The following is a 56,907-nucleotide window of genomic DNA, read 5'->3' on the forward strand; positions in this document are numbered from 1 at the left end:
CGCCTGCCGCCATCGCGGCACACTCCGACTACTCGGCGATGAAGTCTTCCAGGTCCCGCACCAGGGCGGCCTTCGGCTTGGCGCCGACGATGGTCTTGGCGACCTCGCCACCCTGGTAGACGTTCAGGGTCGGGATCGACATGACGCCGTACTTGGCGGCCGTCGCGGGGTTCTGGTCGATGTTGAGCTTGACGATCTCGATCTTGTCGCCGTACTCGGCGGCGATGGCCTCGAGGGACGGCGCGATCTGGCGGCACGGGCCGCACCATTCGGCCCAGAAGTCGACCAGTACGGGCTTGTCGTTCTTGAGCACGTCCTCATCGAAGGAGGCGTCAGTCACGTGCTTCAGGGTTCCGGCCACGAGGGGCTCCTAACTTGGTGCTGCGGTGGGGCTGGCGGGGGCAGTTGGTCAGACCGTCGCGGCGGCAGCGTTTTCGCTGTCCACAGCGGCGGCGAGGAAACGCTCGGCGTCGAGAGCGGCGGAGCAGCCGGTGCCCGCCGCCGTGATCGCCTGGCGGTACGTGTGGTCGACGACGTCACCGGCACCGAAGACACCGGAGAGGTTCGTCCGGGTCGACGGCGCGTCGACCTTCAGGTAGCCCTCGTCGTCCAGGTCCAGCTGGCCCTTGAAGAGCTCGGTGCGCGGGTCGTGGCCGATCGCGATGAACAGACCGGTCACCGGCAGCTCGGAGCTCTCGCCCGTCTTGAGGTTGCGCAGGGTGAGGCCGGAGAGCTTCTGGTCGCCGTGGATCTCGGCGATCTCGCTGTCCCAGATGAACTTGATCTTCGGGTCGGCGAAGGCGCGCTCCTGCATGGCCTTGGAGGCACGGAGGCTGTCGCGGCGGTGCACCACGGTCACGGACTTGGCGAACCGGGAGAGGAAGGTGGCCTCCTCCATCGCCGTGTCACCGCCACCGATCACCGCGATGTCCTGGTCCTTGAAGAAGAACCCGTCGCAGGTCGCGCACCAGGAGACGCCGCGTCCGGAGAGGGCGTCCTCCCGGGGCAGGCCCAGCTTGCGGTGCTGCGAGCCCGTCGTGACGATGACGCTCTTCGCGCGGTGGACCGTGCCCGCCGTGTCCGTGACCGTCTTGATCTCACCCGACAGGTCGACGGAGACCACGTCGTCGGGGACGAGCTCGGCACCGAAGCGCTCGGCCTGGGCCCGCATGTTGTCCATGAGGTCGGGGCCCATGATGCCGTCCCGGAAGCCCGGGAAGTTCTCCACATCGGTGGTGTTCATCAGCGCACCGCCCGCGGTGACGGCACCTTCGAACACCAGGGGCTTCAGCGAGGCGCGCGCGGTGTAGAGCGCCGCCGTGTAGCCGGCGGGCCCGGAGCCGATGATGATCACGTTACGGACGTCGGTCACGGCTTGATTCCTCGTCTCTGGGGACTACTGCGTACTGCCGGGGGCCTGTCTCAGGACTCTCACCCCACCCAACGGATCCTACGGGGCGAGCATTCCCCACGTGTCCGAGCACACGGAAGGAGCGCGTGCCGAAGCGCGAGAAGGGGTCCGGCGCCGAGACCGGGAAGTGGGTCAGGAGGGGAGCCTCAGCGCCTCAGGGGCGGGCGTAGGACTCCGTGAGCAGGACCTTGCCCTTGGCGTCGGCCGACGCGGACGCGCTTACGCACGCGGCGTCCACGACATACGCGGAGACCTTCGCTCCGTCGGTGTCGTGCGGCACGACGACGAGGTAGGCATTCGTTCCCTCGTACGTGCCCTTGTCGACCGCCAGGGGCGTACGGCCGCCGAGGCCCTTCTCGATGCAGGCGGGCACCTCGACGTAGTCCTCGCGCATCGTAGAGCCCTTCTGCGGGGTTCCCTCGGGGCTGGACCGGGTGTCGAAGGAGGGTTTCTTTCCCCCCGTCTCCGTGCCCGAGATCTTCTGCTCCTCGGAGAGGAGGTTGGAGACCTGAGCTTCGAGCTTGCCCTTGGAGAAGGTGTCCTTGCCCGTCGAGGAGGCGGTGGGCGACTCCGTCGAGTCATCGCTCCACGGCTGGATCAGCAGGGCACCCAGGCCGAGGGCAGCGGCGGTGAAGACGGCGCCGAGCATCGTCGTGCGGCGTCGGCGGCTTCGCGGACGTCCACCGCGACCCGGGCCGGTGGCCGCACGCGGGTGTCCGGCGGGGCCGTGTGCTGAGGGGCTGTTCGCGGTGGAAGTCGGCGTGGCGCCGGATCCGGCGGTCGGCGTGGGCGTGTCCGTGGGCGATGTTTCACGTGAAACATGCGCGACGGGTTCGGCGGTGGTTTCACGGCCGGAGTCGGAGGTGGCATCGCTTTCGCGGTCGGAGCCGTCGAGGCCCGTCCCTTCGACTTCGGTGACGGTTGCCGTGGCCGTCGCGTCGAGCAGTGCCTCCGCCGCCAGGGCCGCGTCGATGCGCTCCGCGACATCGGTGGGCATGCGGGGCGGCCCGGGCAGCGAACCGAGCATGCCGCGGATCTCTTCGAGGGATGCGTAGACATCGGCGCAGAGCGGGCAGTCGTCCAGGTGCCGACGCACGTCCAAGGTGCGCGACGGGGAGAGCAGGCCTTCAGTGAGGTCGGAGATCTCGGCGACGTCCGGGTGCCCAGCTGAGTCTGTCGTCGTGGTCACGCTCGTCCACCTCCGCCCTTCACTGCCGCTGAGTCGCTGGGTCCCGTATCCGAAGGAGGCCCCGCGTCCTGAGGTTCCGCTGCCGGTGGGACGGTTGTCCCCTCGGTCCGGTTCCGTCCCGGGGCGTTCTTTCTGGGGGCGTCCTTGCCGCCGCTGCCCGTGTCGTCCTCGCGCTGGGACGGTGCTTCCGTCCGCAGATGCGTGAGGAGCGGCAGGAGCCGGGCTCTGCCGCGCGCGCAGCGGCTCTTCACCGTGCCGGTCGGGACGTCGAGCACCCGGGCCGCCTCGGCCACGGGATAGCCCTGCATGTCCACCAGCACGAGGCAGGCGCGCTGATCGGGCGGCAGGGTACCGAGCGCCTCCAGGAGCTCCCGGTGTAGATCGCCGCGTTCGACGGGCGCCGCGGCCGACTCGTGCGGTTCCAGGAGCTGGTCCAGGCGTTCGGCGTCGTCGACGGGAGAGGTCTTCCGGGATGCCGCCTTGCGTGCCCGGTCGAGGCAGGCGTTCACGGTGATGCGGTGCAACCAGGTCGTCACGGCGGACTGGCCGCGGAAGGTGTGCGCGGCGCGATAGGCGGAGACGAGGGCGTCCTGGACGGCGTCCGCCGCCTCCTCGCGGTCCCCCAGGGTGCGCAGGGCCACGGCCCACAGCCGGTCGCGGTGGCGGCGGACGATCTCACCGAAGGCGTCCTTGTCGCCGTCGACATGGCGCGCAAGGAGCTCTTGGTCGGTGAGCTCACCGAGCCCGGTGCTGTCCAACGTGGAACCCCTCCCCTCGCCCCTCAGCGTCCGCCGGACCGGTCAGCCCTTGAACTTCACTTCCGTGATGCCCTGCTTGTGGCCCGCGCTGTAGTAGCCGTCCGCGCCGGACTCCGGCACATGCGTCATCCAGAGCAGCACGTACTGCGTCTTGACCGGCTTGTCGGCCTTGATCTTGAGGCTCGTGCTCGTGGTCGTGCCGTCACCGATCTTCTTCATCGAGTCGACAGGACCGGACGGCGACATGGAGTCGGCCGCGTACAGCGTCGCTTTCGTTTGGAAGCCCGGGTACTTGAGGCCGAGCGACGCAGCCGTGACGTTCTTGGCGGAGCCGAGGTCGTAGACGATGCCGACGCCCGGGCGGTACGGGGCCAGCCGAGGACCGTCGACGTACGACTTGGTGCGCCAGAGCGTGGACGTGTCGCCGTCGTGCGTCTTCGAGACGTTCTCGGGGTCCTGCAGCTTGCCGCCGAGCGGTGACTCCTGTGCGTTCTGGATCGCGATCGGCTTGGGCGGCTTCGGCTGCTTCTTGTCGTCGCCGTCCGTCGTCTTCGTCGTACTGGAGTCGCCGTTCTTGTTCTGGTCCATCAGCGCGTCCGCGAGCTGCCAACTGCCCAGGCCAAGGGCGGCGATGAGCAGCGCGGAGACGGCCCACTTGAGGGCCTTGCCGGTGCGGCTCTGCAGCGGGGGCGGCGGGGCGGGGACGGGCTGGGTGGTGCCGGGTGGCTGGGCGCCGCGGCCGTAGTTGCCCTGCTGGTACGTCGTGCGCTGGTACTCCGGAGGAGCCGCGAAGACGGGCTCCGGGGGCCGGATGCGGGGCAGCTCGGCGATGGCCTTCACCAGGTCGTCCGGCGTGGGGCACGCGGGCTCCTGGCGGGAGGCGGTCGCGCCGTCGTTGGCGAGCGCGCGCATGGCGAGCTCCGACAAGCCGCGGTGCACCCCGGCACGGACCTGGTCCGGCGGGAGCAGGCCGACGCCCTTGGGCAGGCCGGACAGGCCGTAGGCGTCGCTGTCGTAGGGCCAGCGCTGCGTCAGCGCGGCGTACAGCAGGGCGCCGATCGCCTCGGTGTCCGCGCGCTGCGGGGTCTCGGAGCTGATGCCGCGCAGCACGGCGTTCACGGCGAGGCCACGGATGCGGTACTGGCCCGAGGAGGTGCGCAGCACGGCGCTCGGGGTCAGCCGCAGATGCGCGAGGCCCTCGCGGTGGGCGGCGGCCATCGCCTGGGTGACCTGGCTGACGAGTTGGTAGGCGTCGTGGGCCTCGAGGGGGCCTGCCGCGAGCAGCGCGGTGAGTTCCGTGGCGTCGGGCAGCCACTCGTGCACGACGTAGACGAGGTCGTTCTCCTCGACCGCGTCCAGGACCTGCACGAAGCGGGGGTCACCGAGCAGCGCCGCGGAACGGGCCGCGGCGAGCACCGAGCGGGCCCGGGGGTGGTCGGCGGGCAGCAGGTGCACACCCACGGCGCGGCGCAATTTCTCGTCGACCGCACGCCAACTGCTGAAACCGTCCAGACGGGTGACGCACTCTTCGAGGCGATAGCGTCTGGCGAGTTTGTGACCGCTGTGCAGTTCCGGGGGAGTCGTCACCCCGGGCGGGCTGGTGGGCTCGTTCTTGTTGGCTGTTCCGTCGTCCGCCGTGTCCCGCTCCCGGGTCTGGGCCACCCCGTCGGCCGTGGACTGCTCCGCCTGCGCGGTCAGCGGCTTGTCGCCGCTGGTGTCTGCCACGTCGACGGCAGCCGTGCTCCGTTCCGCCACCGTCGCTCCTGCCTCCCCATCCGTTGCGCTTCGTCAGACGCCAAAGCCAATTGTGCCCACAGTCCGGCGCTATGCACGACACGCGGTGGCCGACGATGGTTGTGCGGACTCCTTCACATCAGCGTCCCAGTCGCCCGCGCACCGTACCGACCAGCGAGTTCAGCTCCTGGATCCGCATGCGCCGCGCGGCCAGGAAGAAGACCCCGAAGAGCACCGTCAGACCGACGATCAGCGCGGCCAGCGAGCCGATGATCCCCTGTCCGAGCGCCTTGGTGATCACGTACCCGGCCCCGGCGCCGAGAATCGCCCCCGGCACGGAGGCCAGCGCGAGCCGGGCGTACGTACGGATCACGTTCGCCCCGTCCAGATCGCCGCCCAGGCGCTTGCGCAGCCGCTGCCAGGCGACGCCCACACCGATCGCGTACGCGGCGCCGTAGGAGAGCGCCATGCCCGCCACGGCCCAGCGGGCGGGCAGCACCAGGTAGCAGATCCCGGAGGCGGCGGCGTTGAAGGCGGCCACGATGACCGTGTTGTAGAAGGGGGTGCGGGTGTCCTCGTACGCGTAGAAGGCGCGCAGGACGACGTACTGCACGGAGTACGGGATCAGGCCGAGGCCGAAGGCCATGAGCATGTAGCCCATGCGAGTGGCGCCGTTGACGCCGGACGAGCCGAAGATGAGCGTGCACATCGGGATGCCGAGTGCGAGGAAGCTGAAGGCGATCGGCACGATCGCGACGGCCGAGGTGCGAAGGCCCTGTGAGATGTCGTCGCGCACGGCCCCGGTGTCGCCCTCGTGCGCCGAGCGCGACAGCCTCGGCAGCAGGGCGGCCATCAGGGAGACCGTGATGATGGCCTGCGGGAGTCCCCAGATGAGCTGGGCGTTGGCGTAGGCGGAGAAGCCGGTGCCGTCCATGCCGGAGTGCTTGACCGCCGCGGTGCCCAGCTGGGTGACGACGATCGCGCCCGCCTGGTTGGCGAGGACGAAGAGCATCGTCCACTTGGCGAGCATGGCGGCCTTGCCGAGCCCCTGGCCCTTCCAGTCGAAGCGCAGCCGCAGCTTGAAGCCGGTCTCGCGCAGGTAGGGGAACATCGCGAGCGACTGCACGACGAGCCCGAGCAGGACGCCGACCCCGAGCAGTTGCACGCCGTCGTCGGGGATCGATGTGACGCGCATGCCCGACTTCTCGGACGTGCCGTACACCCAGAGGAACATGCCGAGCGTCGCGATGATGACGATGTTGTTGAGGACCGGGGTCCACATCATCGCGCCGAACTTCCCGCGGGCGTTGAGGATCTGCCCCATCACGACGTGGATGCCCATGAAGAAGATCGACGGCAGGAAGTAGCGGACGAAGGTGATGGCGACCTCGTTGGCCGCCGGGTCGCTGGCCACCGGTGTGGAGAGCAGGTGGACCAGCAGCGGTGCGGCGATCCAGCCGAGCACCGTGAGGATGCCGAGCGCCACCATGACGAGCGTCAGGAGCCGGTTGGCGTACGCCTGGCCGCCGTCCGCGTCGTTCTTCTGGGCGCGCACGAGCTGCGGTACGAAGACCGAGTTGAGGCCGCCGCCGACGGTGAGGATGTAGATCATCGTCGGCAGCTGGTAGGCGACCTGGAAGGTGTCGCCGAGCAGGCCGATGCCGAGCGCCGAGACGATCATCGCCGAGCGGACGAAGCCGGTGAGGCGGGACACCATCGTGCCCGCGGCCATCACGGCGCTGGACTTCAGCAGGCTGGACGCGCGGCCACCGGACTTCCCCGCGGGCGCAGAGGGGGCCGACGAGGGGGCCTTGGTGGGCGCCGGGACGGCCGGGGACGCCGGTGCCTCCTGTCCCGGGGCCGGGCGCGTGCCGCCGTGCTGCGGCTCCTGGTAGTAGCCGCCCTGGTTCTGGTCCGGGTACTGGTTCTGGTTCGGGTCCTGGTAGTAGCCACCGGCCTGCTGGTTGGCGTACGGAGCGCCCTGCTGCGCGTACTGGGCACCCTGCTGCTGCTCGCCGTACGCGGGGTCGCTCTGCGGGTACGCGTACGGCGTGCCGTGCTGCTGGTCCGCGTAGGCGGCGCCCTGCTGGTGGGCGTACCCGGCACCGGGCTGCTGCTGGTCCGGGTAGCCGGCCTGGCCGGGCTGCTGCTGGTAGGGGTAGGCGGTGCCCTGCTGGTCCTGGTATCCGGCGGGCTGCCCTTGGTATCCGGGCTGTCCCTGGTAACCGCCCGCCTGCTGGTCCTGGTACCCGGCGCCCTGGGCGGGGTGGCCCTGGTATCCCCCGCCCTGCTGTCCCTGGTACGGGGCGTTCTGCTGGCCCTCGTAGCCCTGCTGGGCGCGCGGGTCGGCGGCCTGGGGGTCGCCGTAGCCCGCCCGCGGGTCGCGGTGGCCGCTGCCCTGCTGGTCCCGGAAGAGGTGAGCGAAGGCGTCCGGCTGGTGCCGCTCCTCGCCCGCCTGGGTGACGAGGTCGTCCACGCCCACGTACTGCGTGGTGCGCGGGTCGTCGCCGTAGGGGAGGTGACGGGTGGTGCCGTCCGGCTCCGGCGGCGGGGTCTGGGCCCAGACGCGAGGGTCTGGCTGGTACTGCGCCGACGGCGGCTGGGCGTAGAGCTGCTGCGGGTCGGGGTAGCTGCCGGGCGGCGGCGGGGGGTGGGCCGCGCGGTCGTAGAGCGCCTCGGCCACCGGATCCTGGGCCGAGAGGTCCTGGGCCCGGTAGGGGTCCTGGGCGTACGCGTCCTGGAGGTAGGCGTCCGGCGCGTGCTGCGGCGGCACCTGACCGTCCTCGTGAGGGCCGGGAGGCGGGTTCCCGGCCGCACCGGAGCTGCCCGCGCCCTGGCCGCGCTCACCGTCGTACGGCGCGTTCATGGTTTACCCCACCTCATGGTCCGCGGGCCCACCGGCCACGACATCGCTCAACGGTCCACTCTCTCACCCGTGTGCGACGGCTCGGTGCTTTCCACAGCGGTGTCCGGTGTCGGGTCACTCGGCTGCTCGGGATCGGCCGAACCGGGGTCGGTGCCGGGAGAGGTGTCGGGGGTGGCGTCGGAATCACCGTCGGGGCCGCCGTCCGGGCCTGCCTCCGCCTGCCGCAGCGCCGCGCGCTTGCGCTGGGTGTACATGCGGAATCCGGCGAGGACGAGGAGCAGGACGCCGCCGCCGATGACCAGCATCACCGTCGCGGTGAACTCGGTGACGTTGACGTCGAAGCGGACCTCGTTGCCGTACGGCTCGCCGTCCTCGGTGTAGAGCTGGGCGTAGACCGTGACCGGGCCGTTGGCGTTGGCGGTGGTGGTGAACTTCACGGACTGGGTGTGGCCGCCGCCCGTGATCCTGACGGGCTGCTCCTCGTAGAGTCCGTCGCCGACCTTCAGACGGGTGGGGTTGGTCGACGTCAGGCGCAGGACGAGGTGGTCGACGCCCTGCACCAGGTTGTTCTGCACCGTGACCGGGATGGTCGCGCTGCGGCCCGACAGCTTCACGTCGGACTTGTTGATCAGCTTCACCTGTTGGATGAGGCTCGTCAGATACCCCTGCACGCCTTTGCGGAAGTTCTGGGCGTCGGTCGGACGGCCGCGCCACGACGTGGACATCTCACGGTCCATCGCCCGGCCGAAGGGCGTGATGACGCGGTCCGGCTCGGAGAGGATCTGCTTGAAGCGGTCGAGCTTGCCCTGAGCGTTCTGGACCTCCTCGAACGCCGAGCGGGGCAGCTCCTGCTTGCGCAGCGACGACGGGTAGGACCCCGCCGGGGGGACCTGAGTGGTGGCGTCCGGGTCCGGCTCGGCCTTCGCCGCCGCCGTCAGGGACTGCGGCTGCGACCAGCGCTTGTCGTCGAGAGCGGCCAGCGCCCGCGCCATGGTCTGGGCCTGGCTGGCCGAGGGCATGCGCTGGGGGGCGACCACGACGCTGCGCTGCTTGTCCGGATCCTGCAGCGTGATCATGAGACTTTGGGCCAAGAACTCCTGGGTGGCCAGGGTGGAGTCCTCGGCCCCCGTCATATCGCCGCGGAAAGCGGTCGAGAGGCGCGCGTCGGCGACCACGGCGGTCGTCCCGCCGCCGATGGGCCGCGCGGCGCTGGGCGTGTACGGCAGCCCGTTCGTCTCGCGCAGGCTGTCGCTGCGGGCGATCACCGAGTGGGCGCCCGCCGACGTGGCGACGTCCACGACCGACGGGTCGATCGCTCCCTCGGCGGGCCAGGCGAAGTCCGAGCTGGGCTTGACGTTGAGGATGTCCTCCACGGCCTGGGCGCCGACCTCGGTGGCTTCCTTGAGGTGGCCGAGCGAGCCCTTGACGGCCCTGCCGTTGTGGGCGAGCGAGGCGAGGTCGGGGTCGGCGAAGGGCAGCGCGACGACCTTCTTGCCCTTCACGGCCTTGTGGAGCTGGTTGAGCCACTGCTTCGCGACGGCCTGGTTCTTGCCCGCGACGGTCGTGCCGTCCGGTCCCTCGACGTCGTAGCTCGTCGTCATCGCGTCGACGGAGACCAGCAGGTCCGGGTCGATCACCCAGGCGACGTCGAGCTGACTGCCGAGCGTCAGGAGCTGCTGCAGCCGCCCGCCCGTCTGGAGCTCCTTGGCCAGGCTCTCGTCCTTGAAGAGCGGCGTCTGCTCCTCGTCGGAGCGCGTCCTCGACGTGAGGTGCGTGGTGGAGATGAGCGGCCACAGGTACGTCGTCTTGGTCTTCGTGTCGGCCGCCCCGTCCTGCCACGGCAGGAAGGTCCGCTCGATGCCGAGCACCTGGGGGTAGGGCTGTGCGGCGGTCTGGCCGGTCAGTGTGACGCCGAGCTGATAGACGCCGTCCATGCCGAGGCGCAGGGCGCTCACGGGCACGGAGATGCTGAAGTCGTACGGGACGCCCGGGGCGAGCCGGGAGAACTTCTCCACGTACTTCCCGCCGACCTCGGAGCCGTCGAGCCCCGGCTGGTATGCGGTCCGCCTCGCGGCGCTGTCGATGTCCGTGCGGCCGCCCAAGGCGCTGCCCACACGGAGGCCCACATGGGCGTCGGTGATCGCCTGCCGGCCCTCGTTGGTGATCTTGCCCGAGACGACGACGGTGTCGCCGTCGCGCGGCGCGCTGGGCGTGAGCGAGTCCAGGGAGACGTCGACGGTGCGGGATCCGGTGGGGGCGGCCTTCGCGCCCATGGAGGCCTTGTGGGCGTTCGCGGCAGTGCCGCTGTGCGCGCTCGACGTGCTCGCCGACCCGGTCGCCTTCGCCGCGCCCGTCGTCGCTCCGGCACCGGCGGCGTGCGCGGAGGGGCTCACGGACACCTGGAGCAGCCCGGCCAGCAGTGGTGCCCCGGCCAGCAGTGTCGCTGTCCGCCGGAACCACCGGCGGGCAGGTGAGGGGCTGGTCCCCGGGAAATCTGCCGCCTCGGCCACGCGTTGCCCGTCCCTCGTCGTCGTCAGCTGTGTCGGTGCTAGTCGTTCGCTGCGTCCACGCATGGTAACGAGGTGCGCCGGGGCTAAGTGCCGCGGACTGCTCCACAAGATCGGAAGACCTGGCGGCGATGTCCACAAGGCCGGTGGTGAGCGCCGTGCGCGGCCCTGACGAGGCCTATGGAAATCCGGGCGGTCCCCAGCGCTCGGGGCACGTACCCTTTTCTGTTGTGCCGAACGCCAACGAAGACAATCCCCGTGCCCTGAGCCAGGCGCAGGACCGCGCCGTGAGCGAGCTGCTGCGCGTCTCCCCCGTCGCGGACGACCTCGCCAGCCGTTTCCAGGAGGCCGGGTTCTCGCTCGCCCTGGTGGGCGGCTCGGTCCGGGACGCGCTCCTGGGCCGGCTCGGCAACGACCTGGACTTCACGACGGACGCCCGCCCCGAGGACGTGCTGAAGATCGTCCGTCCGTGGGCCGACGCGGTCTGGGAGGTCGGGATCGCCTTCGGGACGGTGGGCTGTCAGAAGGACGCCCGCGTGGACGGCGCCGAGCAGCGCTTCCAGGTCGAAGTGACGACATATCGATCGGAGGCGTACGACCGGACCTCGCGCAAGCCCGAGGTGTCGTACGGCGACTCCATCGAGGAGGACCTCGTCCGCCGTGACTTCACCGTGAACGCGATGGCCGTGGCGCTCCCGGAGAAGACGTTCGTCGACCCGCACGGTGGCCTCGGCGACCTGGCCGAGCGCGTCCTGCGGACCCCCGGCACTCCCGAGGAGTCCTTTTCGGACGATCCGCTGCGGATGATGCGGGCCGCGCGCTTCGCCGCGCAGCTGGACTTCGAGGTGGCCCCCGAGGTCGTCGCCGCGATGAAGGCGATGGCCGGGCGCATTGAGATCGTCTCCGCCGAGCGCGTCCGGGACGAGCTGAACAAGCTCATCCTGTCCGCGCACCCGGCCAAGGGCCTCGCACTCCTTGTGGACACCGGCCTCGCCGACCACGTCCTGCCGGAGTTGCCCGCCCTGCGCCTCGAGCGCGACGAGCACCACCGGCACAAGGACGTCTACGACCACACGCTGATCGTCCTTGAGCAGGCGATGGCGCTGGAGACCGAAGGCCCGGACCTGACGCTGCGGCTCGCCGCGCTGCTGCACGACATCGGCAAGCCGAGGACGCGCCGCTTCGAGTCGGACGGGCGGGTCTCTTTCCACCACCACGAGGTGGTCGGCGCAAAGATGACCAAGAAGCGCATGACGGCCCTGAAGTACTCGAATGAGCTCATCAAGGACGTCTCGCGGCTCGTGGAGCTGCACCTGCGCTTCCACGGCTATGGCGAGGGCGAGTGGACGGACTCCGCGGTCCGTCGGTACGTCCGCGACGCGGGCCCGCTCCTCACCCGCCTGCACAAGCTGACCCGATCCGACTGCACCACCCGCAACAAGCGCAAGGCCAACAACCTGTCCCGCGCGTACGACGGCCTGGAGGAGCGCATCGCCCGCCTCCAGGAGCAGGAGGAGCTGGACTCCATCCGCCCCGACCTCGACGGCAACGAGATCATGGAGATCCTGGCCGTCCGCCCCGGCCCGGCCGTCGGTCAGGCCTACAAGTTCCTCCTTGAGCTGCGCCTGGAGAACGGGCCGATGGAGCGGGACGCTGCGGTGGCGGCGCTCAAGGAGTGGTGGGCTGCGCAGGAGCAGTAGGGCTGGGCATGCGTGGGGCGATGTGTTTCACGTGAAACACATCGCCCCACGCGCACGAAGCGGGGCGATGTTTCACGTGAAACATCGCCCCGCACTGGTGACAAGCTGCCTACTTCTTGAGCTTCTCCAGGCAGAGCGTGAAGTCGTCTCCCCGCCCCGTCTCGCGGTACTGGGCGTACTTCCTGATGTCGCAGGTTCCGCTTTCCTTCTTCTCGGCGACCTTGTACGCCGCCTTTGAGTCGCCGCAGTCCACGATCTTCAGGTCCGGGTCGGTGGAGCTCGTCGGGTTGCCGACGCTCATGCAGTCACCGACCTCGGCGGCCGCTGCCTCGTCCTGTCCCGCCAGGTACGCGCCACCGGCGACCAGGGCGACGACGGCGACACCCACGATGGTGAATATGAGCTTCTTCTTGCTCTTGCGCGGCGCCTGCGGGTCCGGGCCGCCCTGGTAGAACGGCACGCCCGGCTGCTGTGGAGCGCCCGGCTGCGGCGGGTATGGCTGGCCGGGGGCCTGGCCGTAAGGGGCGCCCCCGCCCTGGGGCTGGCCGTACGGCGCACCATCCTGAGACTGCTGGCCGTAGGGCTGCTGGCCCTGGGCGAACGGATTCTGGCCCTGGGGCGGCGGAGTGGACACGGGGATCCCCCTAGAAGAGAACACAAGGCGTGTGGCTGGATGCGCGATGGCGCGAAACGACCCTCGTAAGTTACCGAGATCCCGAGCGCGGATTGAAGCTCAGCGGACCTCTGTGGCATTGATGTGACACTTACTGGTCGTCAAACCTGGCCATAGCTACAGCAATCGCCGCGTAAATCACGGCCACCGTGACAACCAATGCGGCCGATTTTCCGTCCGGGGGCAGCATCAGGGCGGCCACGCCCGCCGCGCCGACGAAAGAGATGTTGAAGAGGACGTCGTAGAGGGAGAAGACCCGGCCTCGGAAGCCGTCGTCCACGGCGGCCTGGACGACCGTGTCCGTGGCGATCTTCGCGCCCTGCGTGGTCAGCCCCAGGACGAAGGCGGCGATGAACATCGGCACCGGGGCGAAGGCCAGACCGAGTGCGGGCTCCAGGACGGCCGCCGCGGCCGCGCAGAGCACGAGCCAGCCGCGCGGCCCGAACCTCACCGCGGCCCACGGCGTCACCACGGCCGCCGCGAAGAACCCGGCACCGGAGACCCCCACGGCGACCCCGAGCAGCGCGAGGCCATCGTCCTCCGCCGACCCCCACGCGTACCGGCACAGCATCAGCACCATGACCGTCAGCGCGCCGAAGCAGAACCGCATCAGCGTCATCGACACCAGAGCGTGCGCGGCCGGGCGGCGCTCGGCGAGATGGCGTACGCCCGCAAGGAGGCCGCGTGCGGTCCCGGCGAGCGCCGTGCGCAGGTGTGGCTGCACCAACTCAGGATCGGGGCCGAGGAGTTCGCGGGAGATGCGCAGAGAGGCGAGCGCGGCGCACAGATAGAGCGCGGCACCCAGGAGGACCACGGCCGCGTCCGAGTCCGAGGCCACGATGCGTACCGCGAAGGCGAGACCGCCGCCCGCGGTGGCGGCGAGCGTGCCGGCGGTCGGGGAGAGCGAGTTGGCCAGGACCAGGCGGTCGGCGTCGACGACGCGCGGCAGCGCCGCCGAGAGTCCGGCCAGGACGAATCGGTTGACGGCCGTGACGCACAGCGCGGAGGCGTAGAAGAGCCAGTCCGGTGTGCCGCTGAGGATCAGCACGGCGGTCACGCAGGCGAGGACGGCCCGCAGCAGGTTGCCGTACAGCAGTACCTGGCGGCGCCGCCAACGGTCGAGCAGGACGCCCGCGAACGGGCCGACGAGGGAGTACGGAAGGAGGAGCACCGCCATCGCGGAGGCGATCGCCGCGGCGGACGTCTCCTTCTCCGGCGAGAAGACCACGTACGCGGCGAGCGCGACCTGGAAGACGCCGTCCGCGCCCTGGGAGACGAGCCGCACGGTCAGCAGCCGCCGGAAATCCCGCAGCCGCAGAAGAACGCGCAGGTCACCGACGACAGCCATGGGGCACAGCCTCACATACGAGCGGGGTCCCCGGGCACATACGACCCGGGGACCCCAACTGGCTACCGAAGCAGCCGACTCAGCGGTCGGCCCAGCGGTTGACCTGGCGCTCGACTCAGCGCTCGACCTCGCCCTTGATGAACTTCTCGACGTTCTCGAAGGCCTCGTCGTCGAAGTACTGCACCGGCGGGGACTTCATGAAGTACGAGGACGCCGACAGGATCGGGCCGCCGATGCCGCGGTCCTTGGCGATCTTCGCGGCGCGCAGGGCGTCGATGATGACACCCGCGGAGTTCGGGGAGTCCCAGACCTCGAGCTTGTACTCCAGGTTCAGCGGGACGTCGCCGAAGGCGCGGCCCTCGAGGCGGACGTACGCCCACTTGCGGTCGTCGAGCCACGCGACGTAGTCCGACGGGCCGATGTGGACGTTCTTCTCGCCCAGCTCGCGGTCCGGGATCTGCGAGGTGACGGCCTGCGTCTTCGAGATCTTCTTGGACTCGAGGCGGTCGCGCTCCAGCATGTTCTTGAAGTCCATGTTGCCGCCGACGTTGAGCTGCATGGTGCGCTCAAGACGGACACCGCGGTCCTCGAACAGCTTCGCCATCACGCGGTGCGTGATGGTGGCGCCGACCTGCGACTTGATGTCGTCGCCGACGATCGGGACGCCCGCCTCGGTGAACTTGTCCGCCCACTCCTTGGTGCCGGCGATGAAGACCGGGAGGGCGTTGACGAAGGCGACCTTGGCGTCGATGGCGCACTGGGCGTAGAACTTCGCCGCGTCCTCGGAGCCGACCGGCAGGTAGCAGACCAGAACGTCGACCTTGCGGTCCTTGAGGATCTGGACGATGTCGACCGGGGCCTCGGCGGACTCCTCGATGGTCTGGCGGTAGTACTTGCCCAGGCCGTCGTAGGTGTGGCCGCGCTGGACCTGCACGCCGGAGTTCGGCACGTCGCAGATCTTGATGGTGTTGTTCTCGCTGGCACCGATCGCGTCCGCGAGGTCGAGGCCGACCTTCTTCGCGTCGACGTCGAAGGCGGCGACGAACTCGACGTCACCCACGTGGTAGTCGCCGAACTGGACGTGCATCAGGCCCGGGACCTTGGCGTCCGGGTCTGCGTCCTTGTAGTACTCGACGCCCTGGACCAGCGAGGCGGCGCAGTTGCCCACGCCGACGATGGCTACGCGAACCGAACCCATTCCGGTTGCTCCCTGTGTGATCTCGGTATTCCGGATGAGCCTCTGCCGAATGCGGAGGCTCACTTGGTGGTGTCGTCGGACGCATCCGGCGGCGGGGTGCTGCCCCGCCGCCGGGGCAGGACGCCCGACTCCCCAGATGTGCTGTTCTGCTGAGCGGAGCCGTCGGGTGCGGACCGTTGCTGGTCGCGTCCCGCGCGCTCGCTCTCGATGAGCTCGTTCAGCCAGCGCACTTCGCGCTCCACGGACTCCATCCCGTGCCGCTGCAGCTCAAGCGTGTAGTCGTCGAGGCGCTCCCGGGTGCGGGCCAAGGAGGCGCGCATCTTCTCCAGGCGCTCCTCCAGGCGGCTGCGGCGGCCCTCGAGCACCCGCATCCGCACGTCCCGCGAGGTCTGGCCGAAGAAGGCGAAGCGGGCAGCGAAGTGCTCGTCCTCGTACGCATCGGGGCCGGTCTGCGAGAGCAGTTCCTCGAAGTGTTCCTTACCTTCAGCCGTCAACCGATAGACGATCTTGGCGCGGCGCCCCGCGAGGGGAGCCAGGGCCTCTCCGGCAGCACCCGATTCCTCGATCAACCAGCCGTTCGTGACCAGAGTCTTGAGGCATGGGTAGAGCGACCCGTAGCTGAAGGCGCGGAACACACCCAGTGAGGTGTTGAGCCGCTTGCGCAGCTCGTAGCCGTGCATCGGGGACTCGCGGAGCAGGCCGAGGACGGCGAACTCGAGGATGCCGGAGCGTCTGCTCATCGTCGCCTCCCGTCTGTCCCGGTCCGCCATGCGCGGCCCTTTATGCCGACCTGATGTATCGGCTCGATACATCACGACGATAGAACGACGTGCCGCCTGCGACAAGAGGGGGCACGGTGAACGGCATCACATCACCGATTCGTAGGAAGTAACTTGCCTGTTTTGGGGTGAACTTCGGTCCTAAGAGGGTTTTGACGGTGCGTAGTCTGTGCGCCATGCATACCGCCGGGAACCAAGTGACGCGAGGTGGCGTCGCTGTCCCCGGTGCAGTGCGGATGAGTGCCGGAACGGACGCATCCGTACATCGGGGGGACCGGAAACCAGCCGCCGTTTCCAGGCGCGGAGACCCGCGCCTGCCCGAGGAGTAGTCGTTCGATGAGCGAGCACCGTCGCAAACCGCCGCAGCCGCAGGGCGGCGGACGCGCCGCGGCCAGGCGTGGCGCATCCGGCGCGTCCGGAGCGCCGTCGGGCCGTCGTGCAGCACCGCGTGGCGCCACTGGATCGCCGTCATCGCCGTCAGCCCCGCCGTCGTACGAGCCGGGGGCCCCGGCGGGCGAGGAGCGACCCTACGGCGGTCGCGCCGAGGCCCGGCGCGCGGCCCGCAACGGTTCCGTCGGGGGTGGTGGCGGCCGCCGCAGGGCCGCTGAGAACGTCGGTCGGGGGCGGGGCAGAGGGCGTGGTCAGGAGCCCGCCAAGAAGCGCTTCATCGACTACCCGCGCGCGGGTAAGTCCGGGGCGCGGCGCTGGGTGCCGTCGTGGCGGCTCGTCACCGGCCTGTTCATCGGGTTCCTCGGCAGCATGCTCGCGGTCGTCGGCATCGCGTACGCCCTCGTCGAGGTCCCGGAGGTCGCCAAGGCGGCCAAGGCCCAGAACAACGTCTACTACTGGGCCGACGGCTCGCAGATGGTCGCGACCGGCGGTGAGACCAACCGGCAGATCATCAAGTACGCGGACATCCCGAGGGCCATGCGCAACGCCGTGATCTCGGCGGAGAACAAGACCTTCAACAAGGACAAGGGCGTCGACCCCATGGGCATCGCCCGGGCCGTCGTCAACATGGCCAAGGGCGGTCAGACCCAGGGCGGCTCGACCATCACGCAGCAGTACGTGAAGAACGCCCGCCTCGACGACCAGTCGCAGACGTTCACGCGTAAGTTCAAGGAACTGTTCATCTCCATAAAGGTCGGCCGGGAGGTGAGCAAGGAAGACATCATGGCGGGCTATCTGAACACCGCCTACTACGGCCGCAACGCCTACGGCATCCAGGCCGCCGCCCGCGCCTACTTCGGCGAGGACGCGGAGGACCTGAACCCGAGCCAGTGCGCCCTCCTCGCGACCGTGCTCAAGGGCGCCACGTACTACGACCCGGCCGGTTACCCCGAGATCGACCCCGCGGCCAGCCGTGACGCGAACACGGAGCGTGCCAAGAAGCGCTGGAAGTGGATCCTCGACGAGGAGGTCAAGGACGGCCGCCTCAGCGCCGAGGTCCGCAACAAGTACACGAAGTTCCCGAAGCTGGAGAGCCCGCGCTCGAACGTCAAGCTGAGCGGCCAGATCGGCTACCTGGTCTCACTCGCCAAGGCGTACGTCATCAACAACAGCGATGTCACCGCCGGTCAGCTCGAGCAGGGCGGCTACGAGATCCACACGACCTTCGACAAGGAGAAGGTCAACCAGCTCGAGGACGCGGTGGAGAAGGTCCGCAAGGCCAAGATCAAGCCGAAGCTGCGCCCGGACAAGGACACGCACGTCCAGTTCGGTGGCGCGTCGGTCAACCCCAAGTCCGGGGCGATCGAGGCCATCTACGGCGGTGAGGACGCGACGAAGCACTTCACCAACAACGCGGATACGACCGGTGCTCAGGTCGGCTCGACGTACAAGCCCTTCGTGCTGGCGGCGGCCTTCAAGAACGGCGTCCGCTCCAAGACCGGTGGAGAGGTCCAGGGCGATGGCACGCGCACCATCGTCAACCCGAAGAGCAAGTACAGCGGCAAGAACAAGCTCAAGATCAAGAACTACGACGGCACGGTCTGGCAGGACAAGGACGGCAAGGAGTGGCTGCAGACCAACGACGGTCAGCAGTCGTACAACCCACCGAGCTACAGGATCGACCTTCGTGAAGCCATGCGGGAGTCGGTCAACTCCGCCTATGTCCAGCTCGGCATGGACGTCGGGCTCGACAAGGTGAAGGCTGCGGCCATGGACGCCGGCCTCAAGGACGACAAGTCCATGGCGGGCGCCACCTACCCGTCCTTCTCCCTCGGTACCTCCTCACCGAGCGCGATCCGCATGGCCGGGGCGTACGCCACGTTCGCCGACGAGGGCAAGCAGCGGGATCCGTTCTCGGTGAAGGAGGTCAAGAAGGAGGGCGAGACGGTCTACCAGCACAAGTCCCAGACCAAGAGCCCCTTCAGTCCTGAGGTCGCGAACAACGTCACCGACGTGCTGAGGACCGTCGTCGAGAAGGGCACCGGAACCTCGGCCCGGCTGCCCGGCCGCCAGGTGGCGGGCAAGACCGGTACGACCGACGGCAACAAGTCCGCCTGGTTCGTCGGCTACACCCCGCAGCTGTCGACGGCGATCAGCATGTACCGGCTCGACGACGACGAGAACAACAGCAAGCGCGAGTTCCTGGAGATGTTCGGCACGGGCGGCGAGAAGAAGATCCACGGCGCCTCCTTCCCCGCGCAGATCTGGAAGGACTACATGGAGGAGGCGCTCAGGGGGAAGCGCGCCATCCCGTTCCCGGCACCGGGCCCGATCGGTGAGATCGTCGGAGACATCCCGCCGCCCTCCCCGACGCCGACCGAGGAGCCGGAGCCGAGCGACTCCCCGTCGCCGACCAAGTCCGAGACCGAGTCGCCCGATCCCACGCCGTCGGAGACCTCCGACCCGTCCGAGTCGTGCAAGCCCTGGGACCCCAGGTGCGAGGACGACGGTGGTGCGGCGGACGGCGGTGCTGAGGACGGCGGTGTCAATGGCGGTCCCGGCGGTGAGTCACCGCCGCCGACCGGCCAGCCGAATGGCGGGAACGGCAATGGTGGCAGCAACGGCCCCAACGGCAACGACAACGAAGGAGGGCTCTTCGCCGGCCCGACCGGCTGAGCCGAGCCCCGCGTACGTTTCACGTGAAACGGCGTGATCCACGGAAACGGCATGTTTCACGTGAAACAAGGCCGCCGCATCCGACAAGGGTGCGGCGGCCTTGTCGTGCGGCCGTGCGGACGGTTCTCGGGCACGTACAGCCGGAGTTCTCAGAGCTGTACGGCAGGATGTGCGCCATGCCCAGCGCAGAGAAGACGCCCCCCACACGCGCGCATCAGTCCGTACCAGAGCAGGCGCCGCAGCCTGTGCTCCCCACGAAACAGGATGAGGTCGCCACCGCCGGCAGCGAGCTGATCGGCGGACCGATCGGCCGCAGAGCCGTCCTGGCGGTGGCCTGGCTGACCCCCGTACGCGTCATCGCGCTGGTCGCGATCGGCATGTTCGCACTCGGCATGGTGCAGAAGATGCCCTGCTACAACGGCGCCTGGTTCGTCGGCGCGAGCTCGCAGTACACGCATGCCTGCTACTCCGACATCCCCCACCTCTACCAGGGGCGCGGCTTCGCCGACGGGCTGGTGCCGTACTTCGACAAGCTGCCTGCCGACGTCGGCATGGAGTACCTCGAGTACCCGGTGCTGACCGGTCTGTTCATGCAGGTGGCCGCCTGGCTGACACCGGGCAGCGGGTCCATCCAGCACCAGGAGAAGGTCTACTGGATGGTCAATGCCGGGATGCTGATGGTCTGCACCGTCATCATCGCCGTCTGCGTGACCCGCATCCACCGGCGCCGCCCCTGGGACGCCCTGCTCGTCGCCCTGGCCCCTGCCTTCGCCCTGACGGCCACCATCAACTGGGATCTGTTCGCGGTCGCTCTGACGGCCCTGGCGATGCTGATGTGGTCGCGTGGGAGGGCCGTGCCCGCGGGCATCCTCATCGGCCTCGCGGCGGCCGCCAAGCTCTATCCGGCGCTGCTCCTCGGGCCGCTGCTCGTGCTGTGCTGGCGGGCAGGGCGCTGGCGGGCCTTCTGGCTCACCGCAGGGAGCGCGGTGGGAGCCTGGCTCGCGGTGAACCTGCCGGTGATGATCAGCCACGACTCGGCGGGCTTCCACATCCGCGAGGGCTGGGCGAAGTTCTACACCTTCAGCCAGGAGCGCGGGGTCGACTTCGGATCGTTCTGGCTGATCCTCTCCCAGCGCATGGACGACCCGCTGACCACGGACACGGTGAACAAGCTCGCGGCCGCCCTGATGATCCTCTGCTGCCTGGGAGTGGCCGCCCTCGCCCTGACCGCGCCGCGCCGCCCACGGCTGGCACAGCTGGTCTTCCTGGTGGTCGCCGCCTTCATCCTCACCAACAAGGTCTACTCACCGCAGTACGTCCTGTGGCTGATTCCGCTCGCCGCGCTGGCCCGCCCCCGCTGGCGTGACTTCCTCATCTGGCAGGCGTGCGAGGTCGCGTACTTCCTGGGGATCTGGGGATACCTCGCGTTCACGACGAGCGGGGACGCCCGCAAGGGACTCCCCACCGAGGGCTACCAACTGGCCATCGCGGTCCACCTGTTGGGGACGCTGTACCTGTGCGCCGTGGTCGTGCGCGACATCCTCCTGCCGGAGCGGGACGTGGTGCGGCGGACCGGGGAGGACGACCCCTCAGGAGGGGTCCTCGACGGCGCTCCCGATGTCTTCGTGCTCGGTCCGGCTGCGCGTTCGCCGCGGCAGGCCGCGCCGGACGGAGCGGGCTCGTGCGTGCAGTGGGGGACCAGGGGCGATCGTTCGCCTTGAGCGAACAGGGTGAGGAGAGCGGGTGCGGGGAGGGCGTGGGCCCGCCTTGCCGAGCACCGGGCCCCCTCTGCTGAGCACCGGGCCCACCCTGCTGAGCAAGCCGAAGGGCCGGTACGCGGGATGCGTACCGGCCCTTCGGCATCTCTGTGGAGCGACGGCTCAGCGGTCGACGATCCGGTCGAACTGCGTGGTCGTGTGCCGCAGATGGGCCACCAGTTCCTCGCCCACCTTCGGCTCCGGCGCGTCCGACGGCACGAAGAGCAGCGACACCTGCATGTGCGGCGGCTCGGCGAACCAGCGCTGCTTGTCGCCCCAGACGAACGGCGACAGGTTGCGGTTGACGGTCGCGAGGCCCGCGCGGGCCACGCCCTTCGCCCGCGGCATCATGCCGTGCAGTGCCTTGGGGGCCTCCAGGCCGACGCCGTGCGACGTACCGCCCGCGACGACGACCAGCCAGCCGTCGGAGGCGACCTTCTGCTGGCGGTAGCCGAAACGGTCACCCTTCATGACGCGCGTGACGTCCAGGATGGCGCCCCGGTACTCGGTCGCGTGATGGTCGCCCAGCCACAACTGCGTACCGATGCGCGCGCGGAAGCGGGTCTGCGGGAACTGCTGCTGGAGGCGAGCCAGTTCACCGGCCTTCAGGTGGCTGACGAACATCGTGTGCAGCGGCAGGCGGGCGGCGCGCAGCCGGTCCATCCAGGCGATGACCTCCTCGACGGCGTCCGAGCCGTCGGTGCGGTCGAGCGGCAGATGGATCGCGAAGCCCTCGAGGCGCACGTCCTCGATGGCCGCGTGCAGCAGCGGCAGGTCCTGCTCGCTGACGCCGTGCCGCTTCATCGAGGACATGACCTCGATGACGACACGGGCGCCCACGAGGCCGTGCACGCCGTCGATCGACGACACGGAGCGGATGACGCGGTCGGGCAGCGGCACAGGCTCTTCGCCCCGGCGGAACGGCGTCAGGACCAGCAGGTCGCCGCCGAACCAGTCCTTGATCCGGGCGGCCTCGTAGGTCGTGCCGACGGCGAGCACGTCCGAGCCGAATCGCGTGGCCTCCTCCGCGAGCCGCTCGTGACCGAAGCCGTAGCCGTTGCCCTTGCAGACCGGGACGATGCCCGGGAACTGCTCCAGCATGTGCTTCTGGTGTGCCCGCCAGCGCGCGGTGTCGACATAGAGCGTGAGCGCCATGGCTGGTCCCGGAACCTTTCTGGTGTCTGCGGTGTAACAGAGGTATGGAAGGAAATGCGGAAGGAAGCGGTGCGGGATCAGCGACGCGACATGTAGATGTCGAGAGCCTTGTGCAGCAGCTTGTTCAGCGGGAAGTCCCACTCACCGACGTACTCCACGGCCTCGCCGCCGGTGCCGACCTTGAACTGGATCAGGCCGAAGAGGTGGTCCGTCTCGTCGAGGGAGTCGGAGATGCCCCGCAGGTCGTAGACGGAGGCGCCGAGCGCGTAGGCATCGCGCAGCATCCGCCACTGCATCGCGTTCGAGGGCCTGACCTCACGCCCGATGTTGTCGGACGCGCCGTAGGAGTACCAGACGTGACCGCCCACGACGAGCATCGTCGCGGCCGACAGGTTCACGCCGTTGTGCCGCGCGAAGTACAGCCGCATGCGGTTGGGATCCTCGGTGTTGAGGGTCTGCCACATCTGCTGGAAGTAACCCAGCGGCCGCGGGCGGAACTTGTCGCGGATCGCGGTGATCTCGTAGAGGCGCTGCCATTCGGCGAGGTCCTGATAGCCGCCTTGGACGACCTCGACGCCGGCCTTCTCGGCCTTCTTGATGTTGCGACGCCACAGCTGGTTGAAGTTCTTGAGGACGTCCTCGAGGGCGCGGTTGGCCAGCGGCACCTGGAACACATAGCGGGGCTGCACGTCACCGAAGCCGGCGCCACCGTCCTCGCCCTGCTGCCAGCCCATGCGGCGGAGCTTGTCCGAGACCTCGAAGGCGCGCGGCTCGATGGTCGTCGGCTCGACGTCGCGCAGCCGCTTCACGTCCGGGTTCTGGATGCCGGACTTGATGGCGGGGGCGTCCCAGCGGCGGATGACGACCGGCGGGCCCATCTTCACGGAGAAGGCGCCCTGCTTCTTCAGGTGCGCCAGCATCGGCTGGAGCCACTCGTCCAGGTTCGGGGCGTACCAGTTGATGACTGGACCCTCGGGCAGATACGCGAGATAGCGCTTGACCTTGGGCAACTGGCGGTAGAGGACAAGACCCACGCCGACCAGCTGGCCGGTCCTGTCGTCGAACCAGCCCAGGTTCTCCGAGCGCCATTCGCTCTTCACGTCTGCCCATGCGGGGACCTGGCAATGACTTGCCGACGGCAGGCTCTGGATGTACGCCAGATGCTGCTCTCGGCTGATGGTCCTCAGGGTCAGGCTCATTCGCGGCGCTCCTCGGGCTGGTGTGTCCCCATGGGTACAGGGGCTCCGGCTCTCGCGCCGAAGCCTACTGCGCCCTGCGAGCGCCCCGTCTGGGCGTATGGAACCTTCGTCCCCGGTCGTGCTCCGACCAGGGGCGGTGCGGGTCCCTCAGCGGCGGGTCCGCTGTCCGTTCAACGGAGTTCGCCGGCTACCAGAGTCCGCCGAAGAGTCCGCCGTGCGCCATGCCCAGGAAGAAGCCGACCGCCGAGGCGCCGAGCCCGACGATCAGGAAGAACCGCTCGCGGGTCGTCACCGAGATGAACTGCCCGTAGGCCCCCGTGAAGATCCCGACCAGACCGGTCCAGGAGCTGAGCAGGTGCAGGTTGTGGAACATCGCGGTCACGAAGGCGATGGCCCCGAGCACCAGCGTCACGCCGAGCAGCGTGTCCTGGAGCGGATGGGGCTTGCCGTCGGTGGCGAAGAGAGAGCCTGCGGTGTCACGTCGCATTGCCTGTGCCATGGAGGCACCTCCTGCGGAAGGCGGCGCATCGTAGCGCCATACACACCCGATGTGTACAGATTCTGCCCGCCCACCGTCGGATTTCAACCGGAAGGCAAGGTGCAGGTAGTCTGTACCGTCTGCACCGGTGTCTGCCCAGGCCACAGCACGAGCCCCCGTCCGCGGGGGTCGATTGTCAGTGGCGGCCGATACCGTTGCGTACGCATCACGACCCTCCTGCCACGGAACGACCGTGGCCGCTGAGTCCAAAGGAGGTGGGTTCCACATGCGTCACTACGAGGTGATGGTCATCCTCGACCCCGATCTCGAGGAGCGCGCTGTCTCCCCGCTGATCGAGAACTTCCTCTCCGTCGTCCGTGAGGGCAACGGAAAGGTCGAGAAGGTCGACACCTGGGGCCGTCGTCGTCTCTCGTACGAGATCAAGAAGAAGCCCGAGGGCATCTACTCGGTCATCGACCTGCAGGCCGAGCCTGCGGTCGTCAAGGAGCTCGACCGCCAGATGAACCTGAACGAGTCGGTCCTCCGGACCAAGGTCCTCCGCCCCGAGATGCACTGAGCCCTCTGGCTCAGGCCCGTTGAGCCCCTGGGCTCGACGGCACTCGGGATCCGAGTAGCAGCAGTAAAAGCAGCCAGCAGCAAACCCGCCGAGAGGTTCCCCCAATGGCAGGCGAGACCGTCATCACGGTTGTCGGCAATCTTGTCGACGACCCCGAGCTGCGCTTCACCCCGTCCGGTGCGGCGGTCGCGAAGTTCCGTGTCGCGTCCACCCCCCGCACCTTCGACCGGCAGACCAATGAGTGGAAGGACGGCGAGAGCCTGTTCCTGACCTGCTCGGTCTGGCGTCAGGCGGCGGAGAACGTCGCCGAGTCGCTCCAGCGAGGCATGCGCGTCATCGTGCAGGGCCGGCTGAAGCAGCGGTCCTACGAGGACCGTGAGGGCATCAAGCGCACGGTCTACGAGCTGGACGTCGAGGAAGTCGGCGCCAGCCTGAAGAACGCCACGGCCAAGGTCACCAAGACCACCGGTCGCGGCGGCCAGGGTGGATACGGCGGCGGTGGCGGCGGCGGCCAGCAGGGCGGCGGCTGGGGCGGTGGCTCCGGCGGCGGTCAGCAGCAGGGTGGCGGCGGTGCTCCCGCCGACGACCCCTGGGCGACCGGTGCGCCGGCCGGTGGCGGCCAGCAGCAGGGCGGCGGCGGTGGCGGCTGGGGCGGAAGCTCCGGCGGCTCCGGTGGCGGCTACTCGGACGAGCCCCCCTTCTAAGCCTCGGGCCGTAGGCCTCAGGGCGAGAAGGCGGGTCGTACCCACACTTCTTGATCACACAGGAGAAACACCATGGCGAAGCCGCCTGTGCGCAAGCCTAAGAAGAAGGTCTGCGCTTTCTGCAAGGACAAGGTCCAGTACGTGGACTACAAGGACACGAACATGCTGCGGAAGTTCATTTCCGACCGCGGCAAGATCCGTGCCCGCCGCGTGACCGGCAACTGCACGCAGCACCAGCGTGACGTCGCCACGGCCGTGAAGAACAGCCGTGAGATGGCGCTGCTGCCCTACACGTCCACCGCGCGATAAGGGAAGGGTGACCGAAACATGAAGATCATCCTCACCCACGAGGTCTCCGGCCTCGGCGCCGCCGGCGAGGTCGTAGACGTCAAGGACGGCTACGCCCGCAACTACCTGATCCCGCGGAAGTTCGCTATCCGCTGGACCAAGGGTGGCGAGAAGGACGTCGAGCAGATCCGTCGTGCTCGCAAGATCCACGAGATCGCGACCATCGAGCAGGCCAACGAGATCAAGGCCCAGCTCGAGGCCGTCAAGGTCCGCCTGGCCGTCCGCTCCGGCGACGCCGGTCGTCTCTTCGGCTCTGTCACCCCGGCCGACGTCGCTTCGGCGATCGAGGCTGCCGGTGGCCCGAAGATCGACAAGCGTCGTGTCGAGCTTGGCGCGCCGATCAAGACCCTGGGCGCCCACGCGACGTCCGTGCGTCTGCACCCCGAGGTGGCCGCGAAGGTCAACGTCGAGGTCGTCTCTGCCTGAGTCGCAGCAATGCGCTCGCAGGACTGAGTGAAGGGGCCGCACCTACGGGTGCGGCCCCTTTGCCGTGCTCGGCCACGTGTGCCGTGTTTCACGTGAAACACCGCGCGAGGAGACTCAATACGTCGCTCGCTGCGGCACAGCGCGTGGCGCCCGGAGCCTCAGCGGGTGGCGCCCGTGACGACCCAGCGCCCGGAGCGCGACCGCAGCCACAGGGTCAGCGCTCGCACGGTCATCATGAGCGTCATCGCGGCCCACAGGGCGGTCAGGCCGCCGCCGAGGGTGGGGACGAGGAGCGCAACGGGGGCGAAGACCGCCAGGGTCGCCAGCATGGCCCAGGCGAGGTACGGCCCGTCCCCCGCGCCCATCAGGACGCCGTCGAGGACGTAGACGACGCCGCAGATGGGCTGGGCGAGGGCTATCACCATCAGCGCGGGCAGCGCCGCGTCCTGGACGGCGGCGTCGCCGGAGAACAGCGGGACGAACACGGGGCGGGCCGCGACGACCAGCAGGCCCAGGGCGGCGCCCGAGACGACGCCCCACTGGACCATGCGGCGGCAGACGTCGCGTGCGCCTTGTGGATCGTCGGCGCCCAGGTAGCGGGCGATGATGGCCTGCCCGGCTATCGCGATGGCGTCGAGGGCGAAGGAGAGCAGGCTCCACAGGGACAGGACGATCTGGTGGGCCGCCACGTCGGCGTCGCCGAGGCGTGCCGCCACGGCTGTCGCGATCAGGGCGATGGCGCGCAGGGCGAGCGTGCGCGCCAGGAGGGGGACTCCGGCCTGGGCGCAGGCTCTTATGCCGGTCGTGTCGGGGCGCAGGGAGGCGCCGTGCCGCTTGGCGCCGCGGACGACGACGTAGAGGTAGATGGCCGCCATACCGCACTGGGCCAGGACGGTGCCCCAGGCGGAACCGGCGATGCCGAAGCCGAAGCCGTAGACCAGGAGCACGTTCAGGGCGCCGTTGGCGACGAAACCGCCGACGGCGACGTACAGCGGCGTCTTGGTGTCCTGCAGGCCGCGCAGCACGCCGGTGGCGGCGAGCACGATGAGCATCGCGGGGATGCCGAGGATGGAGATGCGCAGGTACGTGACCGCGTACGGGGCCGCTGAATCGGAGGCGCCGAAGAGGTCGACGAGCGCGGGGGCGGTCGGCAGGGCGACGGCGATGACGGCGGCGCCGAGGAACAGGGCGAGCCAGATGCCGTCCATGCCCTGGCGGATCGCGGCCTGCAGATCTCCGGCGCCGACGCGGCGGGCGACGGCGGCCGTGGTGGCGTACGCGAGGAAGACGAAGACGCTGACGGCCGTTGTCAGGAGCGCGGAGGCGATGCCGAGGCCGGCGAGCTGCGCGGTGCCGAGATGGCCGACGATGGCGCTGTCGGCCATCAGGAAGAGGGGCTCGGCCACGAGTGCGCCGAAGGCGGGGACGGCGAGGGCGACGATCTCTCGGTCGTGCCGTCGCCGGGCGGCCTTGGGCGCCGCGGGAGCCTGTGTCATGAGCACCAATCTAATCTTCCACAGGTAAGAGATGCAATTGCCATAGGACCCTTACTTGGCTCGGGTGTGCGCATCGGGCGGCGCCTCGTTCGTCAAGATCTTGGGCCGACTGGGGAAGTTTTTCTTCTGCACAGCCGGTGGACGGTAAAGGTGCAGGTCAGGGCTATTGTGGAAAAGGTCCTGAGGGCTTGTTCACAGGGCTGTCCACCGGACCGTGCACAGGTTTTGCGGGGTTCTCCACAGCATCACGCCCGTCATCCACACCGCCTGTGGATAACCAGATTGGCTGACGGTGCCCGCGGGCCTACCGTGGTCCGGCGCCCGCCTCGTCCTGCCATCGCGGAAACTCCGCAAATCCGACGCGTCAGAACCGGAGTTGGGCCCCCTTATTTGTCAGTGTCGTGCCGTAGGAAAGAGAGGCACGGCGAGGTCCGCGTGGCGGACGGGAGGAGGTGGCCCGGTGAGTATTTCCGAGCCCTTGGACGACCCGTGGGCCGACAGCGGTCCGGGGGACCGTCTGCCCGTCTCCCGCCCGCGCCGCGACGGCGGACGCGGCCAGGAGCAGCACGAGCGGGGCAGGGAGGGCGGCTGGGACAGCGGCGGCACGTCCTTCGAGCGCGTCCCGCCGCAGGACCTCGACGCGGAGCAGTCCGTGCTCGGCGGCATGCTCCTGTCGAAGGACGCCATCGCGGATGTCGTCGAGGTGCTCAAGGGCCACGACTTCTACCGGCCGGCGCACGAGACGATCTTCATCGCGATCCTCGACCTGTACGCCAAGGGCGAGCCCGCCGACCCCATCACCGTCGCCGCCGAGCTCACCAAGCGCGGTGAGATCACCAAGGTCGGCGGCGCCTCCTACCTCCACTCGCTCGTCCAGACGGTCCCGACCGCGGCGAACGCCGAGTACTACGCGGAGATCGTCCACGAGCGCGCGGTGCTGCGCCGCCTGGTCGAGGCCGGTACGCGCATCACACAGATGGGATACGCGGCCGACGGCGACGTGGACGAGATCGTCAACAGCGCTCAGGCCGAGATCTACGCCGTCACCGAGCAGCGCACCAGCGAGGACTATCTGCCGCTCGGCGACATCATGGAGGGCGCGCTCGACGAGATCGAGGCGATCGGCTCGCGCAGCGGCGAGATGACGGGTGTGCCGACGGGCTTCACCGACTTCGATTCGCTCACCAACGGCCTGCACCCCGGCCAGATGGTCGTCATCGCGGCCCGTCCCGCCATGGGTAAGTCGACGCTGGCGCTCGACTTCGCGCGGGCCGCGTCCATCAAGCACAACCTGCCCAGCGTCATCTTCTCCCTGGAAATGGGGCGCAACGAGATCGCGATGCGTCTGCTGTCCGCGGAGGCACGGGTGGCGCTGCACCACATGCGTTCCGGCACGATGACCGACGAGGACTGGACGCGACTGGCCCGCCGGATGCCCGAGGTGTCGGCCGCTCCGCTCTACATCGACGACTCCCCGAACCTGTCGATGATGGAGATCCGCGCCAAGTGCCGCCGCCTCAAGCAGCGCGCCGACATCAAGCTCGTGATCATCGACTATCTGCAGCTGATGCAGTCCGGCGGCTCGAAGCGCGCCGAGAGCCGACAGCAGGAAGTCTCGGACATGTCGCGAAACCTGAAGCTCCTCGCCAAGGAGCTCGAGGTGCCGGTCATCGCCCTCTCGCAGCTGAACCGTGGCCCCGAGCAGCGCACCGACAAGAAGCCCCAGGTCTCCGACCTGCGTGAATCCGGCTCCATCGAGCAGGACGCGGACATGGTGATCCTGCTGCACCGCGAGGACGCGTACGAGAAGGAGTCACCCCGCGCGGGCGAGGCCGACATCATCGTGGGCAAGCACCGTAACGGCCCGACCGCGACGATCACGGTCGCCTTCCAGGGCCACTACTCGCGCTTCGTGGACATGGCACAGACGTAGGGTTCGGCTCCCGTGCGGGGAGCTTTCACCCCATCGCCTGATGCCATGTGGCTCAAACCAGTTCCGGTTGCGATTCCGGTTCGTGCTGCCGGACCAGTGCGGCCTTCGGCTCCCACAGTTTCGTGGTCCGTACGTAGCCGTAGATCACGGATGCCATTGCCAGCAGCAGAAGAGGTCCGAACAGCCACGGGGTTCTTGCCATTTCCATCGGCAGAAAGCGATAGGACAACAAGAGCGCGGCAAATACCGTCGCGCCATAAGCGGTGAACCGAATTCCTGAGCGGTCCCAGCCGCGGTCAAGTGTGCGCAGCCCTGCCTCGATGGTGAGTGTGAACACCACGCCGGCCACGATATCCACGCCGTAGTGGTATCCGAATCCCAGCGTCGCACCGAGTGTGGCGATAAGCCAGAAAGCGCCCGCGTATCGCAGAATTCGTGGGGCCTTTCGGGAATGGATGAAGATCGCCGTGGCCCATGCTGTGTGCAGGCTGGGCATGCAGTTGCGCGGGGTGACCTCGTCGAACGGGATCGGGTGCGGGGTGCTGATCGACGGCGGTGTGTCCGGCCACAGATGGGCGACCGCCCACTGCGCGGTGGGGGGTGTGCTGGGCCACAGGTCGGGATTGGTCCAGTGCTCGCTACCAGTGCCGTAGGCGAAGATCGGCCCGACCACCGGGAAGATCATGTAGATGCCCGGCCCGAGCAGGCCGATGACCAGAAACGTACGCACCAGATGGTGACGCGGGAAACGGCGTTCCACGGACACACGGCGCAGCTGGTACAGAGCGACCACGACCGCGGCCACCGCGAGCTGAACGTAGACGAAGTCGAGCAGACGGATGCCCGTCGGGCCGGTGGCCGCGACCAATCGGCCCACCACCCACGACGGGTTGCCCAGCGCGTGGTCGGCCGTCGCCACGTACTGGTCGAGCACCGTGGGGCGGGTCTTCGCCGTGATCAGCAGCCAGGCGTCACCGGTCTTGCGGCCGGCCACGAGCAGCAGACCGAGGCCGACGCCCTTCAGCAGGAGGGTGCGTTCCCGGCCGGTGCGGCGCGTGAGGGCGATGACCGCGCAGCCCAGCATCACCCACAACGCGCCGTTGCCGAAGGTCAACTTGGAGTCGACCGCCAAGCGGCCCAGGAAGAAGGGGATGTCGATGCAGACCGCGACGCCGAGCGCGATGAAGCGCTCCCGCCAGGTGAGGACCACCATCATCAACGCCATGCCGGCGTACAGCAGCGGCCCCGAACTGGGCGCGAAAATCACCTCTTGCGCCTGGTTCGTGATCGGCCCCGGCAGGCCGTAATGGCGCGCGGCGATCTCCAGCGCGATGAGGAACCCGAGGGCCACCACAGTTGCGGCGGCCCATAGCATCGGCCGTGGTTGACGCCACGCGGTGAAATTAATTCTGCTTTTTATTCGCGAGAGCGCCCGCGACAAGTGAGGTATCAATTGTTTGGCCGATTTGGTAGATGCTAGCTATTGGATAACTCTTCGTGCTGGCTGACGTGCATTTCGGTGAACGCGGGCGATCGGGGCGATCGTCGTGAGTCGGATCATGTTAGCGGAGCGGCGCGGGTGGGTTTGGCTCGTCGCGGGCGGTACGAAGGTCATGCGAAGGCCGGTCGATCCTGTGCTCGATGATCTGATGTCTGAGGTCGATCATGAAACTCCCGCCGCCCGGTGGGTATGGAGAGCGTCGAGTTACCCAGCGGCTGCAAAGCGTGCGCACAACGGCGTGAACTGGCGCCTTGGGTGGGGGATGGTGTTCGGCCAGGACACCTTCCGGGAGTACCCGGACGGTTGGGGGCTGGCCTTCGAGTCGCGGGACATGGTCCTGTCCCAGCAGCAGCTCAACGGCGACCGCTGGGACGACTGGCTGGCCGGTGAATGCCCCGCGCTCCTGGTCCGCGGCAGCCGCAGCAATGTGCTCAGCGGCCAGCACGCCAAGGGCATGGTCGCGCGCCGTCCCCGTACGCGGCTCGTCGAGTTGGTGACCGAGCACACCGTGCACGAGAGCGACCCGGCAGGCTTCGCCGCCGCGGTCCGGGGCTTATTCGACGGTTTGTGAGCCGCTGGAGCACCAGGGGGCGAGCGGCGGGGTCTCCCAAGGGGCGGGCCGCGCGGGCTACGCGGACTCGCTGCCTCGGGGTGTGAGCTTCACCAAGGCCGGGTGCCGCTGGGCCGCCAGTGCGCCGCGGACGATGAACTCCTTGTACAGGGCGGCGAAGCGGCCCGTGAGGACCAGTTCGCGTGGGCTGTCGTCGTCGCGTACGTACTGCACGAGGGCGTCCCGCCGACCCAGGCTGATGCACTGATTGACGTAGCGGAAGCGCAGGGTGCGCGGGGTGCGGCCGGCGAGGCGGTCGGTCACCGTGCGGGCCACGTGGGCCGCCGCGGGGAGGCCGGTCGCGCAGGCCATGCGCAGCTCCTGGCCGTCCTGCCGCTGCGCCGCGGCGGCGTCGCCGATCGCGTACACGTCCGGGTGCGAGACCGAGCGCAGGGTACGGTCGACCACCATGCGCCCGTGCTCGTCCACCGCGAACCCCGCCGCGCGTGCCACATCCGGGACCCGGAAACCCGTAGTCCACACCACCGTGTCCGCGGGAAGGTGCCGACCGTCGCTGAGTAGAACCCCGTCCGCGCGCACCTCGGCGACGCGCGCGTGCTCCTGCACTTCCACGCCGAGCCGGGCGAACACCCGGCGCAGATGCCGCCGCCCGCGTTCCGACAGGGCCGCGCCCAGCGCCCCACCGGTCACCAGGCGGACCTTCAACTCCGGCCGTGACTCGGCCAGTTCCGATGCCGCCTCGATCCCGGTCAGCCCACCGCCGACGACGGTGACGCAGCCGCCCTCGGCCAGCTTCGCCCGCAGCCGCGCGGCGTCATTCCTGACCGCGAGGGGATACGCGTGCTCCGCGGCCCCTGGCACGGCGCTCTCGTCCGCGCTGCTGCCCAGGGCATAGACCAAGGTGTCGTAGGGGATGGGTGCGCCGTCGGCGAGCCCGACCTCACGGCGATCGGGGTCGATCGACACGACCCGGTCGACGACGAACTCCACGGGCGCTCCCGCGAGCAACTCGGCGATGGCCCGCTCCCGCACCTGCTGGCCGACGGCGATCTGATGCATCCGTACGCGCTCGGCGAACCGGTCGGCGGCGTTCACCAGGGTCACCCGCGTCGCCGGATCCTTGGCGATCATCTTGGCCGCGACCACTCCCGCATAGCCCGCGCCCAGTACCACGATGTGCGCTGCCATCACGTTCTCCTTTCAACGGTGTGTGGCGTCAAAGGGTTGACCGGATGAGCGGGGCGGTTCGTGACATCGCGGGCTGAGATGGCGCTCACAGGGTGGCAGGGAACAGAGCAGGGAAAACGGGGCGGGGGACGGGGGTCCGACAGAGGCGAGGGCAGGGATACGCGTGCACAGGGGTGTTTCACGTGAAACATGTCCCGCCAGGTCAGGCGGCAGCACCGGAATTGACTCGACGCGCGCCGCTCACCCGTATGGACTGGCCCCATGACTCATGAAGAGCTGCTTCCGAGCACCCGCCGGTCCCTGCTGCATCGCATCGCCACCGCCCAGACGGAGGGGCGGGCCCCTTCGCTGGTCGCCGCGATCGCCCGCGATGGTGAGCTGGTGTGGACCGGGGCCCGCACCTCGGTGGCGGGCCACGCGCCGGACGAGAACGTCCAGTACCGCATTGGATCGATTACGAAGACGTTCACCGCGGTCCTCGTGATGCGCCTGCGTGACGAGGGTGTGCTCGACCTCTCGGACCCGTTGGAGAAGCACCTGCCGGGTACCGGCGCGGGCGAGGTGACGATCGCGGAACTCCTCGGGCACACGGGCGGGTTGGGAGCGGAGACGCCGGGTGTCTGGTGGGAGCGCAGCTCGGCCTCGCTGCGCCCCGAGCTGAGCGACGTGCTCGGCGAGCAGCCCTTCAAGCACCCCGTCGGACGTCGGCACCACTACTCCAACCCCGGCTACACGCTGCTCGGTTCGCTGGTGGAGGCGCTGCGGGGCGAGCCGTGGGAGGACGTGCTGCGCCGGGAGGTCCTGGAGCCGCTCGGCCTGACCCGCACCAGCGGCCACCCGCAGGCCCCGCACGCCGGTGGCTGGGCGGTGCACCCCTGGGCGGACGTCATGCTGCCCGAACCCACCGAGGACCTGGGGCTGATGGCACCGGCCGGACAGCTGTGGTCCACCACCGCCGACCTGGCGCGCTTCGGCGTCTTCCTGATGCAGGGCGACGACCGGGTGCTCGGCGTGGATTCGGTTCGCGAGATGAAGACGCCGGCGGCGCCCGCGGAGGCCGGGAACTGGGAGCGGACGTACGGCCTCGGGGTGGATCTGGTCGGTGGGAAGGGATACACGCTGGCCGGGCACTCGGGCTCGCTTCCCGGGTTCGTCGCGTCGCTGTGGACGAGCGAGAAGGACAGGCTGGCGGCGGTGGTCCTTGCCAACTGCACTTCCGGGCCGCCGGTGGCCCTCGTAGCCGCGGAACTCCTGCAGATCGTGGCGGAGGCCGAGCCGCGCATTCCCGAGCCGTGGCGGCCGCTGCCGGAGGTCGACCCGGCGGTTCTTGAGCTGGTGGGGCCCTGGTACTGGGGGACCAACGTGTCTGTGCTGCGCCTCACGGCCGAGGGCGCGGTCGAGGTGGGGCCGCTGTCGGGTGCGGGGCGCGGTTCCCGGTTCCGGCCCAACGGGGACGGGACGTGGACGGGGCTCGATGGGTACTTCGCAGGCGAGCGGCTGGAGGCTGTGCGGCGGGCGGACGGCTCGGTGAGCCATCTGGACCTCGCGTCGTTCGTGTTCACGCGTGAGCCCTATGAGGCGGGAGCGCCGGTGCCGGGCGGGGTGGACCCGGAGGGGTGGCGAGGGCTCGCTTAAGCCGTCCGGGGTGTCCTGTTTCACGTGAAACAGGACACCCCGACACGCGTCGTCACGGGCGGAGCCCCGCACGCGCTCAGAGCCCACGCGGTCCGTGCCCCCCGGTCAGAGCTGAAGTACGTGCCCCCACACGGTCAGAGCTGAAGCTTGAAGCCCACGTGCGAGGCCGTGAAACCCAGGCGCTCGTAGAAGCGGTGCGCGTCGGTGCGCTTGACGTCCGAGGTCAGCTGCACCAACTGGCAGCCCTGCCGCCGGGACTCGTCGACGGCCCACTCGATGAAGCGAGTGCCGAGCCCGCTGCCCCGCTCATCGGCGTGCACGCGGACAGCCTCGATGATCGACCGGACAGCGCCCTTGCGGGAGAGGCCCGGCACGATGGTGAGCTGCAGTGTTCCCACCACGCGGCCCTCGCGCACGGCGACGACCAGGTTCTGGTTCGGGTCCTCGGCAAGTCGCTCGAACGCCGCCAGATAAGGCGTGAGGTCGTCGGGGGACTCGCGCTGGGCGCCCAGGGGGTCGTCGGCGAGCATCGCCACGATCGCGGGGATGTCATCGGGCACGGCGGGTCGTATCTCAAGATCTCCCATGGCCGCAGCCTATGCGGATGCCCATCGGGCGGACGGGTCCAGGCGGGTGGACCTCGGCGTACGAGCCTGGGTCGGTGGGCCGCCCTAGGCGGGCGTGCGGACCGCCTCGACCGCCTGGACCAGCGGGGCGAGCTCGGGGTTCTTGGCGGCCTCGTCCAGGGCCTCCCGCAGCGCCGTGTCATTGGTGGGGCGGGCCTCGCCGAGGAGCGCGGCTCCGCTCTCGCTGACCTCCGTGTAGATGCCGCGCCGGTCGGTGGGGCACAGGTAGCGCGAGAGGAGCCCGCGCTCCTCGAGACGGGTGACCAGGCGGGTGGTGGCGCTCTGGCTGAGGACGACGGCGTCGGCGACCTGCTTCATCTGCAGATGGCCGCCCTCGCCGTCGTGCTGGCGGTTCAGGACGTCGAGCAGGCTGTACTCCCGCACGCTCAGGCCGTGCTTGGCCTGCAGGGCCCGCTCGACATGGGCCTCGATCTTCCCGTGGAGCAGGGAGAGAGCGCACCAGCCCTGGGCGAGGGCGGTGAGTGCGGGGTCTGTCGCTGTCATGACTTCTCCTCCGTCTTCCTGCGTCCCGGACGCCTTCCTGCGGCTCGGACGGGTCCCGTGGTCCGGGTGACTTCCCGTGTCCGTGACCGGCCGCTGCCCGCGTCCTTGAGCGGCTGCGTCCAGGATAGTCCACTGCTGCAATATCCGGCGCTTGCAATTAACCCGCGCGTGCAACTATTGTGGACGCACGTTAAGCGCCTCTGCAACAGTCTGGAAGGTAGTTCCATGCCTCTCGCGCTTCTGGCCCTCGCGATCGGGGCCTTCGGAATCGGCACCACGGAATTCGTGATCATGGGATTGCTGCCCGAGGTCGCGGGTGACTTCGACGTCTCCATCCCGACCGCCGGTCTGCTCGTCACCGGCTACGCCCTCGGTGTCGTCGCCGGAGCCCCGCTCATGACCGTCCTCGGCCAGCGGATCTCCCGCAAGCGGATGCTGATGCTCCTGATGGGTCTCTTCATCGCGGGCAATCTGCTCTCCGCCGTCGCCCCCAGCTTCGGCGTGATGCTGGCAGGCCGCGTCGTCGCCTCGCTCGCCCACGGTGCCTTCTTCGGGATCGGCTCGGTCGTCGCGGCCGAGCTCGTCGCCCCGGAGAAGAAGGCGGGTGCGATCGCCATGATGTTCACGGGTCTGACGGTGGCCAACGTGGTCGGTGTTCCGCTCGGCACGTTCGTCGGCCAAGCCATCGGCTGGCGCGTCACCTTCGTCATCGTGGCCGCCCTCGGCGTGCTCGGCCTCGCCGGTATCGCCAAGCTCGTGCCGGACCTGCCCAAGCCCGAAGGCGTACGGCTCCGCGACGAGGTGGGTGCCTTCCGCAACGTACAGGTGCTGCTCGCCATGGCGATGACCGTCCTCGGCTTCGGCGGCGTCTTCGCGGCCATCACCTACATCACGCCGATGATGACGGACGTCGCCGGCTACGCGGACTCCTCCGTGACCTGGCTCCTCGTCCTCTTCGGCCTCGGCATGGTCGGCGGCAACCTGATCGGCGGCAAGTTCGCCGACCGAGCGCTGATGCCGATGCTGTACGTCTCGCTCGGCGCCCTCGCTGTCGTGCTCGCCCTGTTCACGGTCACCGCGCACAACAAGGTCGCGGCAGCCGTCTCCGTCGCGCTGATCGGCGCCCTCGGCTTCGCCACCGTGCCGCCGCTGCAGAAGCGGGTCCTCGACCAGGCTGCCGCGGCGCCGACGCTCGCCTCCGCCGCCAACATCGGCGCCTTCAACCTCGGCAACGCCCTCGCGGCCTGGCTCGGCGGCTTCGTGATCTCCGCCGGCTTCGGATACACGGCCCCGAACTGGGTGGGCGCCGCACTCGCCGCCTCCGCCCTCGGCCTGGCCGTCCTCTCGGCCGCCCTGGAGCGCCGGTCCACCTCCCCCGGCAAGGTCGTCACCGGCGCCGTGACCCTGGCCGAGGCCCCGACGCCCGTCCACCACTGACCACCTCCCGCACGACCCCCGATCCGGGCCCACCCCGGGATCCCGCACCTCACGCCGGGTCCCCCACCACCCCGGCAGAACCCCAAGGAGAAACCCCTCATGAGCACTGCCCCCACCGCCGCCGTCGCCCCGCTGACCACCAGTGACGCCGAGGTCCTCGTGACCGCCGCCCGCCGTGCCGCCGAGGCCGCGGACGTCACGGTCAGCGTCACCGTCCTCGACGCCGGTGGCCACCTCCTGGCCTTCCGCCGCGACGACCGGGCCGTGCTGATCTCCGGCGAGACCAGCACCCGCAAGGCGTTCACCGCGCTTCAGCTGAACGCCCCGACCGCCGACCTCGTCGACGCGGTACAGCCCGGTGCGCCGTTCCACACCCTGCCGACCGCTCTCGACCGGCCGTTGCTGTTCATCGCGGGCGGTGTGCCCGTCCACCGCGACGGCCGCCTGATCGGCGCGATCGGAGTCGGTGGCGGTGCCCCCGAGCAGGACCACGAGTTCGCGACGACGGCCGTGCGGAACCTCGCGTAGCCCCGAGCGGTCACGTACAGGCCGCAACGAAGCCCGTCCTCAAGTGCCGGAAACACCATGGCACTTGAGGGCGGGCTTCGATGTGCTCGCTCGCGGCGGGCCCGTGGGTGTCAGCCCGCGGCGACCGTCAGCGGGGCGAATCGTCGGGTCCAGTCCCCGGGCAGCTCCGGGATGCCGTGCGTCATCACGGCGTTGAACGCGACGGACTCCAGGCCCCGCGCCTTGACCCAGGTGAGCAGTTCCTCGTGGCGTACGTCGATGTCGGTGCGCAACGGCCGGTCGGTGTGGGTGCCGAGGGACGTGATGAGTGCCTTCGCCGTCTCCGTGTCCCGGGCGATCAGCGGGCCGACGACATGGGTCTGCATGTTCGGCCACGCGCCCGCGTAGCCGATGATCTCGCCGTCGGCCTCCGCGACCCTCAGCTGGTCGGTGAACGCCGGGAGGCGGGTCAGCACATGGGTCCGGTCGAGGCCGAAGACCTCTGTGTCGAGCCTGACGAGGGTGGGCAGGTCCTCCGCGGTCGCCGCCCGGGTGGAGATGCCCGGAGTCTGATCGTCCGAGGTGGCGGGCGTGAAGCGGCCGGAGACCATCTCGGCGCGGCCGGTCGTCTTGAAGCCGAGCTGTTCGTAGAGGGGACGGCCGTTCGGGGTCGCGTGCAGGGTGAGCGGGGTGGTGCTCGCGGCCTCGATGACGTTGCGCATCAGATGGCGGCCGATGCCCTTGCGGGCATGACGCTCGGCGACCAGCACCATGCCGATCGCCGAGAGCCCGGGGTTCTCATGGGGTCCGTACTGGGTGACGACGCACGCGGCGATCAGGCCGGGGCCGTCGGGGTCGTCGATGCCGTAGCCCGTTCCGGCCGAGAGCAGCAGGCCCCATTTGTGTTCCTCGCGGGGCCAGCCGCGGTCCTCGGACAGATCGGCGCAGGCCGTGAGATCACGGGGAGTCAGCCTGCGGATGGGCAGTGCGGAGAGGGTAGGTGTCGACACGCGGGTCAGGCTGTCTGACGCACGACCTCGGCGTCCACCTTTTTGTGGGTAGAAGCACGCTGCTTTTGGCCAAGTTGTTTCTGGTCAGTGCGGTGGGTGGCGCGCAGCCGCCGACCGCGTCGGGTCAGGCCCCAGGGCTTGAGGACCGAGATGACCGTCATGAACAGATATGCGCTCATCGAGACGATGGGCCCGGCGATGAGATCGGTCGAGCTGGCCAGTTGTTCTCCCGCGGCCACGGCCGTGGCCGCGTCGTTGACGCCCGGTCGCAGCGCGAAGGTCGACGCGGTCACGGTGGCCAGGGTCAGCCAGAACTTCGTATAGACCCAGCGGTGCTGCGCGAGACCCCAGGGCGTGCCCAGCGAGAGCAGGACCCCGCTCAGCAGCGTGAGGAAGGCCAGCGGGAGCACGAGCCAGTCGGTGAAGACCTTCATCGAGCGGACGGAGGCCTCGATGGTCGGGGCTGAATCGGTGGTGATCGCGGCCGCGGCGAGAGCGACGAGGCCGAGCGTGAGCCCGAGCCAGCCGGCGGAGGCGGCGACGTGGACGACGAGGGTGGCCCGGCGTGCGGGGCGGCGTAGTTTCACGTGAAACACGGTGCCGGGAGGAGCGCGCCGGGGCGTCTGACAGCGGGAGTAACCGCGGGTACTAGCCTCGGCGTACATGGCACGCCTACACCTCTTCGACCTGGACGGCACGCTGCTGTACGGCACCGCCGCGCCCGTGGAGATCTCCCGTCAGCTCGGTCTGGAGCGGGAGATCGCGGAGCTGGAGCGGGACTTCGTCGCCGGACATATCGACTCCCCGCAGTACGCGATGCGGGTGCACGCGCTGTGGGCAGGCCTCACCGACGCACATGTGGCGGCAGCCTTCGAGGGGGCGCCATGGCTGGGCGGCATCCGCGACACCTGGGCCGAGATCCGTGCGAACGGCGACTATTGCGCCGTTGTCTCGCTCTCTCCGTCGTTCTTCGTGGAGCGCCTTCTGGGGTGGGGCGCCCATGCCGCGTACGGCTCGCGTTTCCCGGCCGTGCCGTTCACCGAGCCCGTGAACCCCGCGGGCATCCTCGACCCGGCGGCCAAGGTGAAGATCGCGAACCGGCTCTGTGAAGAGTTCGGGGTGAGTCCGGCCGATTGCGTTGCGTACGGAGACTCACTGTCCGACCTGGACCTGTTCACCGCGATGCCCGTTTCGGTGGCGGTCAACGCGGATCCGCGGCTGATCGACCTGGCCACACACACGTATGTCGGGCGCGATTTGTGGAAGGCGTACGAATTGGTGCGCACGCCGGTAATCGAGGCAATTGATGGGGGTGGAGCTTTGAATTCCGAGTGAAGGAAGGGTACTTGTGCGCCGAGCGGTGGCCGGTATGGTCGACTCCGGTTCAAGCCGGGGGTGGAGAACGGTTCGAGCCAGGGGCGTGGGAGGCGCAGCCGAAGGGCGCGGACGCAGATCAACAAAGCTTAACGGGGCAAAGAGATCGAGAACCCGTACTTCCGGCTTTGCGCTCCGCACAATGGACGCGGCTGCGATGCTGCGGATGAGGTGACTGCGGCCAATGTCACATTTTCTCCCTACTTGTCCGTAGGTCTTGGGGCGCCAGGGTTCAATGTGATCGACATGGGCCGGCGAGACAGAGCGAGGGAAGCACGCACCTTCCGCTGAGGAAGTGCACGACCGACCGAGAGATGTTCGAGGCGAGGCACAGCATGGACGCTCCGACCACCACGTCGGCGGGCAACGGCTCTTCCGGGGACAGCGGCGGTTCTGGCGGCTGGTTCACGCCACGCAGGTCGCCGACGCCTCAGGAGGGCGCGCAGGCGTCGCAGTCGGCGGCGCAGGCCGGGGCGGCGCCCGAACCCGAGGAGGAGCCCAGGGAGGCACCCTCCGGGCGGCGGGTGTCGGCGATACGCCCCCTCGGCAGACCGGCGGCCACGGACGCGGCGGAGCCGGGCGCGGGGCGAATATCCGCGATGCCCCAGTCGCAGGTGATGTACGCGGATGAGGACGTCGCGCACGCGGTGGCCGAGGAGGACGCGGACGACGCGGCCGTGGACCCGGACGTCACGCACGCCGTCGCGGACACCGAGGCGCAGTTGTCGCCGGATGCCGAGACCGCGCCGACGCCGGACGCACCAGCCGCCGACACACACGCCGAAGCGGCCGCCGACACACACGCCGAAGCGGCCGCCGACACACACGCGGGTGCCCGCATCGACACCCCCACCCCGGCCGAACCTGCCCCGGCCCTCGCCGAACTCACCCCCAGCCAGCCGCACGCCTCCCCCGACGCCGTCCTCGTCCAGCGCACGATGGCTGAGATCGCACCCGTCTCCGACAAGGTCACCTCGTACTTCTACGCGCTCCTGTTCACCCGCCACCCGGACCTGCGCGTCCTGTTCCCGGCCGCGATGGACACCCAGCGCGACCGGCTCCTCAAGGCGCTGCTCACCGCTGCGGAGAACATCGACCACACCGACGTACTCGTCTCGTATCTGCGTAATCTCGGCCGCGGACACCGCAAGTACGGCACCCAGCCCGAGCACTACCCGGCCGTCGGGGAGTGCCTGATCGGCGCGCTGAGCCGGTACGCGAGCGCCAGTTGGGACGACGAGACCGAGGCCGCCTGGGTCCGGGCGTACACGACGATCTCCCAGGTCATGATCGACGCGGCCGCCGAGGACGAACTGCGGGCGCCCGCCTGGTGGTACGCGGAGGTCGTCTCGCATGACCTCAGGACACCTGACATCGCTGTCATCACCGTCCGCCCCGACCAGCCCTACCCGTTCCTCGCGGGCCAGTACACGAGCCTGGAAACGCCCTGGTGGCCGCGTATATGGCGGCACTACTCCTTCGCTTCGGCGGCCCGCTCCGACGGACTGCTCTCCTTCCACGTGAAGGCGGTCCCGGCGGGCTGGGTCTCCAACGCCCTGGTGCACCGCGCCCGCCCCGGCGACGTGGTCCGGCTCGGTCCGCCGACCGGTTCGATGACCGTGGACCACTCGACCGACAGCGGACTGCTGTGTCTGGGCGGGGGGACCGGCATAGCGCCCATCAAGGCGCTCGTGGAGGACGTCGCCGAGCACGGCAGGCGGCGCCCGGTCGAGGTCTTCTACGGCGCGCGCACCGACCACGACCTGTACGACATCGACACGATGCTGCGCCTCCAGCAGACGCACCCGTGGCTGGCTGTCCGCCCGGTCGTCGACAACCGGGCCCAACTGCCCGACGCGGTGCGCGAGTACGGACCGTGGAACGAGTACGACGCTTATCTCTCGGGCCCGCCCGGCATGATCCGCAGTGGCGTGGACGCGCTGCGGGACGTGGGCATCCCGGTCGGCCGCATCCGGCACGACTCGGTGGAGGAACTGGTCTCGGCGAGCGACTGACCCGCGCGCCGGCGATCGACCCAGGTCCGGACGGGCAGCCCAGGTCCAGCTTCAGCCCAGGTCGGGGGCGTGCATCGCCCGTACGCCCTCGATGTTCCCGTCCAGATAGTGCCGCAGCGACAACGGCACCAGATGCACCGAGGCGATCCCGACCCGGGTGAACGGCACCCGCACGATCTCGTACTCACCGGCGGGTTCGTCGATCTCGGGGCCGTGCCGCTGGGCGAGGTCCATGGACTCCAGACGACAGACGAAGAAGTGCTGCACCTTCACGCCGGTCGCGCCGCCGTCCTCGCCGATGTGCTCGACGGTGTCCACGAAGCACGGCACCACGTCGACGATCTTGGCGCCCAGTTCCTCGTGCACTTCCCGGTGGAGCGCGTCGACGACGGTCGCGTCCTCTTCCTCGACACCGCCGCCCGGGGTGAGCCAGTACGGATCCACGCCGGGCTTGGTCCGCTTGATGAGGATCAGGTCGTCCCCGTCGAGGAGGACGGCACGTGCGGTGCGCTTGACCACGGGTCGGACGGTCATGGGAGAAATGTGGCCCGGACTGTTCCACGTGAAACATCGCGACCCTGCCGGACCGTCCTCACGTCCACTCGGCGGCAGCGCGAAGCAGCCATTCGTGCGCCCGCGCGATGTGCGGCATGGCGAGTGTGCCGGTGCGTACGACGAGGAAGTAGGTCCGCAGGGGCGGCACCGCCGGTTCGAGCAGCGCCACGACCTCGCCGTTCTTGAGGGCGGTGGTGCACAGATACCGCGGCAGGACGGCGAGCCCCGCGCCCGTGGTCACACAGGCGAGCACGGCCCGCAGGTCCGGCACGATCACGGTGCCCGACGCGGCGGGACGGGAGTCGAAGACGGCGGCCCAGTAGCGCGAGACGAGCGGCAGCGACTCGTGCACCTCGACCACCGGCAGGTTCTCCACCGTGCCCGCGCCCTTGCGGCGCAGCTTGCCGGGGCCGATCCGGGCGGCCCAGGGCGGCGCGGCGACCAGGACGTGCTCCTCGTCGCACAGGGGGGTCGCGGTGAGCAGGGCGCCGCGCGGGCGGGCCGTGGTGATCGCCAGGTCGTGATGCCCGGCGGCGAGCCCTTCCAGGACCTCCTCCGCGTTGCCGAACGAGGCGCGCAGCGCCAGGCCATGGCCGTCGTCGCCGGTCAGCGCGGTGAGGGCGGGCAGTGCGCGTTCAGCCGTGAACTCCGGTGGTCCGGCCAGGTGGAGCGTACGGACCGACGAGTCCTTGTCGATCCCGGTCTCGGCGATCTCGACGAGCGCGTCGAGATGCGGGGCTGCCTTGTGGGCGAGTTCGTCGCCCGTGGTCGTGGGGGTCACGCCGCGGGCCTGGCGCAGGAAGAGCGGGCGGCCCACCTGCCGCTCCAGCGTGCGGATCTGCGAGGTCACCGCGGGCTGGGACAGACCGAGGAGCGCCGCGGCCCGGGTGAAGGACCCCGCCCGGTGCACGGTCACAAAGGTCCGCAGCAGGGCCAGATCCATGTCGCCACCTACTCCTTCAGCTCCCCCTGTCGGCCCCCGGCGCCCGCCAACTATAAATTTGTCGATAGGTTGCTGTCGCTACTGTGATTGGACACTGACACAGAGTCAACTAGCCTTGTTCGCGCGGTTCTTCGCGCGCGGAACCGGGACAGTCCGAGCCACGAGGGGGGAGGCTCGGACTGTCCGTTGTACGTAGCCGAAACGGTTCGCCTGCGCGCGGCGGAGAGGCCGCGGCGGAGGTTCCGCCGACCGCGGGAGAGGCCCGCGTCAGGCCCTCGCCTCGTCCAGCGCCCGCAGCACGTCCGCCACCAGGTCGTCCGCGTCCTCCGCACCCGCCGAGAAGCGGATGAAGCCCTCCGGAACGGCGTCCCCGCCCCAGCGGCCGCGCCGCTCGGCGGTGGACCGAACGCCCCCGAAGCTCGTCGCGTCGTCCACGAGCCGCAGCGCGTCGAGGAAACGCTCGGCACGCGCGCGTGAGGGCAGTTCGAAGGACACCACGCACCCGAAGCGCCGCATCTGCCGCGTCGCGAGCTTGTACGAGGGGTCGTCGGGCAGGCCGGGATAGCGCAGGCCGGTCACGTCGGCGCGGTCGCGCAGGGCCTCGGCCAGGGCCAGGGCGTTCGCGTTCTGCCGGTCGACCCGCAGCTGGAGCGTCGCGAGCGAGCGGTGGGCGAGCCAGGCCTCCATGGGGCCCGGGATGGCGCCGACGATCTTGCGCCAGCGCCGGACGGCGGCCGTCAGCTCGGCGTCACGGCAGGCCACGTACCCGAGCAGGAGATCCCCGTGCCCGGAGAGCTGCTTGGTGCCGCTGGCCACGGAGAAGTCCGCGCCGAGGTCCAGGGGACGCTGGCCGAGCGGGGTGGCGAGGGTGTTGTCGACGGCGACCAGGGCGCCGCGCGCGTGGGCGGCGTCGGCGAGGCGGCGTACGTCGCACACGTCGAGGCCGGGGTTGGAGGGCGTCTCGAGCCATAGGAGCCGGGCGCCGTCGAGGACGTCGAGCTGCGCGTCGCCGCCGGTGGGAGCGGTGCGGACCTCGATGCCGTACGCCGTGAGCTGCTCACGCACCAGCGGCAGCGCCTGATAGCCGTCGTCCGGCAGCACCGCGGCGTCGCCCGCGCGGAGCTGGGAGAAGAGCACCGCAGAGATCGCGGCCATGCCGGATGCGAAGACCAGGGTCTCCACGGAGTCGTCCGCGGGGGATTCGAGTTCCCCGATGGCGCGCTCCAGGTGCGTCCAGGTCGGGTTCTCGTCGCGGCCGTAGGTGTACGGGCCGGTCGGTTCGCCGGGGAGGTGGAAGTGCGCGGCGAACACGGGGCCCGGGAGGGTCGGCTCGTACTTCGCCGGTTCGGGGAGACCGGCCCGCACCGCCCGGGTGCCGTCGCCGGTCGGAGGCGTGGTGTGGTCCTCGCCGGTCAGAGGCGCACCGGTGCTTTCGTCGGCGTGCGCGGGGGCGGGAGCGCGCCCCGGTATCCACTGCTCGTCCGTCATGCCGCTCGTCCCTCCATCGCGTCCCGTACCGCGTCGAGCAGGCCGTCGCTCGCCGCCTCCACCATGGTCAGGCACTTCGCGAAGCCGTCGGCGTCGCCGTAGTACGGGTCGGGAACGTCCAGGTCGCCGTCGGCCTCCGGGTCGTACGAGCGCAGCAGGCGCACCTTGTCCGCGTCCGCGGGGGTGGGGGCGAGGCGGCGCAGGGTGCGCTGGTGGCCGCGGTCCAGGGCGATCACCAGGTCGCGCCCGGCGAACCAGTCCGCCTGGAACTGGCGGGCCGCGTGGCCGGTCTCGTAGCCCGCGGACTTCAGTACGGCGTCGGTGCGGGGGTCGGCGGGGTCGCCCTCGTGCCAGCCGTCGGTGCCCGCGCTGTCCACCACGACGAGTCCGTCCAGGCCCGCGTCACGGACGAGCGCGCGGAAGACCGACTCGGCCATGGGCGAGCGGCAGATGTTGCCGGTGCAGACGAAGCACACGGCGTACGGCGCGGGGACGGAGCCGGTGGACGGCGCGGGCGCGGAGGCGTGGGGCATGGGGTGAGGTCAGTCCTTGTGGTCGGGGAGGGCGACGTTCATCGCCCAGGACACGATCGAAATGATCAGGCCACCCAGTACGGCGGTCCAGAACCCCTCGACGTGGAAGCTGACGTCGAGCTTGTCGGCCAGCCACGAGGTGAGAAGCAGCATCAGGGCGTTGACCACCAGTGTGATCAGGCCGAGGGTCAGGATGAACAGGGGGAAGGTCAGGACCTGCACCACGGGCTTGACCACGAAGTTCACCAGGCCGAACAGCAGGGCGACGACGAGCAGTGTGAGGGTCTTCTCGCCGGTGCTGTCACCGGTGAGCGTGATCTTGTCGAGCAGCCACACGGCCACGGCCAGGGCCGCCGCGTTGGCGATCGTCTTGACTACGAAATTCTTCATGTGTCTGATCGTGGCAGACGTGAGGAAACAGTGGTCGGTCCACGACCTGGGGCAAGGGGCGCAGAAGAGCGATGAAGGCATTCCGACTGGACGAGCTGGAGGCGGAGCGAGCCGCGAACGACGGCGCGTATCTGCAGTTTCTGCGGGAGCGGAACATGTCGGTCGGGCTCTACGCGCTGGACGCGGGCGACAGCGACCCGCAGCAGCCGCACCGGCAGGACGAGGTGTACATGGTCGTCAGCGGCCGCGCTTCGATCACGGTCGGGATGGAGACGACGGAGGTCGCCCGCGGCAGCGTGGTGTACGTGCCGGCCGGAGTGCCCCACAAGTTCCACCACATCAGCGAGGACCTGCGGGTTCTTGTGGTGTTCTCGCCGCCGGAGCGGTGACCTCCGCCCGGTTCTCCGGGTCCCGCTCCCGGTTCTCAGGGCCCTGGCCTCAGGGTTCCCTAGGGGGCGAGTCAGGGGAGGACAAGGGATCGCACGGCCCCGAACTGGCTTTTTCCGACCTAGCATCGAATGCGTGAAGTGGGAAATCTGCACAGGAGCGGAGTTTCCCGGCGGTCGCGGAGATCCCGTGGCACCGCGACAGCTGTCGTAGCGCGGTCGAAGCGCGGGCGGTCACAGAATCTGCGGAGAAAGGTAAGGACGAGGGCAATGCGAGAGATCTTCGCGGGTATGCCGTGGTGGGTGAAGTGGATCGCGGTGCCGGTCATCGCGCTGGTGGTCTTCGGCGGGCTGATAGCGAGCGTGGTCGGTTTCGTCTTCACTCTGCTCTTCAAGCTGCTGCTGTTCGTGGCCCTGGTGGGCGGACTGGTCTACGTCGTACGGAAGTTCATATCCAGCTCGTCCTCGTCCCGAAGCGACTGGTGAAGTTCTGTAGCGACTGGTGAAAGGGAAAGCAAGCGTTCCCTCCCCAGGGGGAAGTTTTCTGTCACAGCGCCCCTCACCGGTGGCCAAGGGTTAGAGTCCGAAAACCGACGCGGGGGCGATCCCCGCAGGCGGGCCCACTGCCCCCACTCGTTGCCTGCGGGCACGGGTGGTCCCCCCTGTGCTTCGGGAGTGACCCATGGCCTCGGTTGACGACGCACCCCCGGACGTTCAGTCCACCGACACCGAAGGCGAAGCCATTTCGGGCGATGGCCGGTCAACTCCAATGAACAGAGGGATCCTTACGGGCAGGGGCGCCGGAGCATCCACCGACGCGGCCCCGGCGGGCGTCGGACCCACCCTCATCGGCTCCGTGCAGCGGGCCATGCGGCTCCTGGAGGCGGCCGCCACGCACCCCGGCGGAGCCCCCGCGAAGCAGCTCGCCCGCGAGGCGGGCCTGGCCCTGCCGACCGCGTACCACCTGCTGCGGACCCTGAGCCACGAGGGCTATCTGCGCCGGGAGAAGGGCGTGTTCGTGCTCGGCGACGCGGCGGAGCGGCTGAGCGCGGGAGCGGTGGAGCAGAACCGCCGAGCCAAGATCGGTGAAACCCTGGAGCACTGGCGTGACGTCATCGGCGCGCCCGTGTACCTCGCCATCTACCGCGACGGCGAGATCGAGATCGTGTCCGTCGCCGACACCGCGGGCAACCCGGCCGTCGAGGAGTGGGCCGACTTCCGCGAGACCGGCCACGCCCACGCGATCGGACAGTGCCTCCTCGCCCAACTCGACGACGCGGCACGGCGGGACCACCTCGACCGCCACCCGGTCCGCTCCCTCACCCCGAACACGGTGCGTGACGACCGGACGTTCCTGAGGCGGCTGGAAGCGGTGGGGCGGATGACACCGGTGGCGGAGTATCAGGAGTACGCGCTCGGGACGGTCTGCGCCGCGATCCCGGTCACGGTGGGCACCACCGCGGCCACGGTGGCGATCTCCGTTCCGTCGTCGCAGGCGAGCCGTCTGGTGCCGGCGACGCGGCTGTTGCAGGAGGAGCTCGGAAAGCTACTAAGGACACTCGCCTTCTCTATCAGCATCTGAAAACTCACTCCTTGTGATCTGGTGTGCACGTTAAGCAAGATGCCATGAGTGTCAGGGAGTTGGTTCCTGCCACCACCAGGCTAATGACGGGGTAGGCGGCGATGCGCGAGTCGGTCCAGGCTGAGGTCATGATGAGCTTCCTTGTGTCGGAGGAGCTGTCGTTCCGCATCCCGGTGGAGCTGGGGTACGAGACGCGCGATCCCTATGCCGTGCGGCTGACCTTCCACCTCCCCGGCGATGTCCCGGTGACCTGGGCCTTCGGGCGGGAACTCCTGGCCGACGGGGTGGGCCGGGCGTGCGGGGACGGGGATGTGCGGATCGCGCCGATCGACCCCGAGCACTCGGACGAGGTGCTGATCCGGCTTCAAGTGGGCCAGGACCATGCACTGTTCAGGGTGGGCATCCCGCCGCTGCTCGCCTTCCTCGACCGGACGGACAAGCTGGTGCCGCTGGGGCAGGAGCGCACGCTCGTCGACTTCGAGACGCATCTCGACGAGGCCTTGGACCGGATTCTCGCGGAGGAGCAGAGCGCGGGCTGAGGGGCCGGCCGGTTTCTCAAAGGGCTCTGGTCGCTGGCAGATCAGGGCATTTCATGGCATTGCTGCTGCATGGCGTCACGGCTTCGTGCCGTCACCGGCTCGTGGCTCAGCGGCGGCCCGGCGTCACGTCTTGCGGCGGCGGCCCTTTCCGGCGAGGGAGGGGCGGCGGGGCGTCGGCCGGGCGGAGGGGGCGGGGGGCGTAGAGGGCATGGAGGGCATGGAAGGCGCGGTGCCGGACGGCGGGGCCGTGGGGGTCTCTGCCGGGGCGGGGCCGGGGCCTGAGCGGTCGGCGGAGACGACCAGGGCAGCGAGGGCGGTGGTGACGGGGACGGAGGCGACGAGACCGATGGAGCCGATGAGGGTGCGGACGATCTCCTCGGCGACCAGTTCGCTGTTGGCGACGGTGCCCACGCTGCTCTGGGCGATGGAGAAGAGCAGCAGGAGGGGGAGGGCGGCGCCCGCGTAGGCGAGGACGAGGGTGTTGACCACCGAGGCGATGTGGTCGCGGCCGATGCGGATGCCCGCGCGGTACAGGCCGCGCCAGCCCATCGACGGGTTGGCCTGGTGCAGCTCCCAGACCGCGGAGGTCTGGGTGACGGTGACGTCGTCGAGGACGCCGAGCGAGCCGATGATGACGCCCGCGAGCAGCAGGCCGCTCATGTCGATGTCGGGGTAGAGGCCGTGGATCAGACCGGTGTTGTCGTCCGTGTTGCCGGTCAGGGAGGCCCAGCCGATGAACAGGGAGCCGAGCAGCCCGATGAGGAGGAGGGAGATCAGGGTGCCGAGCACCGCGACCGAGGTGCGCGCCGTCAGGCCGTGGCACATGTAGAGCGCGCACAGCATGATGGCGCTCGCGCCGATCACGGCGACGACCAGGGGGTTCGAGCCCTGCAGGATCGCGGGGAGGATGAAGAAGGTCAGGACCAGGAAGCTCACCGCGAGGGCGACCAGGGCCATGACGCCGCGCAGCCGTCCCACCACGACGACGGCCAGGGCGAAGATGCCGGCGAGCAGTGCCATCGGGAGCTTGCGGTTCACGTCGGTGACCGAGTACTGCAGGTCCTTGGGGGCCTTGGGCTCATAGGCGACCACCACGTCCTGGCCCGCGCGCAGTTGCCGGGGCGAGTCCGGCTGGACGATCTCGGTGAAGGTGCGGCCCTTGTCCGGGCCGCTGGTGACCTTGACCGTGGCCCGGCCGCAGGTGCCCTCCGCGCGGGACTGCGCGGACTGGCCCTCGGCGGTGGAGGTGTCGCCGTTGGGCGGGGTCTGCGAGGCGTTGAGGTCCTTGCAGGGGAGCTTCTCCACCTTGGTCACGGTGGCCGACTGGGTCTGCCGGTCGAAGCCGACCCCGGTGCGCTCGTGGGTCGGGGCCCCGCCGGGCCACAGCACCACGAGGCCGACGAGGACCGCGGTGGCGAAGGGGATCAGGACGGCGGCGATGACCTTGCGCAGATGCTGGGACACGGGGGCGGCGGGGCCATGGCTGTGGGAGTGGCCGTGCGGCTCCGGGGCGGGGGGTCCGGTGGGCGGCTGTGTGGTGGTCACGGCCCGATCATCGCAAGAACGGTGGGGGCCCTCTGTTCACCGCGCCCGACAGGACGCTAGCGTGGAGGCACCTTTGCAATCGCGGGAGCTCGGAGCACCGGGCTGAGAGGGCGCTGACCTCCGTACGAACGGCCACGAACCGGGTCGTACCGTACGGAAGCCGCTGCGTCGACCGCCGAACCTGTTACCGGGTAATGCCGGCGTAGGGAGTAGGTCTCATGACCATCAAGGACGCACGCACGCCTGCCTCCAGCAGCGACGGAAGTGCCGACGGGAGCACCGACGGCGCGAACAAGGGCGCGAACACCGACGGCGCGGAGGCCGGGAAGTCCATCGGCTGGCACAAGGGTTATGTGACGGGCCCGGAGGGCTCGCGCTCCGACCTGCGGGTGCCGGTCCGCCAGGTGCACCTCACCAACGGCAAGGCCGTGACGCTGTACGACACGTCGGGTCCGTACACCGACCCGAACATCGACACCGACGTCCGCAGGGGCCTCGCGCCGCTCCGGGAGAACTGGATCGTCGCCCGCGGCGACACCGAGGAGTACGCGGGCCGCCCGGTCCGCCCCGAGGACGACGGCATCAAGCACACCTCGCCCCGCGGCGGCCTGCGCAACCTCGACGCGGTCTTCCCCGGCCGCCCGCGGCAGCCGCGCCGGGGCCGCGGGGGCCAGGCGGTGACGCAGCTCGCGTACGCGCGGCGCGGGGAGATCACGCCGGAGATGGAGTACGTGGCCATCCGGGAGAGCATGGCGCCCGAGGTCGTGCGGGACGAGATCGCCGCGGGCCGGGCCGTGCTGCCCGCGAACGTGAACCACCCGGAGATCGAGCCGATGATCATCGGCAAGAAGTTCCTGGTGAAGGTCAACGCCAACATCGGCAACTCCGCGGTCACCTCCTCCATCGAGGAGGAGGTGGACAAGATGACCTGGGCGACCCAGTGGGGCGCCGACACGGTCATGGACCTGTCCACCGGCCGCAACATCCACACGACCCGCGAGTGGGTCCTGCGCAACTCCCCCGTGCCCATCGGCACCGTGCCGCTCTACCAGGCCCTGGAGAAGGTCGACGGCCGGGCCGAGGAGCTGAGCTGGGAGATCTACAAGGACACGGTCATCGAGCAGGCCGAGCAGGGCGTGGACTACATGACGGTGCACGCGGGCGTGCGCCTTCCGTACGTCCCGCTGACCGCCAACCGCAAGACGGGCATCGTCTCGCGCGGCGGCTCGATCATGGCGGCGTGGTGTCTCGCGCACCACAAGGAGAGCTTCCTCTACGAGCACTTCGAGGAGCTGTGCGAGATCCTCGCGGCGTACGACGTGACGTACTCGCTCGGCGACGGCCTCAGGCCCGGGTCGATCGCGGACGCCAACGACGAGGCGCAGTTCGCGGAGTTGCGCACGCTCGGGGAACTCAATCAGATCGCCAAGCGTCATAACGTACAGACGATGATCGAGGGCCCCGGTCACGTCCCGATGCACAAGATCAAGGAGAACATCGACCTCCAGCAGGAGATCTGCGAGGAGGCCCCGTTCTACACGCTCGGCCCGCTCACCACGGACATCGCGCCCGCCTACGACCACATCACCTCCGGCATCGGCGCCGCGATGATCGGCTGGTGGGGCACGGCGATGCTCTGCTACGTCACGCCCAAGGAGCACCTCGGCCTGCCCAACCGCGACGACGTGAAGACCGGCGTCATCACGTACAAGATCGCGGCGCACGCGGCGGACCTGGCCAAGGGGCACCCGGGCGCGCAGGACTGGGACGACGCCCTGTCCGACGCGCGCTTCGAGTTCCGCTGGGAGGACCAGTTCAACCTGGCCCTCGACCCGGTCACGGCACGGGAGTTCCACGACGAGACGCTGCCCGCCGAGCCCGCGAAGACGGCGCACTTCTGCTCGATGTGCGGGCCGAAGTTCTGCTCGATGAAGATCTCGCAGGACATTCGGCGCGAGCACGGTACGACGAAGGCGGAGATCGAGGAGGGCATGGAGCAGAAGTCGAAGGAGTTCGCGGCCGCCGGGAACCGGGTCTATCTGCCGCTGGCCGACTGAGTGCGGGTGATTGGCGGGAGGTGGTACCCACGCCTCGGGGGGATCGGCAGACTGGTCGTATGACTGTCAGTTCCTTGAGCAAGGGTGCCAATCTTCCCGTCGGTTCACCGGCGGTGCGCGCGGAGCTCGCCTGGGGTGAGAGGCCCGGCGGGCCCACCGCCGACGCCTCGGCGCTGCTGCTCACCGCGGCCGGACGCGTGCGTGACGACGCTGACTTCGTCTTCTACAACCAGCCGCGGCACGCGTCCGGCGCCGTGCGGCACCTGGGGAAGCAGAGTGCCGCAGGCGTCACCACGGACACGGTCGAGGTGGACCTGCGGTCCCTGGAGCCCGCCGTCGAGCGGGTGTTGCTGTGCGCCTCGGCGGACGGCGGGACGTTCGGGCAGCTGACCGGGCTGACCTTGCGGCTGCTCGATGCCTCGACGGGCGGTGAGTTGGCGCGCTTCGAGATGACCGCCACGTCGGAGACGGCGTTCATAGGTGGGGAGTTGTATCTGCGGGGCGGGCAGTGGAAGTTCCGCGCGGTGGGGCAGGGGTACGACTCCGGGCTCGCCGGGCTCGCCACCGACTTCGGCATCACGGTGGACGAGGAGCCGGTCGCTCCGACGCAGCCTGTTGCCCCCGCTGCTGCCGCTGCTCCTGTCCCGCCCGCTGCCCCGGCGGCTCCTGTCCCGCCCGTCGCCCCGGCCCCGCCCGCCCCACCGGGCGCGCCCTCGGCCCCATCCCCCACCCCTCGCCTCACCAAGGGCGAGGAGCGACTCCCCGTCGACATGCGCAAGCGCCTCTCCCTGCGCAAGGAGCAAGTGGCCGTCAGCCTCCGCAAGCACGGTGCCGAAGGGGTCACGGCGCGCGTCATTCTCGTACTCGATGCCTCCGGGTCCATGTCGTTCCTGTACTCCAAGGGCATCGTGGCCGATGTGGTGGAGCGGATGGCCGCCGTGGCCGCGCAGTTGGACGACGACGGGGAGATGCAGGCCTGGACGTTCGCCTCGCATCCGGCGCGGCTGCCCGACCTGCGCCTCGGGGAGCTGCCGGACTGGCTGAAGTTCCACGTCCGCGTCGGGGAGGTCGGGATCTTCCGCCGGGGCAAGCGCAAGAAGGGCCTGCGGGACGATCAGGTCGACATGCGGGACGTGGGCATCCAGAACGAGGAGCAGCGGGTGATCGCCCAAGTCCGGGCGTACGTACGGGAGAACCCGGCCGCCGCGCCCACGCTGGTGCTCTTCTTCTCCGACGGGGGCGTCTACCGCGACAACGAGATCGAGCGGGAGCTCCGGGACGCCGTGGAGGAGCCGGTCTTCTGGCAGTTCGTGGGGCTCGGCAAGTCCAACTACGGGGTTCTCGAACGGTTCGACACGCTGCCGGGCCGCCGCGTGGACAACGTCGGGTTCTTCGCGGTGGACGACATCAGCACGGTGCCGGATCCGGAGCTGTACGACCGGCTCCTGTCCGAGTTCCCGGACTGGATGAAGGCGGCGAAGCAGGTGGGGATTCTCTGAGGGGGGCAACCGTTGAGGGCACAGGTCCCACGAGGAGGACCGGCACAGGTCGCCCCCGTACGGGGCCGCGTCCGCGGCGAAGGCGGGCCTTCGCGCCGCCGTCCGCCGACAGCGGCGCACTGAAAGCCCCACGCCGGGGGCTTCCGGCCCGTGTTGGACCGGCCGGCCGCCGTTGCCGGCCGTCCTCTCCGGTGCCGGTCCCTGACTGACCGGCGTCCGGTTCATGTCCCCCGGCGACCGGCCTGATCCAGTCGCCGGGCGGCCTCGCGGAAGGTCCGCGGGGGCCGGGCTACTCCGGTGGATGCTCCGGGCCGCCGTAGTCCGGACTGGAGAAGTCCGGGCTGCTGTAGCTCGGGCGGGTCCCGGCCGTCGAGCCGCCGTCCGGGCTGCTGAATCCCGGCCTGTGATATCCGAGTTGGGGCATGCGCCCGGCCGGTCCTGCCGAGGACGCGCGGGCCGCGGACGCCGTCTTGGTGTCCGGGGCCGTGAGCGCCTCGCGCAGGAAGGGCAGGATGCCACGCTCCAGGAGAGCCTGGCACCAGGCTTCCCTGGCCCGGTCCACCTCCTCGTTCCGCTCATCGTGCGAGCCTGCCTGGAGGGAGGTGGAGCCGTTGCGCAGGGCGGTGAGGAGCAGGCCGACCGCGGCGACCAGGATCGCGCCCGCCGTGAGCGCGCCGAACAGCCACCCGGCGGTGAGCAGGGTGTCCGCGAAGGCGGGCTCGGGGTCGAGCATCTTCAGGATGTAGCCGACGAGCAGGAAGATCGCGGCGGCCGTCCCGGCGAGGACGGGCGCGAGCACCGCGATCACGGCGACCAGTCCGGCGCCCGCGGTTTCGGTGACCTCGCCCATGGTGGTGGCGAGGCCGATTCCGCCGGAGCCGGACTCGGTCGTGCTGGAACTGGATCCGTTCCCTTCCCGGATCGATGGGGAGGATGAGGGTCCGGGGTCGCGCAGTTCCTCACGGACCTTCACGTAGTGGTGATACTCGGCCGCGGCGGCGGCCGTGATCAGTGCGGTGGCGTTGAGAGCCATCGTGCGCAGTTGCTCGGGGTTGAGTCGCTGGCCCACCGCGGCCAGCTCCGGGCGGTTCGGTGCGGTGCGCAGCGCCTCATCGAGGACCCGCTCGTACTGGGGGCGGTCCTCATTGAGCAGGTGTGGAGCGCTGTTCATGTGCATCCCCCGATGCTCCGTAGGGCTTGGGGCTCGCATGACTACGAGCCGTCGGGCAGAAACGGAGGGGAGCCTGCTACGGATAAGGCGATGGTAGAGCGGTGACGGCACGCGGTGACAGGGGTTATCCAGAATTGGCCCGCTGGCCAGCGAGATCCTGCTGACGCGGCACGTGCCGCGTGAACGTTCAGATGCACGGGCCCGGACGTGCCCGCCAAGGCGTGAACGTTCAGTTCTCCAGCGGGAGTCGGCAGACCAGCAGCTTTCCGGCCATGGTCACGCCGCCGTCCATGGCGATGGCCAGGCCGTCGGCGTAGATGTGCGGGCCCTCGATGACGGGGCGGCCGTCGTCGTCGCCGTCGTACTCGGAGCCGACCTCGCCGAGGAGGTACGGGATGGGGCTGTGGCCGTGGACGATGCGGGTGCCGCCGTACATGTCGAGGAGTTCGCGTACGGCCGCGGGGCCGGAGTCGTCGCGGAAGGCGAAGCGCTTGGTGAACTTGCGGAACAGGTCCCAGTATTCGTCCGCGTCGTTGCGCGTGAGCGCCTCGTGGATGGTGTCGTTGACCTCTTCGATGGAGTCGCCGTAGTCGAGGTAGGCGGTGGTGTCGGAGTGAACGAGCAGATGCCCGTCCTCCTCCTCGATGGCGTCGAGGCGGGCCATCCACTGCAGGTGGTGGTCCTCCAGGCGCTCCATGTCGGTCTTCTGGCCGCCGTTGAGGAGCCAGGCGGCCTGGAACGTGGCGGTGCCCGCGCCGGAGTTGACGGGGGTGTCGCCGAACTTCTTGGCGCCGATGAGCAGCAGTTCGTGGTTGCCCATGAGCGCCTTGCAGTAGCCGCCCGCCGCGGCGGCCTCGGCGGACAGGCGCATGACCAGGTCGATGACGCCGATGCCGTCGGGCCCGCGGTCGGTGAAGTCGCCGAGGAACCAGAGCCGGGTGTTGCCCGCGGCCCAGCGCCCGTCCGCGTCGATGAGGCCTTCGTCGGCGAGGGCGGCGACGAGCTCGTCCAAGTAGCCGTGCACGTCGCCGACGACGTACAGCGGGCCCATGCCGTCCGCGTCGGGTGCGGGCGGCGGCTCGGGCATCTCGCGCACCTCGACCTGCACGGTGTCGCCGCGGTTGATGATGGGGAGGTCGCGCTCGGTGGGCGTGTAGCCGTCCGGGGTCTCACCGGCGGAGCCGGGGTGCGCGGGCGCGTTCTGCGCCGTGGGGCGCGTGGGGGCGGCGTGCGCCACGGTGTGCGCCGGGTCCCGCTGTTCCACGGGGCGGGCGGCCGACGGCTGCGTCTGTACGGGGGCGGGGGCGGGGGCGGCGGCGAGACGCTCCACCGGACCGGCCTGGGCGGGTACGTGAGCGGCGAGGCGGGTGGGCGCCTGGGGCGCGGTGTGTCCGGGGGAGGCGTGACCGGGGTCGGGAGCCTGCCCGGCGACGGGAGTCTGACCTACGGCGGGGACGTGCCCGACGTGGGGCGCCTGCCCCTGCCCGGCGACGGGGACCTGGTGGCCGAAGGGAGCCTGCCCGGCGGCCGGAGGCACCTGCCCGGCGGCCGAAGCCTGCTCCCGCGCGGCAACCGAAGCCTGCTCCCGCGCGGCGAACTGCCCCTGCCCAGCGACCTGCTCGCCCGCGGACTCCACGGACTCCACGGACTCCTGCGCCGCCACGGACTCCTGCGCCTCGACGTCCCCCGCAACACCCCGGCCGGTCTCACGGACGCCTTCATAGACGTACGCGGGCACGCGGAAGTCGCGCAGCGTCGCCGTCCGCACCTCGGGTCCCTGACCGGCCCCCTGAGTCATCGACCCCTCCACCACCATCGCGCCGCATCTGCACCGGGATCGGACTGCCTGGTCGCAGTGGCCCGCGGTGTCGTCCGCCCATCATAGGAATGCGGCTGTCCCTGTGTGGTGCACCAGGGGTGGTGAATCGGTGCCGAGCCCCAGTTCACCGCGGTTTTCTCCCGAATTGGCCCGAGGTTTCCCCCTCTTTTCCCGCAGGTCGCGGACCTCGGGCCGATCGTCGGGGAGGTCAGCCCTGGCCGGGCGACCGCGGCGGGCTGACCGTCGTACGTGGCGGACGTCGCTCGGACGAGGTGCGCACGATCAGTTCGGTCGGTATCACCTGCTCGATGGGCCGGCCCGCGTCGAGGCCCTCGATGGCGTCGATGAGGAGCTGGACGACGGCGGTGCCGATCCGCCGGGGCTTCAGGGAGAGCGTGGTGATGGGCGGCTCGGTGGTGGCGTACACGGTCGACTCGCTGCAGCACACGAGCAGCAGGTCGTCGGGTACGCGCAGCCCGTAGCGGCGGGCCGCGGCGAGCAGGTCGGTGCCGTTCGGGTCGAAGAGGCCGTACACGGCGTCGGGCCGGTCGGGCCGGGCGAGCAGCCGGTCGGCGGCGACGGCGCCCGCGCACGGGTCGTGCGCGGGGTAGGACTCGTACACCGGATCCTGGCCCACGCGCTCGCACCAGCGCAGATAGGCGGTGGTGGAGAGGTGGGTGTAGGTGTCCGTGGTGGTGCCGGTGAGGAGGCCGATGCGGCGCGCCCCGGC

50 protein-coding genes (1 of these 50 cut by a window edge) are annotated in these 56,907 nt (G+C 69.7%); 20 read left to right on the forward strand and 30 right to left on the reverse strand.

What is annotated here, in order from left to right:
- Positions 1-28 precede the first annotated feature (28 nt).
- The 7 genes from trxA to ACZ6BG_RS28745 all read right to left on the reverse strand — a co-directional run bounded on the left by trxA (position 29) and on the right by ACZ6BG_RS28745 (position 10,468).
- The gene (gene trxA / locus ACZ6BG_RS28715; RefSeq protein WP_469006717.1) at positions 29-361 is read right to left on the reverse strand and encodes a thioredoxin; all 333 of its coding nucleotides are present in this window, start codon (positions 359-361) and stop codon (positions 29-31) included.
- 48 nt (positions 362-409) lie between these two features.
- Positions 410-1,372: a thioredoxin-disulfide reductase gene (gene trxB, locus ACZ6BG_RS28720; protein ID WP_469006721.1), complete on the reverse strand. Its 963-nt coding sequence runs from the start codon at positions 1,370-1,372 to the stop codon at positions 410-412.
- Positions 1,373-1,565: 193 nt separating this feature from the next.
- Complete coding sequence (locus tag ACZ6BG_RS28725) at positions 1,566-2,600, reverse strand: anti-sigma factor family protein (protein WP_469006723.1); 1,035 nt, start codon at positions 2,598-2,600, stop codon at positions 1,566-1,568.
- Positions 2,597-3,358, reverse strand: coding sequence for an RNA polymerase sigma factor SigM (gene sigM / locus ACZ6BG_RS28730; protein WP_469006727.1), 762 nt, complete (start codon positions 3,356-3,358; stop codon positions 2,597-2,599). The genes ACZ6BG_RS28725 and sigM overlap by 4 nt, the downstream gene beginning before the upstream one ends.
- Before the next feature lie 42 nt (positions 3,359-3,400).
- The gene (locus tag ACZ6BG_RS28735; protein WP_469006730.1) at positions 3,401-5,113 is read right to left on the reverse strand and encodes a protein kinase family protein; all 1,713 of its coding nucleotides are present in this window, start codon (positions 5,111-5,113) and stop codon (positions 3,401-3,403) included.
- A gap of 118 nt (positions 5,114-5,231) precedes the next feature.
- Positions 5,232-7,958, reverse strand: a complete 2,727-nt coding sequence (gene murJ, locus ACZ6BG_RS28740) for a murein biosynthesis integral membrane protein MurJ (RefSeq protein WP_469006732.1) — start codon at positions 7,956-7,958, stop codon at positions 5,232-5,234.
- A gap of 47 nt (positions 7,959-8,005) precedes the next feature.
- On the reverse strand, positions 8,006-10,468 hold the full coding sequence (locus ACZ6BG_RS28745; RefSeq protein ID WP_469006735.1) for a DUF6049 family protein: 2,463 nt from the start codon (positions 10,466-10,468) through the stop codon (positions 8,006-8,008).
- 227 nt (positions 10,469-10,695) lie between these two features.
- Between ACZ6BG_RS28745 and ACZ6BG_RS28750 the strand changes: the two genes are divergently transcribed.
- A complete protein-coding gene (locus ACZ6BG_RS28750) occupies positions 10,696-12,165 on the forward strand; it encodes a CCA tRNA nucleotidyltransferase (protein ID WP_469006739.1) in 1,470 nt (489 codons plus the stop codon).
- A gap of 109 nt (positions 12,166-12,274) precedes the next feature.
- Here the strand turns inward: ACZ6BG_RS28750 and ACZ6BG_RS28755 are convergent, their stop codons facing one another.
- The 4 genes from ACZ6BG_RS28755 to ACZ6BG_RS28770 all read right to left on the reverse strand — a co-directional run bounded on the left by ACZ6BG_RS28755 (position 12,275) and on the right by ACZ6BG_RS28770 (position 16,124).
- Positions 12,275-12,799: an LppU/SCO3897 family protein gene (locus tag ACZ6BG_RS28755; protein WP_469006742.1), complete on the reverse strand. Its 525-nt coding sequence runs from the start codon at positions 12,797-12,799 to the stop codon at positions 12,275-12,277.
- A 130-nt stretch (positions 12,800-12,929) separates the two neighbouring features.
- Complete coding sequence (locus tag ACZ6BG_RS28760; RefSeq protein ID WP_469006745.1) at positions 12,930-14,186, reverse strand: MFS transporter; 1,257 nt, start codon at positions 14,184-14,186, stop codon at positions 12,930-12,932.
- Positions 14,187-14,301: 115 nt separating this feature from the next.
- Positions 14,302-15,384 carry an inositol-3-phosphate synthase gene (locus ACZ6BG_RS28765; RefSeq protein ID WP_469006749.1) on the reverse strand — a complete coding sequence of 361 codons (1,083 nt, stop codon included), beginning with the start codon at positions 15,382-15,384 and terminating at the stop codon, positions 14,302-14,304.
- Between the two features lie 59 nt (positions 15,385-15,443).
- The gene (locus ACZ6BG_RS28770) at positions 15,444-16,124 is read right to left on the reverse strand and encodes a PadR family transcriptional regulator (RefSeq protein WP_469006752.1); all 681 of its coding nucleotides are present in this window, start codon (positions 16,122-16,124) and stop codon (positions 15,444-15,446) included.
- 375 nt (positions 16,125-16,499) lie between these two features.
- On the opposite strand from ACZ6BG_RS28770, the gene ACZ6BG_RS28775 reads away from it, so the two are divergent.
- Together ACZ6BG_RS28775 and ACZ6BG_RS28780 are read left to right on the forward strand one after the other, a co-directional pair.
- Complete coding sequence (locus ACZ6BG_RS28775) at positions 16,500-19,229, forward strand: transglycosylase domain-containing protein (protein ID WP_469006755.1); 2,730 nt, start codon at positions 16,500-16,502, stop codon at positions 19,227-19,229.
- 167 nt (positions 19,230-19,396) lie between these two features.
- Positions 19,397-20,950, forward strand: a complete 1,554-nt coding sequence (locus ACZ6BG_RS28780; protein ID WP_469007201.1) for a glycosyltransferase family 87 protein — start codon at positions 19,397-19,399, stop codon at positions 20,948-20,950.
- 159 nt (positions 20,951-21,109) lie between these two features.
- Here the strand turns inward: ACZ6BG_RS28780 and ACZ6BG_RS28785 are convergent, their stop codons facing one another.
- The 3 genes from ACZ6BG_RS28785 to ACZ6BG_RS28795 form a co-directional block, all read right to left on the reverse strand.
- The gene (locus ACZ6BG_RS28785) at positions 21,110-22,141 is read right to left on the reverse strand and encodes an alanine racemase (RefSeq protein WP_030357783.1); all 1,032 of its coding nucleotides are present in this window, start codon (positions 22,139-22,141) and stop codon (positions 21,110-21,112) included.
- Positions 22,142-22,218: 77 nt separating this feature from the next.
- Positions 22,219-23,340, reverse strand: a complete 1,122-nt coding sequence (locus ACZ6BG_RS28790) for a lipid II:glycine glycyltransferase FemX (protein WP_030357784.1) — start codon at positions 23,338-23,340, stop codon at positions 22,219-22,221.
- A gap of 187 nt (positions 23,341-23,527) precedes the next feature.
- On the reverse strand, positions 23,528-23,839 hold the full coding sequence (locus ACZ6BG_RS28795) for a hypothetical protein (protein ID WP_030357785.1): 312 nt from the start codon (positions 23,837-23,839) through the stop codon (positions 23,528-23,530).
- A gap of 265 nt (positions 23,840-24,104) precedes the next feature.
- On the opposite strand from ACZ6BG_RS28795, the gene rpsF reads away from it, so the two are divergent.
- From rpsF to rplI, 4 genes are all read left to right on the forward strand, one after another.
- Positions 24,105-24,395, forward strand: coding sequence for a 30S ribosomal protein S6 (gene rpsF / locus ACZ6BG_RS28800; protein ID WP_016644628.1), 291 nt, complete (start codon positions 24,105-24,107; stop codon positions 24,393-24,395).
- A gap of 104 nt (positions 24,396-24,499) precedes the next feature.
- A complete protein-coding gene (locus ACZ6BG_RS28805; RefSeq protein WP_469006762.1) occupies positions 24,500-25,099 on the forward strand; it encodes a single-stranded DNA-binding protein in 600 nt (199 codons plus the stop codon).
- Positions 25,100-25,171: 72 nt separating this feature from the next.
- Positions 25,172-25,408: a 30S ribosomal protein S18 gene (rpsR, locus tag ACZ6BG_RS28810; protein ID WP_006381652.1), complete on the forward strand. Its 237-nt coding sequence runs from the start codon at positions 25,172-25,174 to the stop codon at positions 25,406-25,408.
- Positions 25,409-25,426: 18 nt separating this feature from the next.
- Positions 25,427-25,873, forward strand: coding sequence for a 50S ribosomal protein L9 (gene rplI / locus ACZ6BG_RS28815; protein WP_189731142.1), 447 nt, complete (start codon positions 25,427-25,429; stop codon positions 25,871-25,873).
- A 158-nt stretch (positions 25,874-26,031) separates the two neighbouring features.
- Here the strand turns inward: rplI and ACZ6BG_RS28820 are convergent, their stop codons facing one another.
- Positions 26,032-27,369, reverse strand: a complete 1,338-nt coding sequence (locus ACZ6BG_RS28820) for an MATE family efflux transporter (RefSeq protein WP_469006766.1) — start codon at positions 27,367-27,369, stop codon at positions 26,032-26,034.
- 460 nt (positions 27,370-27,829) lie between these two features.
- On the opposite strand from ACZ6BG_RS28820, the gene dnaB reads away from it, so the two are divergent.
- Positions 27,830-29,302: a replicative DNA helicase gene (gene dnaB, locus ACZ6BG_RS28825; protein ID WP_030357789.1), complete on the forward strand. Its 1,473-nt coding sequence runs from the start codon at positions 27,830-27,832 to the stop codon at positions 29,300-29,302.
- A gap of 52 nt (positions 29,303-29,354) precedes the next feature.
- On the opposite strand, the gene ACZ6BG_RS28830 is transcribed toward dnaB, so the two are convergent.
- Positions 29,355-30,677, reverse strand: a complete 1,323-nt coding sequence (locus ACZ6BG_RS28830; protein WP_469006769.1) for a phosphatase PAP2 family protein — start codon at positions 30,675-30,677, stop codon at positions 29,355-29,357.
- A 364-nt stretch (positions 30,678-31,041) separates the two neighbouring features.
- On the opposite strand from ACZ6BG_RS28830, the gene ACZ6BG_RS28835 reads away from it, so the two are divergent.
- Positions 31,042-31,374, forward strand: coding sequence for an alpha/beta fold hydrolase (locus ACZ6BG_RS28835; protein ID WP_469006772.1), 333 nt, complete (start codon positions 31,042-31,044; stop codon positions 31,372-31,374).
- 57 nt (positions 31,375-31,431) lie between these two features.
- On the opposite strand, the gene ACZ6BG_RS28840 is transcribed toward ACZ6BG_RS28835, so the two are convergent.
- Positions 31,432-32,562, reverse strand: a complete 1,131-nt coding sequence (locus tag ACZ6BG_RS28840) for an NAD(P)/FAD-dependent oxidoreductase (RefSeq protein ID WP_469006774.1) — start codon at positions 32,560-32,562, stop codon at positions 31,432-31,434.
- Between the two features lie 261 nt (positions 32,563-32,823).
- Between ACZ6BG_RS28840 and ACZ6BG_RS28845 the strand changes: the two genes are divergently transcribed.
- Entirely contained in the window at positions 32,824-34,197 is a 1,374-nt protein-coding gene (locus tag ACZ6BG_RS28845; RefSeq protein WP_469006777.1) for a serine hydrolase domain-containing protein, read from the forward strand.
- Positions 34,198-34,331: 134 nt separating this feature from the next.
- Here the strand turns inward: ACZ6BG_RS28845 and ACZ6BG_RS28850 are convergent, their stop codons facing one another.
- Together ACZ6BG_RS28850 and ACZ6BG_RS28855 are read right to left on the reverse strand one after the other, a co-directional pair.
- Positions 34,332-34,784: a GNAT family N-acetyltransferase gene (locus tag ACZ6BG_RS28850; RefSeq protein WP_469006780.1), complete on the reverse strand. Its 453-nt coding sequence runs from the start codon at positions 34,782-34,784 to the stop codon at positions 34,332-34,334.
- Positions 34,785-34,868: 84 nt separating this feature from the next.
- Entirely contained in the window at positions 34,869-35,327 is a 459-nt protein-coding gene (locus ACZ6BG_RS28855; protein WP_380843134.1) for a MarR family winged helix-turn-helix transcriptional regulator, read from the reverse strand.
- A 225-nt stretch (positions 35,328-35,552) separates the two neighbouring features.
- Here ACZ6BG_RS28855 and ACZ6BG_RS28860 point away from each other — a divergent pair, with 225 nt between their 5' ends.
- Positions 35,553-36,764, forward strand: a complete 1,212-nt coding sequence (locus ACZ6BG_RS28860) for an MFS transporter (protein WP_469006786.1) — start codon at positions 35,553-35,555, stop codon at positions 36,762-36,764.
- Between the two features lie 99 nt (positions 36,765-36,863).
- The gene (locus tag ACZ6BG_RS28865) at positions 36,864-37,292 is read left to right on the forward strand and encodes a GlcG/HbpS family heme-binding protein (RefSeq protein ID WP_469006790.1); all 429 of its coding nucleotides are present in this window, start codon (positions 36,864-36,866) and stop codon (positions 37,290-37,292) included.
- A gap of 110 nt (positions 37,293-37,402) precedes the next feature.
- Here ACZ6BG_RS28865 and ACZ6BG_RS28870 read toward each other — a convergent pair whose 3' ends face one another.
- Positions 37,403-38,281 carry a GNAT family N-acetyltransferase gene (locus ACZ6BG_RS28870; RefSeq protein WP_469006794.1) on the reverse strand — a complete coding sequence of 293 codons (879 nt, stop codon included), beginning with the start codon at positions 38,279-38,281 and terminating at the stop codon, positions 37,403-37,405.
- 5 nt (positions 38,282-38,286) lie between these two features.
- Positions 38,287-38,868 (reverse strand): DUF2269 domain-containing protein, encoded by a 582-nt coding sequence (locus tag ACZ6BG_RS28875; RefSeq protein ID WP_469006796.1) that lies wholly within the window; start codon positions 38,866-38,868, stop codon positions 38,287-38,289.
- 76 nt (positions 38,869-38,944) lie between these two features.
- Between ACZ6BG_RS28875 and ACZ6BG_RS28880 the strand changes: the two genes are divergently transcribed.
- Together ACZ6BG_RS28880 and ACZ6BG_RS28885 are read left to right on the forward strand one after the other, a co-directional pair.
- Positions 38,945-39,616, forward strand: a complete 672-nt coding sequence (locus tag ACZ6BG_RS28880) for an HAD family hydrolase (protein WP_469006799.1) — start codon at positions 38,945-38,947, stop codon at positions 39,614-39,616.
- Between the two features lie 374 nt (positions 39,617-39,990).
- Entirely contained in the window at positions 39,991-41,670 is a 1,680-nt protein-coding gene (locus ACZ6BG_RS28885; protein ID WP_469006801.1) for a globin domain-containing protein, read from the forward strand.
- Positions 41,671-41,721: 51 nt separating this feature from the next.
- Here the strand turns inward: ACZ6BG_RS28885 and ACZ6BG_RS28890 are convergent, their stop codons facing one another.
- The 5 genes from ACZ6BG_RS28890 to ACZ6BG_RS28910 form a co-directional block, all read right to left on the reverse strand.
- Complete coding sequence (locus tag ACZ6BG_RS28890) at positions 41,722-42,204, reverse strand: NUDIX domain-containing protein (protein WP_405658487.1); 483 nt, start codon at positions 42,202-42,204, stop codon at positions 41,722-41,724.
- A gap of 58 nt (positions 42,205-42,262) precedes the next feature.
- Positions 42,263-43,168 (reverse strand): LysR family transcriptional regulator, encoded by a 906-nt coding sequence (locus tag ACZ6BG_RS28895; RefSeq protein ID WP_469006805.1) that lies wholly within the window; start codon positions 43,166-43,168, stop codon positions 42,263-42,265.
- A gap of 267 nt (positions 43,169-43,435) precedes the next feature.
- Entirely contained in the window at positions 43,436-44,656 is a 1,221-nt protein-coding gene (locus ACZ6BG_RS28900) for a cystathionine gamma-lyase (protein ID WP_469006808.1), read from the reverse strand.
- A complete protein-coding gene (locus ACZ6BG_RS28905) occupies positions 44,653-45,189 on the reverse strand; it encodes a low molecular weight protein-tyrosine-phosphatase (protein ID WP_469006810.1) in 537 nt (178 codons plus the stop codon). The genes ACZ6BG_RS28900 and ACZ6BG_RS28905 overlap by 4 nt, the downstream gene beginning before the upstream one ends.
- Positions 45,190-45,198: 9 nt before the next feature.
- The gene (locus tag ACZ6BG_RS28910; RefSeq protein WP_289948541.1) at positions 45,199-45,579 is read right to left on the reverse strand and encodes a phage holin family protein; all 381 of its coding nucleotides are present in this window, start codon (positions 45,577-45,579) and stop codon (positions 45,199-45,201) included.
- A gap of 71 nt (positions 45,580-45,650) precedes the next feature.
- Here ACZ6BG_RS28910 and ACZ6BG_RS28915 point away from each other — a divergent pair, with 71 nt between their 5' ends.
- The 4 genes from ACZ6BG_RS28915 (at position 45,651) to ACZ6BG_RS28930 (ending at position 48,086) form a co-directional block, all read left to right on the forward strand.
- Positions 45,651-45,968: a cupin domain-containing protein gene (locus ACZ6BG_RS28915; protein WP_030357805.1), complete on the forward strand. Its 318-nt coding sequence runs from the start codon at positions 45,651-45,653 to the stop codon at positions 45,966-45,968.
- Positions 45,969-46,235: 267 nt separating this feature from the next.
- Positions 46,236-46,451, forward strand: a complete 216-nt coding sequence (locus ACZ6BG_RS28920; protein ID WP_030357806.1) for a DUF5326 family protein — start codon at positions 46,236-46,238, stop codon at positions 46,449-46,451.
- Between the two features lie 283 nt (positions 46,452-46,734).
- Complete coding sequence (locus ACZ6BG_RS28925) at positions 46,735-47,547, forward strand: IclR family transcriptional regulator (RefSeq protein WP_469006815.1); 813 nt, start codon at positions 46,735-46,737, stop codon at positions 47,545-47,547.
- 101 nt (positions 47,548-47,648) lie between these two features.
- Positions 47,649-48,086, forward strand: coding sequence for an SsgA family sporulation/cell division regulator (locus ACZ6BG_RS28930; RefSeq protein ID WP_469006817.1), 438 nt, complete (start codon positions 47,649-47,651; stop codon positions 48,084-48,086).
- Between the two features lie 123 nt (positions 48,087-48,209).
- Here ACZ6BG_RS28930 and ACZ6BG_RS28935 read toward each other — a convergent pair whose 3' ends face one another.
- Positions 48,210-49,631, reverse strand: coding sequence for a YibE/F family protein (locus ACZ6BG_RS28935; RefSeq protein WP_469006819.1), 1,422 nt, complete (start codon positions 49,629-49,631; stop codon positions 48,210-48,212).
- A 218-nt stretch (positions 49,632-49,849) separates the two neighbouring features.
- Between ACZ6BG_RS28935 and thiC the strand changes: the two genes are divergently transcribed.
- Positions 49,850-51,688 carry a phosphomethylpyrimidine synthase ThiC gene (gene thiC / locus ACZ6BG_RS28940; RefSeq protein ID WP_469006821.1) on the forward strand — a complete coding sequence of 613 codons (1,839 nt, stop codon included), beginning with the start codon at positions 49,850-49,852 and terminating at the stop codon, positions 51,686-51,688.
- 59 nt (positions 51,689-51,747) lie between these two features.
- Positions 51,748-53,187, forward strand: coding sequence for a VWA domain-containing protein (locus ACZ6BG_RS28945; RefSeq protein WP_469006824.1), 1,440 nt, complete (start codon positions 51,748-51,750; stop codon positions 53,185-53,187).
- 289 nt (positions 53,188-53,476) lie between these two features.
- Here ACZ6BG_RS28945 and ACZ6BG_RS28950 read toward each other — a convergent pair whose 3' ends face one another.
- From ACZ6BG_RS28950 to ACZ6BG_RS28960, 3 genes are all read right to left on the reverse strand, one after another.
- A complete protein-coding gene (locus ACZ6BG_RS28950) occupies positions 53,477-54,364 on the reverse strand; it encodes a hypothetical protein (RefSeq protein WP_469006826.1) in 888 nt (295 codons plus the stop codon).
- Between the two features lie 223 nt (positions 54,365-54,587).
- On the reverse strand, positions 54,588-55,688 hold the full coding sequence (locus ACZ6BG_RS28955) for a metallophosphoesterase (protein WP_469007203.1): 1,101 nt from the start codon (positions 55,686-55,688) through the stop codon (positions 54,588-54,590).
- 697 nt (positions 55,689-56,385) lie between these two features.
- Positions 56,386-56,907 carry the final stretch of a LacI family DNA-binding transcriptional regulator gene (locus tag ACZ6BG_RS28960; RefSeq protein ID WP_030357814.1) on the reverse strand. The gene runs 600 nt beyond the window's last position, so the window shows 522 of its 1,122 coding nt (coding positions 601-1,122); its start codon lies beyond the right edge, outside the window — the gene reads right to left on this strand; it ends in the stop codon at positions 56,386-56,388.

It is taken from the genome of Streptomyces sp. NPDC041205, assembly GCF_055591765.1.

Excerpts from the sequence above, each read along its gene's own strand:
- murJ (WP_469006732.1), bottom strand. The coding sequence starts at position 7,958 with ATGAACGCGCCGTACGACGGTGAGCGCGGCCAGGGCGCGGGCAGCTCC.
- ACZ6BG_RS28760 (WP_469006745.1), bottom strand. The coding sequence starts at position 14,186 with ATGGCTGTCGTCGGTGACCTGCGCGTTCTTCTGCGGCTGCGGGATTTC.
- ACZ6BG_RS28765 (WP_469006749.1), bottom strand. The coding sequence starts at position 15,384 with ATGGGTTCGGTTCGCGTAGCCATCGTCGGCGTGGGCAACTGCGCCGCC.
- ACZ6BG_RS28770 (WP_469006752.1), bottom strand. The coding sequence starts at position 16,124 with ATGAGCAGACGCTCCGGCATCCTCGAGTTCGCCGTCCTCGGCCTGCTC.
- ACZ6BG_RS28775 (WP_469006755.1), top strand. The coding sequence starts at position 16,500 with ATGAGCGAGCACCGTCGCAAACCGCCGCAGCCGCAGGGCGGCGGACGC.
- ACZ6BG_RS28780 (WP_469007201.1), top strand. The coding sequence starts at position 19,397 with ATGTGCGCCATGCCCAGCGCAGAGAAGACGCCCCCCACACGCGCGCAT.
- ACZ6BG_RS28785 (WP_030357783.1), bottom strand. The coding sequence starts at position 22,141 with ATGGCGCTCACGCTCTATGTCGACACCGCGCGCTGGCGGGCACACCAG.
- ACZ6BG_RS28790 (WP_030357784.1), bottom strand. The coding sequence starts at position 23,340 with ATGAGCCTGACCCTGAGGACCATCAGCCGAGAGCAGCATCTGGCGTAC.
- ACZ6BG_RS28795 (WP_030357785.1), bottom strand. The coding sequence starts at position 23,839 with ATGGCACAGGCAATGCGACGTGACACCGCAGGCTCTCTCTTCGCCACC.
- rpsF (WP_016644628.1), top strand. The coding sequence starts at position 24,105 with ATGCGTCACTACGAGGTGATGGTCATCCTCGACCCCGATCTCGAGGAG.
- ACZ6BG_RS28805 (WP_469006762.1), top strand. The coding sequence starts at position 24,500 with ATGGCAGGCGAGACCGTCATCACGGTTGTCGGCAATCTTGTCGACGAC.
- rpsR (WP_006381652.1), top strand. The coding sequence starts at position 25,172 with ATGGCGAAGCCGCCTGTGCGCAAGCCTAAGAAGAAGGTCTGCGCTTTC.
- rplI (WP_189731142.1), top strand. The coding sequence starts at position 25,427 with ATGAAGATCATCCTCACCCACGAGGTCTCCGGCCTCGGCGCCGCCGGC.
- ACZ6BG_RS28820 (WP_469006766.1), bottom strand. The coding sequence starts at position 27,369 with ATGACACAGGCTCCCGCGGCGCCCAAGGCCGCCCGGCGACGGCACGAC.
- ACZ6BG_RS28830 (WP_469006769.1), bottom strand. The coding sequence starts at position 30,677 with ATGCTATGGGCCGCCGCAACTGTGGTGGCCCTCGGGTTCCTCATCGCG.
- ACZ6BG_RS28840 (WP_469006774.1), bottom strand. The coding sequence starts at position 32,562 with ATGGCAGCGCACATCGTGGTACTGGGCGCGGGCTATGCGGGAGTGGTC.
- ACZ6BG_RS28845 (WP_469006777.1), top strand. The coding sequence starts at position 32,824 with ATGACTCATGAAGAGCTGCTTCCGAGCACCCGCCGGTCCCTGCTGCAT.
- ACZ6BG_RS28850 (WP_469006780.1), bottom strand. The coding sequence starts at position 34,784 with ATGGGAGATCTTGAGATACGACCCGCCGTGCCCGATGACATCCCCGCG.
- ACZ6BG_RS28855 (WP_380843134.1), bottom strand. The coding sequence starts at position 35,327 with ATGACAGCGACAGACCCCGCACTCACCGCCCTCGCCCAGGGCTGGTGC.
- ACZ6BG_RS28860 (WP_469006786.1), top strand. The coding sequence starts at position 35,553 with ATGCCTCTCGCGCTTCTGGCCCTCGCGATCGGGGCCTTCGGAATCGGC.
- ACZ6BG_RS28865 (WP_469006790.1), top strand. The coding sequence starts at position 36,864 with ATGAGCACTGCCCCCACCGCCGCCGTCGCCCCGCTGACCACCAGTGAC.
- ACZ6BG_RS28880 (WP_469006799.1), top strand. The coding sequence starts at position 38,945 with ATGGCACGCCTACACCTCTTCGACCTGGACGGCACGCTGCTGTACGGC.
- ACZ6BG_RS28885 (WP_469006801.1), top strand. The coding sequence starts at position 39,991 with ATGGACGCTCCGACCACCACGTCGGCGGGCAACGGCTCTTCCGGGGAC.
- ACZ6BG_RS28890 (WP_405658487.1), bottom strand. The coding sequence starts at position 42,204 with ATGACCGTCCGACCCGTGGTCAAGCGCACCGCACGTGCCGTCCTCCTC.
- ACZ6BG_RS28895 (WP_469006805.1), bottom strand. The coding sequence starts at position 43,168 with ATGGATCTGGCCCTGCTGCGGACCTTTGTGACCGTGCACCGGGCGGGG.
- ACZ6BG_RS28900 (WP_469006808.1), bottom strand. The coding sequence starts at position 44,656 with ATGACGGACGAGCAGTGGATACCGGGGCGCGCTCCCGCCCCCGCGCAC.
- ACZ6BG_RS28905 (WP_469006810.1), bottom strand. The coding sequence starts at position 45,189 with ATGCCCCACGCCTCCGCGCCCGCGCCGTCCACCGGCTCCGTCCCCGCG.
- ACZ6BG_RS28910 (WP_289948541.1), bottom strand. The coding sequence starts at position 45,579 with ATGAAGAATTTCGTAGTCAAGACGATCGCCAACGCGGCGGCCCTGGCC.
- ACZ6BG_RS28915 (WP_030357805.1), top strand. The coding sequence starts at position 45,651 with ATGAAGGCATTCCGACTGGACGAGCTGGAGGCGGAGCGAGCCGCGAAC.
- ACZ6BG_RS28920 (WP_030357806.1), top strand. The coding sequence starts at position 46,236 with ATGCGAGAGATCTTCGCGGGTATGCCGTGGTGGGTGAAGTGGATCGCG.
- ACZ6BG_RS28925 (WP_469006815.1), top strand. The coding sequence starts at position 46,735 with ATGAACAGAGGGATCCTTACGGGCAGGGGCGCCGGAGCATCCACCGAC.
- ACZ6BG_RS28930 (WP_469006817.1), top strand. The coding sequence starts at position 47,649 with ATGCGCGAGTCGGTCCAGGCTGAGGTCATGATGAGCTTCCTTGTGTCG.
- thiC (WP_469006821.1), top strand. The coding sequence starts at position 49,850 with ATGACCATCAAGGACGCACGCACGCCTGCCTCCAGCAGCGACGGAAGT.
- ACZ6BG_RS28945 (WP_469006824.1), top strand. The coding sequence starts at position 51,748 with ATGACTGTCAGTTCCTTGAGCAAGGGTGCCAATCTTCCCGTCGGTTCA.
- ACZ6BG_RS28950 (WP_469006826.1), bottom strand. The coding sequence starts at position 54,364 with ATGCACATGAACAGCGCTCCACACCTGCTCAATGAGGACCGCCCCCAG.